Origin of the sequence: Nonomuraea sp. NPDC001636, assembly GCF_040298265.1 — a bacterium.
Lineage (GTDB): Bacteria > Actinomycetota > Actinomycetes > Streptosporangiales > Streptosporangiaceae > Nonomuraea.
Genome location: NZ_JBEOZT010000008.1, coordinates 281,864 through 324,410, shown reverse-complemented (window position 1 = coordinate 324,410; position 42,547 = coordinate 281,864). Strand labels below are relative to the sequence as shown.

At 74.6% G+C, this 42,547-nt stretch carries 42 protein-coding genes (1 of these 42 only partly in view); 19 read left to right on the top strand and 23 right to left on the bottom strand.

What is annotated here, in order from left to right:
• The coding region (locus tag ABT158_RS18695) for an MFS transporter (protein WP_352354798.1) at positions 1-1,262 on the bottom strand (1,262 nt) is incomplete at its 3' end.
• 109 nt (positions 1,263-1,371) lie between these two features.
• On the opposite strand from ABT158_RS18695, the gene ABT158_RS18690 reads away from it, so the two are divergent.
• The gene (locus ABT158_RS18690; RefSeq protein WP_352354796.1) at positions 1,372-1,614 is read left to right on the top strand and encodes a hypothetical protein; all 243 of its coding nucleotides are present in this window, start codon (positions 1,372-1,374) and stop codon (positions 1,612-1,614) included.
• A gap of 103 nt (positions 1,615-1,717) precedes the next feature.
• Here the strand turns inward: ABT158_RS18690 and ABT158_RS18685 are convergent, their stop codons facing one another.
• Positions 1,718-2,305, bottom strand: coding sequence for a TetR/AcrR family transcriptional regulator (locus tag ABT158_RS18685; RefSeq protein WP_352354794.1), 588 nt, complete (start codon positions 2,303-2,305; stop codon positions 1,718-1,720).
• Positions 2,306-2,512: 207 nt separating this feature from the next.
• Here ABT158_RS18685 and ABT158_RS18680 point away from each other — a divergent pair, with 207 nt between their 5' ends.
• The gene (locus ABT158_RS18680) at positions 2,513-3,259 is read left to right on the top strand and encodes a class I SAM-dependent methyltransferase (RefSeq protein ID WP_352354792.1); all 747 of its coding nucleotides are present in this window, start codon (positions 2,513-2,515) and stop codon (positions 3,257-3,259) included.
• A gap of 400 nt (positions 3,260-3,659) precedes the next feature.
• Positions 3,660-3,863 carry a hypothetical protein gene (locus ABT158_RS18675; RefSeq protein ID WP_352354790.1) on the top strand — a complete coding sequence of 68 codons (204 nt, stop codon included), beginning with the start codon at positions 3,660-3,662 and terminating at the stop codon, positions 3,861-3,863.
• Between the two features lie 12 nt (positions 3,864-3,875).
• Here the strand turns inward: ABT158_RS18675 and ABT158_RS18670 are convergent, their stop codons facing one another.
• Complete coding sequence (locus ABT158_RS18670) at positions 3,876-4,466, bottom strand: D-alanyl-D-alanine carboxypeptidase family protein (protein WP_352354788.1); 591 nt, start codon at positions 4,464-4,466, stop codon at positions 3,876-3,878.
• Positions 4,467-4,553: 87 nt separating this feature from the next.
• Between ABT158_RS18670 and ABT158_RS18665 the strand changes: the two genes are divergently transcribed.
• On the top strand, positions 4,554-5,249 hold the full coding sequence (locus ABT158_RS18665; RefSeq protein ID WP_352354786.1) for a response regulator transcription factor: 696 nt from the start codon (positions 4,554-4,556) through the stop codon (positions 5,247-5,249).
• Entirely contained in the window at positions 5,242-6,357 is a 1,116-nt protein-coding gene (locus tag ABT158_RS18660) for a sensor histidine kinase (protein WP_352354784.1), read from the top strand. Before ABT158_RS18665 ends, ABT158_RS18660 begins: the two co-directional genes overlap by 8 nt.
• Here the strand turns inward: ABT158_RS18660 and ABT158_RS18655 are convergent.
• Complete coding sequence (locus ABT158_RS18655) at positions 6,317-7,138, bottom strand: helix-turn-helix domain-containing protein (protein ID WP_352354782.1); 822 nt, start codon at positions 7,136-7,138, stop codon at positions 6,317-6,319. The genes ABT158_RS18660 and ABT158_RS18655 overlap by 41 nt on opposite strands.
• Before the next feature lie 101 nt (positions 7,139-7,239).
• Between ABT158_RS18655 and ABT158_RS18650 the strand changes: the two genes are divergently transcribed.
• Positions 7,240-8,064: a phytanoyl-CoA dioxygenase family protein gene (locus tag ABT158_RS18650; protein ID WP_352354780.1), complete on the top strand. Its 825-nt coding sequence runs from the start codon at positions 7,240-7,242 to the stop codon at positions 8,062-8,064.
• Positions 8,065-8,083: 19 nt separating this feature from the next.
• Here ABT158_RS18650 and ABT158_RS18645 read toward each other — a convergent pair whose 3' ends face one another.
• From ABT158_RS18645 to ABT158_RS18635, 3 genes are all read right to left on the bottom strand, one after another.
• Positions 8,084-10,576, bottom strand: coding sequence for a type 1 periplasmic-binding domain-containing protein (locus ABT158_RS18645; RefSeq protein ID WP_352354778.1), 2,493 nt, complete (start codon positions 10,574-10,576; stop codon positions 8,084-8,086).
• Positions 10,577-10,647: 71 nt separating this feature from the next.
• Positions 10,648-11,253, bottom strand: a complete 606-nt coding sequence (locus tag ABT158_RS18640; RefSeq protein ID WP_352354776.1) for a cysteine hydrolase family protein — start codon at positions 11,251-11,253, stop codon at positions 10,648-10,650.
• Positions 11,254-11,279: 26 nt separating this feature from the next.
• On the bottom strand, positions 11,280-12,521 hold the full coding sequence (locus ABT158_RS18635; RefSeq protein WP_352354774.1) for an MFS transporter: 1,242 nt from the start codon (positions 12,519-12,521) through the stop codon (positions 11,280-11,282).
• Between the two features lie 136 nt (positions 12,522-12,657).
• Here ABT158_RS18635 and ABT158_RS18630 point away from each other — a divergent pair, with 136 nt between their 5' ends.
• Positions 12,658-13,608 (top strand): LysR family transcriptional regulator, encoded by a 951-nt coding sequence (locus ABT158_RS18630; RefSeq protein WP_352354772.1) that lies wholly within the window; start codon positions 12,658-12,660, stop codon positions 13,606-13,608.
• A 15-nt stretch (positions 13,609-13,623) separates the two neighbouring features.
• Here ABT158_RS18630 and ABT158_RS18625 read toward each other — a convergent pair whose 3' ends face one another.
• Entirely contained in the window at positions 13,624-13,971 is a 348-nt protein-coding gene (locus ABT158_RS18625) for a hypothetical protein (protein ID WP_352354770.1), read from the bottom strand.
• Positions 13,972-14,210: 239 nt separating this feature from the next.
• Here ABT158_RS18625 and ABT158_RS18620 point away from each other — a divergent pair, with 239 nt between their 5' ends.
• Positions 14,211-14,813: a cadmium resistance transporter gene (locus ABT158_RS18620; protein WP_352354768.1), complete on the top strand. Its 603-nt coding sequence runs from the start codon at positions 14,211-14,213 to the stop codon at positions 14,811-14,813.
• Between the two features lie 119 nt (positions 14,814-14,932).
• Positions 14,933-15,580, top strand: a complete 648-nt coding sequence (locus ABT158_RS18615) for a hypothetical protein (protein ID WP_352354766.1) — start codon at positions 14,933-14,935, stop codon at positions 15,578-15,580.
• Here ABT158_RS18615 and ABT158_RS18610 read toward each other — a convergent pair.
• On the bottom strand, positions 15,577-16,338 hold the full coding sequence (locus ABT158_RS18610) for a hypothetical protein (RefSeq protein WP_352354764.1): 762 nt from the start codon (positions 16,336-16,338) through the stop codon (positions 15,577-15,579). The genes ABT158_RS18615 and ABT158_RS18610 overlap by 4 nt on opposite strands.
• A 147-nt stretch (positions 16,339-16,485) precedes the next feature.
• On the opposite strand from ABT158_RS18610, the gene ABT158_RS18605 reads away from it, so the two are divergent.
• Positions 16,486-17,469 carry an ArsR/SmtB family transcription factor gene (locus ABT158_RS18605; RefSeq protein WP_352354762.1) on the top strand — a complete coding sequence of 328 codons (984 nt, stop codon included), beginning with the start codon at positions 16,486-16,488 and terminating at the stop codon, positions 17,467-17,469.
• Here the strand turns inward: ABT158_RS18605 and ABT158_RS18600 are convergent.
• Complete coding sequence (locus ABT158_RS18600) at positions 17,434-18,426, bottom strand: AraC family transcriptional regulator (protein WP_352354760.1); 993 nt, start codon at positions 18,424-18,426, stop codon at positions 17,434-17,436. The two genes, ABT158_RS18605 and ABT158_RS18600, sit on opposite strands and share 36 nt — an antisense overlap.
• 89 nt (positions 18,427-18,515) lie before the next feature.
• Between ABT158_RS18600 and ABT158_RS18595 the strand changes: the two genes are divergently transcribed.
• Positions 18,516-19,991, top strand: a complete 1,476-nt coding sequence (locus ABT158_RS18595; protein WP_352354758.1) for an alcohol dehydrogenase catalytic domain-containing protein — start codon at positions 18,516-18,518, stop codon at positions 19,989-19,991.
• A 33-nt stretch (positions 19,992-20,024) separates the two neighbouring features.
• Here ABT158_RS18595 and ABT158_RS18590 read toward each other — a convergent pair whose 3' ends face one another.
• The 3 genes from ABT158_RS18590 to ABT158_RS18580 form a co-directional block, all read right to left on the bottom strand.
• Positions 20,025-21,146 carry an alpha/beta hydrolase family protein gene (locus ABT158_RS18590; protein WP_352354756.1) on the bottom strand — a complete coding sequence of 374 codons (1,122 nt, stop codon included), beginning with the start codon at positions 21,144-21,146 and terminating at the stop codon, positions 20,025-20,027.
• Positions 21,147-21,192: 46 nt separating this feature from the next.
• The gene (locus tag ABT158_RS18585) at positions 21,193-21,687 is read right to left on the bottom strand and encodes an RNA polymerase sigma factor (RefSeq protein ID WP_352354754.1); all 495 of its coding nucleotides are present in this window, start codon (positions 21,685-21,687) and stop codon (positions 21,193-21,195) included.
• A gap of 90 nt (positions 21,688-21,777) precedes the next feature.
• Entirely contained in the window at positions 21,778-22,725 is a 948-nt protein-coding gene (locus tag ABT158_RS18580; RefSeq protein WP_352354752.1) for a MerR family transcriptional regulator, read from the bottom strand.
• 159 nt (positions 22,726-22,884) lie between these two features.
• Here ABT158_RS18580 and ABT158_RS18575 point away from each other — a divergent pair, with 159 nt between their 5' ends.
• Genes ABT158_RS18575 through ABT158_RS18565 form a run of 3 tightly spaced genes read left to right on the top strand, consistent with a single transcriptional unit; the run spans position 22,885 to position 26,275 of the window.
• Positions 22,885-24,393 carry a phytoene desaturase family protein gene (locus ABT158_RS18575; RefSeq protein ID WP_352354750.1) on the top strand — a complete coding sequence of 503 codons (1,509 nt, stop codon included), beginning with the start codon at positions 22,885-22,887 and terminating at the stop codon, positions 24,391-24,393.
• Positions 24,390-25,289, top strand: coding sequence for a phytoene/squalene synthase family protein (locus ABT158_RS18570; RefSeq protein WP_352354748.1), 900 nt, complete (start codon positions 24,390-24,392; stop codon positions 25,287-25,289). The genes ABT158_RS18575 and ABT158_RS18570 overlap by 4 nt, the downstream gene beginning before the upstream one ends.
• The gene (locus ABT158_RS18565; RefSeq protein WP_352354746.1) at positions 25,286-26,275 is read left to right on the top strand and encodes a phosphate acyltransferase; all 990 of its coding nucleotides are present in this window, start codon (positions 25,286-25,288) and stop codon (positions 26,273-26,275) included. The genes ABT158_RS18570 and ABT158_RS18565 overlap by 4 nt, the downstream gene beginning before the upstream one ends.
• A gap of 5 nt (positions 26,276-26,280) precedes the next feature.
• Here the strand turns inward: ABT158_RS18565 and ABT158_RS18560 are convergent, their stop codons facing one another.
• Positions 26,281-26,988 carry a spheroidene monooxygenase gene (locus ABT158_RS18560; RefSeq protein WP_352354744.1) on the bottom strand — a complete coding sequence of 236 codons (708 nt, stop codon included), beginning with the start codon at positions 26,986-26,988 and terminating at the stop codon, positions 26,281-26,283.
• On the opposite strand from ABT158_RS18560, the gene ABT158_RS18555 reads away from it, so the two are divergent.
• Positions 26,960-27,568, top strand: coding sequence for a glycerol-3-phosphate acyltransferase (locus ABT158_RS18555; RefSeq protein ID WP_352354742.1), 609 nt, complete (start codon positions 26,960-26,962; stop codon positions 27,566-27,568). The genes ABT158_RS18560 and ABT158_RS18555 overlap by 29 nt on opposite strands.
• Here ABT158_RS18555 and ABT158_RS18550 read toward each other — a convergent pair.
• From ABT158_RS18550 to ABT158_RS18540, 3 genes are read right to left on the bottom strand one after another with little or no spacing between them, the layout of a single operon-like run.
• The gene (locus tag ABT158_RS18550) at positions 27,507-28,658 is read right to left on the bottom strand and encodes a glycosyltransferase family 2 protein (protein ID WP_352354740.1); all 1,152 of its coding nucleotides are present in this window, start codon (positions 28,656-28,658) and stop codon (positions 27,507-27,509) included. The genes ABT158_RS18555 and ABT158_RS18550 overlap by 62 nt on opposite strands.
• A complete protein-coding gene (locus ABT158_RS18545; RefSeq protein WP_352354738.1) occupies positions 28,655-30,094 on the bottom strand; it encodes a phytoene desaturase family protein in 1,440 nt (479 codons plus the stop codon). The genes ABT158_RS18550 and ABT158_RS18545 overlap by 4 nt, the downstream gene beginning before the upstream one ends.
• The gene (locus tag ABT158_RS18540) at positions 30,082-30,864 is read right to left on the bottom strand and encodes a carotenoid biosynthesis protein (RefSeq protein ID WP_352354736.1); all 783 of its coding nucleotides are present in this window, start codon (positions 30,862-30,864) and stop codon (positions 30,082-30,084) included. The genes ABT158_RS18545 and ABT158_RS18540 overlap by 13 nt, the downstream gene beginning before the upstream one ends.
• 121 nt (positions 30,865-30,985) lie before the next feature.
• Between ABT158_RS18540 and ABT158_RS18535 the strand changes: the two genes are divergently transcribed.
• Positions 30,986-33,118, top strand: a complete 2,133-nt coding sequence (locus ABT158_RS18535; RefSeq protein ID WP_352354734.1) for an NACHT domain-containing protein — start codon at positions 30,986-30,988, stop codon at positions 33,116-33,118.
• On the opposite strand, the gene ABT158_RS18530 is transcribed toward ABT158_RS18535, so the two are convergent.
• Complete coding sequence (locus ABT158_RS18530; protein WP_352354732.1) at positions 33,113-33,610, bottom strand: potassium channel family protein; 498 nt, start codon at positions 33,608-33,610, stop codon at positions 33,113-33,115. The genes ABT158_RS18535 and ABT158_RS18530 overlap by 6 nt on opposite strands.
• A 100-nt stretch (positions 33,611-33,710) precedes the next feature.
• Between ABT158_RS18530 and ABT158_RS18525 the strand changes: the two genes are divergently transcribed.
• On the top strand, positions 33,711-35,546 hold the full coding sequence (locus tag ABT158_RS18525; protein ID WP_352354730.1) for an alkyl/aryl-sulfatase: 1,836 nt from the start codon (positions 33,711-33,713) through the stop codon (positions 35,544-35,546).
• Between the two features lie 6 nt (positions 35,547-35,552).
• Here ABT158_RS18525 and ABT158_RS18520 read toward each other — a convergent pair whose 3' ends face one another.
• Together ABT158_RS18520 and ABT158_RS18515 are read right to left on the bottom strand one after the other, a co-directional pair.
• Positions 35,553-36,176 carry a response regulator gene (locus ABT158_RS18520; RefSeq protein ID WP_352354728.1) on the bottom strand — a complete coding sequence of 208 codons (624 nt, stop codon included), beginning with the start codon at positions 36,174-36,176 and terminating at the stop codon, positions 35,553-35,555.
• Positions 36,173-37,357: a sensor histidine kinase gene (locus ABT158_RS18515; protein WP_352354726.1), complete on the bottom strand. Its 1,185-nt coding sequence runs from the start codon at positions 37,355-37,357 to the stop codon at positions 36,173-36,175. The genes ABT158_RS18520 and ABT158_RS18515 overlap by 4 nt, the downstream gene beginning before the upstream one ends.
• Before the next feature lie 148 nt (positions 37,358-37,505).
• On the opposite strand from ABT158_RS18515, the gene ABT158_RS18510 reads away from it, so the two are divergent.
• Both ABT158_RS18510 and ABT158_RS18505 read left to right on the top strand, forming a co-directional pair.
• Positions 37,506-38,573: an ABC transporter permease gene (locus ABT158_RS18510; RefSeq protein WP_352354810.1), complete on the top strand. Its 1,068-nt coding sequence runs from the start codon at positions 37,506-37,508 to the stop codon at positions 38,571-38,573.
• Entirely contained in the window at positions 38,570-39,259 is a 690-nt protein-coding gene (locus tag ABT158_RS18505) for an ABC transporter ATP-binding protein (protein ID WP_352354724.1), read from the top strand. Before ABT158_RS18510 ends, ABT158_RS18505 begins: the two co-directional genes overlap by 4 nt.
• 29 nt (positions 39,260-39,288) lie before the next feature.
• Here ABT158_RS18505 and ABT158_RS18500 read toward each other — a convergent pair whose 3' ends face one another.
• The 3 genes from ABT158_RS18500 to ABT158_RS18490 all read right to left on the bottom strand — a co-directional run.
• Positions 39,289-40,050 (bottom strand): hemerythrin domain-containing protein, encoded by a 762-nt coding sequence (locus ABT158_RS18500; protein ID WP_352354722.1) that lies wholly within the window; start codon positions 40,048-40,050, stop codon positions 39,289-39,291.
• A 107-nt stretch (positions 40,051-40,157) separates the two neighbouring features.
• Positions 40,158-42,023, bottom strand: coding sequence for a vWA domain-containing protein (locus ABT158_RS18495; protein WP_352354720.1), 1,866 nt, complete (start codon positions 42,021-42,023; stop codon positions 40,158-40,160).
• Between the two features lie 161 nt (positions 42,024-42,184).
• Positions 42,185-42,547: the 3' end of an MFS transporter gene (locus ABT158_RS18490; protein ID WP_352354718.1), read on the bottom strand. 900 nt of this gene lie beyond the right edge of the window; 363 of the gene's 1,263 nt are visible here — the last part of the coding sequence; its start codon lies beyond the right edge, outside the window — the gene reads right to left on this strand; the stop codon is at positions 42,185-42,187.

Sequence of the window (42,547 nt, the reverse complement as noted above, 5' to 3'; positions counted from 1 at the left end):
CGCCCGCCCGGGCCGGGGCGGCGGCGCGCCCGGGCGGCCCGCTCGGGGGGGGGGCGGGGTCTTCCCGCCGGCCGGCGCGCCTCGCGGACGAAGCACAGCGCCGCCGCGCCCGCCACGGGCCCGGCGGCCAGGGTGGCGAACGCGGCGGAGAAGGAGCCGCTGGCCTGGTAGACCGCCCCCACGACGACCGGCACGGTCACGCTGCCCAGTTGCGCCACCGCGTTCGTCGCGCCCGCCGCCGAGCCGGCCAGCGCCGTCCCCGACAGGCCGGGCACCATGGCGATCAGCAACGGCGAGTACAGGTACGCGCCCAGCCCCGCGAACCCGGCCGTCACCAGGAACGCCGTCTCCGTCTCCATGCGGCCGAACAGCAGCAGGCAGCCGGCGAAGGCCACCAGCACGGCGACCGCCGGGCGTTTGCGTCCCCGTCCGGCCAGGTCGGTGGCCAGGCCGATGACCGGTTTGCCCACCGCGCCCGCCGCCGCGAACACCACGACGACGGTCCCCGCCGCCACCGGGTCGAGCCCGTGCCCCTTCACCATCAAGGTGTTGGACCAGGTCACGAAGCCGTACGTGCCCCACAGCCCGCCGAAGCCGGCCAGGCCGATCAGCAGCAGGTCGCGGTCGCGGACCACGCCGCGCAGCGACGGGCGCGCGGCCGGCGGCTCGCGCCGGTCGCGCAGCAGTGTCAGGCACACCAGCGCAAGCCCCATCGACACGATCCCGAACAGGTGGTACGAGGCCCGCCAGTCGTACCACTGGATCAGCCGGGGCACGAGCACGTTGGCGATCATCGTGCCGAGCGAGGAGGCCATGGTGAACACGCCCATCGCCAGCCCCCGCTCCCGCTCGCCGAACCAGGACGCGATGAGCTTGACGCCCGCCGCGAAGTCGGCCCCCGCGCAGAGCCCGATCAGAGCCTGCACCGCGATCCCGGCCCCGGCGGACGGCACGGACCCGAACACGATCATGAAGCCGCCCGCCGTGAACAGCGACCCCGACAACACGACCCGGCTGCCGATCCGGTCGCCGAGCACCCCGCCGCCGATGTTGGACAGCACGTAACCGACGTAGTACGCCGTCGCGAACGCCCCCAGCCCCGCCAGCGACACCCCCAGCGCCTCGCCCGCCTGCAGCGACGCGGGCCCCCAGGTGGAACGGTCGACGGAGGTCATGGTGAGCGAGGCCCAGCAGAGCAGCAGCACGACCCACCGCCGCAGGGACCGGGGCTCGACCGACGGTGACACTGTGTAATCGCTCACGTGCGGTCACGCTACTGCCTCACCCCACGCCTTGTGACTCTCTGTACTTGGGCCATAACAATCTGCTACTCTCGGCGGTCCTTCCAGACCACGTCGAGGGGACCTCGAAATGTTCAAGAGAAGACGCGGATCAGCCGGCCTCGCGATCGCCGCCGCCGTGGCCGGTGTGCTGGCCTCCGCCACGCTGGCCGGGCCGGCCCGCGCGGCCGTACCCGTCCCGCTGCCCCACCCCTACCCCGGGTTCGGCCCAGCCTGGCCGGCCTCGGCGGGCACGGCCCACGTCCACAACCCCGCCCAGGCCGCCCCCGGCGGTCAGGGCCCGCTGCACAAGATCGCCTCCGGGGTGTCGTGACCCCCGCACCGGCGCAGGCGCCGGGCGTCGGCGTACGGCGACGCCCGGCCCGTCAACTCCGCCGGGCCCCCTCCATCTGACCACCCGCGGAGCGGCACTCGGCTCAGGCGCCGGGCGCTCCCGCAGGCCCGTCGGCGAAGTGCCGCAGCACCATCTCGATCAGCGCATCGACGTCGGCCTCGACCATCGGCTCGCCGGTCATGCCCATCCGGTGGAGCAAGGTGCCGACGACGACGTCGATGTAGAGCAGGACGCGCTGCTCCGGCTCGCCGAGCGCCTCCTGGAGCGCCAGCCGGTACGGGTCCTGGAACCGCGTGGACAGGACCTCGCGCAGGGCCGGATCGCTGACGGCGTCGCTGAACACGCCCGCGAACGCGTCGCCCGTGCCCGGCTCGCTGACCTTCCCCGCGATCCAGCGGATGGTCGAGGACATGATCTCGGCCCGGTCGGCGCCCTCCAGCGGCGCCGGGCCGAACGCGTCGAGCAGGCAGTCGACGATCAGCTCGCCCTTCGTCGGCCAGCGCCGGTAGACCGTCGTCTTCGCCACACCGGCCGCGGCGGCGATGCGCTCGACGGTGGCCCGCGCGTAGCCGAGCTCGTGGACGGTGTGCAACGTGGCGGCGAACACCTCGGCGTTGACGCCGGTGCGCGGGCGACCGGGCGGTCTGGCGGATGTGCTCGCTCGGGACATGCCTGAACGATATCTGATTGCGCTACCTCAAGTATCGATACTTCGGCCGCGATCCGAGCCGGCAACCCCGGCCCGACCCTGGGCCGCCCGAGGCCGTCCCGCTGCCGGAACCGGGCGCGGGCGGGCTGCTGCGTCCGCACGCGTCGGCGTTCGTCGCCGCCCGATAATGGAGTGAACCTTCCGGATCATGTGCGTACGGTGACGAAGGTGGATCCAGCTGACTTCTACACCGGCCTGGTCGCGGAGCTCTACGGACCGCTGAAATCCGTCTCCCAGGGCCCGGAGCCTTATGCCGCCTTCGTCGAGCGTACCGGCGTCCCCGCGCTGGAGCTGGGCTGCGGGGACGGCGATCCCCTGCTGGAGCTGCGCCGGCGCGGCCTGGAGGTCGACGGCGTCGACTCCTCGGCGGACATGCTGGCCCGGCTCCGGCGCCGGGCCGGCGAGCTGGACGTGTCCGTGACGCTGTTCCACCAGCGCATGGAGAGCCTGAGCCTGCCCCGCCGGTACCGGGCGATCTTCCTCGCCGGGCCGACCTTCACCCTGCTCCCCGACGACGCCACGGCGCTGGCCGCCCTGCGCGGCATCCGCGCCCACCTGGACGAGGGCGGCGTCGCGCTGGTGCCGCTGTTCACTCCCGACCCGGCCCCGGCCGACCAGATCGGCCGGGCGCGCACGGCCGTCGCCCCCGACGGCGCCGGCCTGCGGGTGTCCGTCGTCTCCCAGCGACGCGACGAGACCGTCCGGACGCAGACGACCCTCCTGCGCTACGAACGCCACCAGGGCCGGGACGTCACCGTCGCCGAACGCCCGTGGGTCCTGCACTGGTACCCCCGCGAGGTGTTCGAGGAGCTGGCCGCGGCCGCCGGCCTGGCCGTGACCGCCGTCACCGATCCGGACGGCGGCCCCGCCCCCGCCCACGCCACCGACCTGCACGTCCACCTCGAACCCACCTGACGCCGCGGCGGGCCCGCGCAATGTCGTCGCGCGTCGTCGTGCGTCTTCGCGTGTTCGCGGCACGTCCGCCACGCCGCCCGGGACATCATGCCCATGCCGAACACGCAGGCCAGGAGCCTGTTTCCCATCGAACTGGGGCGTAACGGGCTGCTGGTCGTCGCGGCACGGGCGCTGCGGACCCGGCCGCATCCGGCTGCTGGCCGGGCTGTCCGCCCTGGACGCGCTGGCCGGCGGGCTGGCCGTCCAGGCGGTGCCGGCCTGGTGGTTCGCCCATCGCTTCGGCCCGACGACCACCCAAGCTGGGCCTGGTGTTCTTCGCCGCCAACCTGCTGCCGGCCCTGGCCCAGCTCACCGCGCCGCTGCCGGCCGCCCGGCGCGGCAGGCGTTCAGGGCCGCGGTCGTGCCGCCGGGGCAGCGTACGGCCGCCGCCGGCATGACCGGCCTGGCCCGCAGTGTCGCCGTCCCGGTCGCCCCGATCGCCGCCACCACCACGCTGACCGGCACGCTGGCCGCGCTGGGCGCTCCCCTGCCGCTCGGCGCGGCCCTGGGCCTGGGCTACGACCTGGCGCTCTGGCGCGCCTACCGCGGCGTGCCGCCGTCCTGAGGGGGAGGCCGGTCAGCGCCACAGCCTCGGGTCGCGGGTGGGGTCGGCGTACATGCGCGGGCAGCCGCGGCCGGCGGCCTCCGGACGCAGTTCGTAGTGCCAGGGCTCGTTGCGGTAGATCTGGCACAGCCCGTACGCGGCGCCGTGCGCCGACAACCATCCGGCGGCGGCCGCCCCCAGGTCCACCGCGTCCCCCGACACGTGCAGCGACGTGTCCGGGGAGGCGACCCATCGGGCGGCCGCCCGCTCCGAGCCGTACCGGGCGACCGCCTCCCGGCGCAGCCGTTCCTGGTAGGCCGGGGAACGCCGGCCGCTGTTGACGACGAACTCGACCCCGTCGCCCGCGGCCTCGGCCGCCGCCCGGCGCAGGGCCCGGAGCAGGTCGGCGTCGAGGCCGGCGACGGCCGGGATCCCGTCGTCGAAGACCGTCACGCCGTCGGGCACGGCCCCCTCGGTCTCGTCGTACGCCGAGACGGTCAGGGACGTCGCCGCCCGGTGGACGACGACGCCGGCCGCGAGCGTCACGCCGAGGACGACGAGCGCGGCCACCAGGGCCGACCGGGTCCGGCGGGCTGCCGTTCGTGCTGGTCCGCTGGATGTCATGCCGCCAGTCAAGGCAGCGGCCCGTTGCCGGCCCGTATGGGATTTTTCATATGCCGGCGATAGGCCCCGGGCCGTACGGTCAGGGGTATGCGGGTACTGATCGTCGAGGACGAGCCCTATCTTGCGGAAGCCGTCCGCGACGGCCTGCGCCTGGAAGCCATCGCCGCCGACATCGCCGGCGACGGGCACACCGCCCTGAAGCTGCTGAGCGTCAACGCCTACGACATCGCCGTCCTCGACCGCGACATCCCGGGCCCCTCGGGCGACGAGGTCGCCGGGCACATCGTCGCCTCCGGCAGCGGCATGCCCATCCTCATGCTCACCGCCGCCGACCGGCTCGACGACAAGGCCAGCGGGTTCGAACTGGGCGCCGACGACTACCTCACCAAGCCCTTCGAGCTGCGCGAACTCGTGCTCCGCCTCAGAGCGCTCGACCGCAGGCGGGGCCACAGCAGGCCGCCGGTGCGCGAGATCGCGGGCCTGCGCCTCGACCCGTTCCGCCGCGAGGTCTTCCGCGACGGCCGCTATGTCGCGCTCACCCGCAAGCAGTTCGCCGTGCTCGAAGTCCTCGTCGCCGCCGAGGGCGGGGTCGTCAGCGCCGAGGAGCTCCTGGAGCGGGCGTGGGACGAGAACGCCGACCCCTTCACCAACGCCGTCCGGATCACGGTCTCGTCCCTGCGCAAGCGCCTCGGCGAGCCCTGGGTGATCGCCACCGTGGCGGGGGTCGGCTACCGCATCGACACGGCGCCCGCCGCCGGGCGCGAGGGGGAGGGCCATGGATAGGGCCCCCGGCCTGAGCGTGCGGCTCAAGCTCACCCTGAGCTACGCCGGGTTCCTCGTGGTCGCGGGCCTCCTGCCGCTCGGCGCGGTGGGGGTGTACTACATGCGCGGTCTGCCCGATGACGCCATCTACTCCACCGGCGACTTCCTGGTCAACCGCTCGGCGATCGTGCGGTCGTTCGCCCCGGTCGCGGCTCTCGTGCTGGCGTTCCTGCTGGTGTTCGGGCTCGTGGGCGGGTGGCTGCTGGCCGGCCGGATGCTCGCGCCCCTGACCCGCATCACCGACGCCGCCCGCAGGGCCACCGGCGGCTCGCTCTCCCACCGCATCAGGCTGCCGGGCCGCGCGGACGAGCTGCGCGAGCTCGCCGACACCTTCGACACCATGCTCGTACGGCTCGAAGCGCACGTCGCCGAGCAGCGGAGATTCGCCGCCAACGCCTCCCACGAGCTGCGCACCCCGCTCGCCGTCGCCCGGGCGCTGCTCGACGTCGCCCGCACCGACCCCACCCGCGACCCCGCCGAGCTGGTCGACCGCCTCCACCTGGTCAACACCCGGGCGATCGACCTCACCGAGGCGTTGCTCCTGCTCAGCCGGGCCGACCAGCGGTCCTTCCCGCGCGAGCGGGTCGACCTGTCGCTGATCGCGGAGGAGGCCGTCGAGACGCTGCTGCCCCTGGCCGAGCGGCGCGGCCTCGCCGTCGAGACCGCCGGCGACCTGGCCCCCGCCGACGGCTCACCCTCGCTGCTGCTGCAGATGACGACGAACCTCGTGCACAACGCGATCGTGCACAACCTCGCCGGACAGGGCACGGTGTGGGTCACGACCGCCGTGCACGCCGGGACGGTGACCCTCACCGTCGAGAACACCGGCGACGAGCTGCCTCCGGACGTGGTCCCCACGCTGGTGGAGCCGTTCCGGCGGGGCACCGACCGCGTCCGCGCCGACCACGCGGGGGTCGGGCTGGGCCTGGCGATCGTCGGCAGCATCGTCCGGGCGCACGACGGGACGCTCGACCTCGTCCCCCGCCCGTCCGGGGGTCTGCGCGTCACCGTGCGCCTGCCGGCGGGCGTCACGGAGGGCACCCACCGTCGGCGGTCGCCCGCCGCCTGAACTCCGTGGGCGTCAGGCCGGTCGATTCGGCGAAGGCCCGGTAGAAGCTCGACCTCGTCTGGAAGCCGCTGGCGTGCGCGACCCTGTCGACGCCCCAGCCGGTGACCAGCAGCAACCGGCAGGCGTGGGCGACCCGCAGCCGGGTGACGTACTGCCAGACGGGCATGCCGAGGGCCCGTTTGAAGGCCAGGGCCGCGTAGGTGGGGTGCACCCCGGCGGCTGCGGCGATCTCCTCGACCGTCAGCCGGTCGGTGTAGCGGCGGGCGACGACGGCCAGCATCCGCTCGGCCGACCCGGCCGCCGCGGCCTCGGCGGGCGCCGTCCCGCGCGGCCCGCCGGTCAGGCGGGCCAGCCGGGCGTGCATCTCCAGCAGGCAGACCTCGGCCACGGCGGGGGCCGGCTCGTGGCGCAGCTCCCGGTCCCAGCGGCTCATGAGGAAACGGTCGTGCTCGCCCTCGGCGGCGGTGCCGTACAGGAACTCTCCCGACAGCGCCCGCTCGACCGCGCCGCGCAGCGGGTCGTGGCCGATGACGGCGCTCAGCGGGACGGTGGCCCAGAGGAAGTCCACACCCTCGGCCGTGAGCAGCCGGTGCGGGTAGCCGCCCCAGAAGACGGCGAGCCGGCCGGGCGGCAGGTCCACCTCGCCGCCGACGGTCGCGTACCGGGCGGTGCCCGACAGGACGAGGTTGAACTCGACCTCGGGGTGGATGTGGGAGCGGGGCATGGGGCCCGACGTCACGTGGAACGCCTGCAGGCCGATGACCTGGGCGAGGGATCGCACACCTTGAGGATATGCGACATCTCGGATCTTCCGGATGGATGACCGGAATGCGGTCGTCGCGGCAGAGTAGCGGCATCTCACATCACCCCGGAGGTTCCACCATGTCCGAGCTGGACGACTTCCTGTTCGACCTCAACGGCTACCTGATCCTCAGGAACGCCGTGGACGCGGATATGCTGCGGCGGCTCAACGACGAGTTCGACGCCTTTCCCCGCCACCTGGCCAGGGGCGAGTGGTACCGGGGCGCCCAGCGCCGCGACTACACCCCCGAGACCGGCTTCGAGCTGCACCAGGCGGTGGCGGCGGGCCGGCCGTTCGAGGAGCTGGTCGACCACCCGAGCTGGTTCGACCTGGTCAGGCACTACGCGGGCGAGGAGGACAGCTACATCCCCGGCGTGTTCGTCGACGAGACGATCGCCTCGATCCGCGAGTCGGGCGGGCACCACCCCGTGCACTCCGGCGGCTACCGCACCGCGCTGCGCTGCGGCTACCGCTACGACCACGGCGTCTTCCGCTGCGGTCAGGTCAACATCATCCTCGCGCTGACCGACATCGGCGAGGGCGACGGCGCGACCATGGTGGTGCCGGGCTCGCACAAGTCGAACTTCCGGCACCCGCTGGGCGGCGACTACGCCAGGGGCGACCGCATGGACACCCTGCCGGGCGCGATCCCCGTCCACCTGGAGAAGGGCGACGCGCTGCTCTTCGTGGACGGGCTCATGCACGGCGGCTCCACCCGGACCAACCCCGGCGAACGCCGCGTGGTCATCTACCGCTACGGCCCGGTATGGGCGGGCAGCAGGTACGGCTACGTCTACGACGAGTCCTGGCTCGGCGGCCTGACCGAGCAGCGTCGCAAGGTGCTCTACCCGGTGCCGCACGTCCACGTCGGCGACCCCTGCCCCGCGGAGCCCGGCGACAGGTGAGCGACAGCACCGCCCGGGGTCAGCGGCGGGGGCAGGCGAACTCGCCGTGCGGGCCCCAGGTGGTCTTCACGTCGCCACCGTCGCGGCGGCCGCACTCCATGGCCACCACCGGCCCTTGGGGCGTGTCCCGGAGGATGAGGAACCTCTTGTCGGACGGCACGACGGTCACCGCGCCGGACGCGTTGCGGGGATCGCTCGGGTAGACGATCGTCCCCGTCGCGCCGCGCAGACCGGCGTCGCCGCCGACGCCGAAGGAGGACAGGACCTGCACCGAGCCCCGCCCGCACCCCGCCGCCTTGTTGAGCTGGCAGACGGTGTTGACTGCCGTGGCCATGGTCATGAGGGCGTCGTAGGCGAGCGGCCCGCGCCAGTGGTCGTACCAGGCGTCGTGGCCGTAGGCGGCGGAGTAGCGGGCGAGGTACTCCTTGCCCATCTCGTTCGGCGGCCGGCTGGGGAGCGCGTGCGCCGAGTAGTACAGGGTGACGCCGTCGAACGACAGCTGCTGCGCGCGCGTCACCGTGGTGGTGACGTCGGCACCGGCCAGCACGGTGAGGGCGCTCGGGCAGGCGTTCTTGCCCTTGACGGTCTGCAGGAAGTCGCGCAGCCGCTGGGCCCGTCCCGGCCAGAGGACCAGGGTGCGCCGCGGGTCCTTGGCGACGATCGCGCAGGTCTCGTCGGCCAGCGCCGACAGGCTGTACACCGTCTTGCCGCCGGGCTGGGGGCTCTTGTTCGACGGCGAGAACCACAGCTGGGCGCTCGGCCGGAACTCGGCGGCGAAGTCGTCGCTGAGGGTCTTGCTGTAGTCGTCGTCGGGATCGCCGAGGATGACGGCCGATGCGGCGGGGGCGCAGGTGCCGTCATCGGCGGGGATGACGCCGGCGTTCCTGACGAAGGCGGCGATGAGCCGGGCCTGTTCCGGATTGTCGTAGGAGACCTGGTGATAGAGCGGGTGCGACTGGAAGGTCTCCGAGGTGGCGCCGATGCCCAGCATGGGCAGGCCGCCGTCGCCGAGGATCCGCTGGGCCTCGATCGTCTCCTTCCGGCTCTCGCCCAGCCCGATCACGCCGAGCACCTTCCGGTCCGGCTGGGCGGCGATCCGGCGCGCCATCTCGGGCGCCTTCGCGTACCCGGCGCCGGCCTCCTCGACGTTCACCCGCACGAAGACGTTGCCGTCGTAGTTGCGCCGGCTGTGCGGGGTGGCCTCGGCCATGTCGTTCATCTTCCGCTGGGCCAGCAGGATCCCGCGCAGCTCGGGGAGCACGCCGTTGTACTCGGGATGCTCGAAGGTCGTGACACCGGAGCCGAGGTACACCACGGTCTTGACGGTGTACCCCTGTTTCTCCTTGGCCTCGACCCTGGCGTTCTCGGCCTCGATCCGCTGCTTGTCGGCGGCGTAGAGGCTCTGCGCCCCGGCGGCGTCCGGGACCGGGGCGGGCGGGCTCGCCGGGCCGGGCGCGGGCCGCGCGAGGCAGGAGGTGTCCGGCGGCCGGATCGGGGGCAGCCAGGGGATCGCGAGCACGGCCGCCAGCCCGACGGCGGCCAGGCCCTGCGCCACGGCCTCCGTCGCGGCGAGCGCGGGGCTGCCGAGCCGCACGGGGATCCTGCCCCGGCCCGCCAGGGCGGCGGCGTCGAGGCCGCCGGTCCCCTGGATGACGCCCTCCTCCGGATCGAGGGCCGCCTGGCCGTCGAGTGCGCTCGCCGCCCACCTGAGGTCCGGGCCCGGGGCCTGGGCGCCGGACTCCGGCGCGGCGATCACGACCGTGCGACGTACGCGGGTGTCCCGTACGGCGTCGGCGACGCGGTCGGTGAGCGCGGCGTCGCCGGTGACGAAGAGCACGAATCTGCTGCGGCGACGCCGCCGCCACGGTGACAGCCTGGGGGTGAAGGCGGCCTCCAGGTCGCACAGGAGCGCCCGGAGCAGGGCTCCCTCCTGTCTCTCCCGGTCGGGGCCCCACATGAGCCGGCCGGCTTCCGGGAAGAAGTCGGCCCTGTCATGCCCGATGTAGCCGGGGAACCAGCCGCGGGTCCGGCGGCGCCACGACCAGCGGAAGACTCCGCGGATCGCCCAGCCCGCCAGGATGAACAGCAGAACCTGGAAAAACAACGACAATCCGCCTACTTGGTTGGCACTCCGTACGAAATAGGCGAGATTTGGGTGAAGGTCGTGAAATGCCAGCTCTAGGGCGCCGGTTGCTCGTTCGCCATCCTTTATCGCGTTCAAGGCCCGATAACGGGGAAAACGTACGGTGCCCCAGCCGCGTGGCGTCGTGTTGCCCAGCTGGACGACGATCCCGCCCGGGCGGGTGGCCTCGTCGATCTCGGCGTGCGGGACGAGGGGCCGGTCGTCCGCCGTGCGCAGCCGGCGGGCGAGCGCCTTGACGACGACGCCGGGAGCGGCCGCCCGGGTGCCCTTGAAGATCCTCACGACGAGCGCCGGAGCGGCCCTGCGTGCCGTGACTCTTTCGTCGATCATCGAGGCGAACGCGTCGAAGTCGCCGTTCAGGGGAACCATGCACCCAGTATTGGGGGGCACGGGCAATTCGGCCCGCCCGCGATACGAAAGTGAAATCGAACGGTTCGCGGCTATCGGCTCTCGCGCAGGAGTGAATGCAATCCGGCGGTGTCGACGACGCGGGCCGTTCTCGGGAACACGCCGGTCATCAGCGTCCGGTGGAGGTGCCGGTCCGGGTCGGCGACCCCGTCCGACAGGACGTGCAGCCGGTAGTCGCGGTCGGCGGCGTCGGCGACGGTGGACAGGACGGCGCCGCCGGTGGTGAGCCCGGCGACGACCAGCGTGGTGATCCCGCGCTCGCGCAGCCGCCGGTCGAGGTCCGTCGTGGACAGCGCGCCGACCCGGGTCTTGCGGGCGACGAGGTCCCCGGGCTCGGGCGCGACCCGCGGGTGGAAGTGCGTGCCGGGGTCGTCGTGGTGCAGCAGGCGTCCGCGTCCGATGAGGGAGAACGTCGGGTTGGCGGCCGGGATCGCCGCCCAGTCGGCCTCGGTGAAGCCGAGCCGCACGTGGACGACGGCGGCGCCGTGCGCGCGCATGGCCGCGGCGGCGTCGGCCACCCGGGACAGCAGCGCCTCCTGCTCCTCCAGGCCGGGGAGCGAGGCGAGCACGCCCTGCTGGAGGTCCAGGACGAGCAGCGCGGACGTCCGGGGGTCGAGCTCGGGGGACGTGACGGTCATCGTTGTCTCCTTGGTGATGAGGGGATTCAGGCGTGGGGCGCGGGCACCGGCTCGGGAAGGGCCGCGGCGGCGCGCCGGGGAAGCAGCAGCGGGGTCGCCAGCACGAGCACGCCGGCCAGGCCGATGGCCGTACGGGGGCCGAGCAGGGCGCCCAGCACCCCCCACGCGGCCGTCAGCAGCGCGGTGGACGCCTTGGTGGTCACCGACCAGGCCGACAGCGTGCGGGTGATCCGGTCGTCCGGGGTGCGTTGGAGGCGGTAGGTGGCCGAGACGGGGTTGAAGACGCCGCAGCAGAGGATGAGCCCGAGTTCGACGCCCATCACCAGCAGCAGCCCTCCGGTGCCCGGCCCCACGAAGGCCAGCCCGACGGGCCACACCGCGCGCAGCGTCCCGGTCACGACCAGGACGCGGTGCTGCCCGAACCGGGTGACCAGCGGACGGGCCAGCCGCGCCCCGAGCAGCCCGCCGAGGGCGGGCACGGCGAAGGCGAGACCGTACTGCCACGAGGTGAACCCCAGCCGGCCGAGCATCAGCACGGCCAGCAGCGCGTCGGCGGCCATCAGCAGGCCGTTGAACAGGGCGGTGTTGAGGAACAGCGGGCGCAGCGCGGCGTCGGCGAGGATGTGCCGCCAGCCGTCGAGCAGGTCGCCGGCGCGCACGCGCGCGGGCTCCCGGCGTGCGGGGCGCGGCTCGCCGCCGCCCGCCGCGCGCACGCCCAGGGCCGACAGCAGGTAGCTGACGGCGTCGGCCACCACCGTCGCGACCGGGCCGAGGAGCGCGATGGCGGCGCCGCCCAGCGGCGGCCCGACGATCGTGGTCGTCCAGGTCGTGGACTCCAGGCGGGCGTTCGCGACGAGCAGGTGCTCGCCCGGCAGCAGCGTCTTGAGGTACGCCCCGGAGGCGGCGCGGAAGGTGATGTCGGCCGCCGCCACCACGACCGAGACCAGCAGCAGCTGGACGAAGGTGAGCACGCCGAGCGCGAACGCGGCGGGGATCGTCAGCAGCGCCGCGGACCGCACCAGGTCCGCCGCGATCAGCACGGGCCGCTTGCGGCGGAACTCCACCCACGGGCCGAGCGGCACCGCCACGGCCGCGCCCACCGCCGCGCCCACGGCCGACAGCGCCGCGACCTGCGCCGGCCCGGCGTCCAGCACCTGGACGGCGATCAGCGGGAACGCGCCGAAGGCGAGCCACGTGCCGAGCGCGCTGGTGCCGTACGCCGCCCACAACCATCCGAACCGGCGGCCCAACCGGTGCCCGTCCCTCATGTCCCCGACGCTCCTCGTCACTCGCCCGTACAACCGATACGCGATCGGGAGCATCCAATCGGGCCGGTGAGCAGGAGATCAAACAACCGGAAGACCCGATCCGCACAACCGATCGTTGTGTCCTTAAGGTGTGCGCATGGACCTCGACATCGTCCGGACCTTCGTCGCCGCCGCCGAGGCGGGGCAGTTCCAGGAGGCCGCCGCCGACCTGGCGGTCACCCAGCAGGCCGTCTCCAAGCGCATCGCCGCCCTGGAACGCGACCTCGGGGTGCGGCTGTTCACCCGCACCCCGCGCGGCACCACGCTCACCATCGACGGGCAGGCGTTCCTGCCGCACGCCCGCGAGCTGCTGCGGGTCGCCGAGCGGGCGGTCGCGTCCGTACGGGCGGGCAGCCGTCCGCTGCGGGTCGACGTGCTGGCCTCGCGCGGCGCGGGGTCGGGCCTGATGCGCGGCTTCCATCACGCCTACCCCGGCATCGACCTCGACGTGGTGATGTTGTCCGACATCGACGCGGCCGTCGCCGCCATCCGGTCCGGCACGATCGACGCCTCCTTCCGCGCCGTCGCCATGCCCGGCCGGCCCCTTCCCGACGACGTCGAGTCCGCCTGGGTCGTCGACGAGGCCCTCCAGCTCCTCGCCGGCCCCGCCCACGCGCTGGCCGACGCCCGTTCGGTGACCCTCGGCCGGCTCGCCGGACACCGGATCTGGATGCCCGGCCTCGCCCCCGGCACGGAGTGGACCGCCTTCTACGACGACCTGGTCGCCGAGTTCGGCCTCAGCATCGAGGCGACCGGCCCCAACTTCGGCTCCGACGTGCTCCTCGACACCATCGCCGACACCCCGGCCCTGGCCACGTTCATGGGCGACCGGACCCGGGTCGTCTGGCCCGCCGGGCACGGGCTGCGCCGCATCCCGGTGACCGGCCCCACGCCCGTCTACCCGCACTCGCTCCTGTGGCGCCGCGACAACCCGCACCCGGCGCTGGCCACCCTGCGCGCTTACCTCGCCGCCACGGCGGCCGAACGCCAGTCCGGGACGTGGGCCCCGGCCTGGGCACGGGCGGGGAACGGCCGCCGGGCGGGCTGACCGCCCCTTCGCCGGTCAGCCCTCCTGAGGGCCTTGGGTGACCCAGTAGTCCTGGAGCAGGGTGTTCTTGGGGCACCACTCCTCCGAGACGGACGTGCCGCCCACCATGGGCCCGGGGCGCTCCGGCTCGATCCCGCAGCGGATGTGGACCTGGTGCCAGTGCTGGTAGGTGCCGGCCGGGCAGACGGACCGCGCCCCGAACTGCTCGTACTTGATGACGCTGCCGCCGACTCGGTGGGTCTGCTCGGCCCGGCACGGCCCGTCGGCCGCCCGGAGGTGCGGCCCGGCGTGCGCCGGCCCGCCGGGCAGCGTCAGGGCGCCGGCGGCGAGGACGGCGGCTGTGAGTGCGCTGCGTGCGCGCATGATGGTCTCCTTCGGTCGGAATCGGCGGAAGCGGCCGACGCGCTCCGGGGCGCGTCGGGCGTGCCCGCCCGGCCACGTCCGGTGGACGACAGCGAAGCCGCCCCGGCGCGGTGTCCAACAGCACCTCGGCCGGACTCGGCCGGACCCGTCCGGTGTGGGACGCCGCATCGGCGGCTCTGAGGCCCGCCTGCGCCCCGATAGGGTCGGCCGGGCATCTCCGGACAGAAGGACTCCCTCTGGTGAATCTGGGCATCGTCGGGCAGGCCGCGGGGCTGTTCGCCGTCACCAACATCGACGACATCCTGATCCTGGCGTTGTTCTTCGCCCAGGGCGCGGGCCGGCGGGGTGTCGCCGTCCGGATCGTGGCGGGCCAGTACCTGGGCTTCCTCGCGCTCGTGGCGGTGGCCGTGGCGGCGGGCTTCGGGGCGACCTTCCTTCCCGGGTCGCTGATCCCGTACCTGGGGCTGCTCCCCCTCGCCCTGGGCGTCAAGGCCGCCTGGCAGGCGTGGCGGAACCGCCGCGACGGCGACGACGGCGACCCGGACGCCGACCCGCCCGGCGGCCCGGGGACGCTGGAGGTCGCCGCGGTCACCTTCGCCAACGGCGGCGACAACATCGGCGTGTACGTGCCGGTCTTCGCCACCGCCGGACCGGGCGGCACCGGCGGGTACGTCGCCGTGTTCCTCGTCCTGGTCGGCGTGTGGTGCGCGGCCGGACGGCTCTTCGCCACCCGTCCCCTGGTCGCCCGCGCCCTGAGCCGGTGGGGGCACGTCCTGCTGCCCGTGGTCCTGATCGGCCTGGGCCTGCTCATCCTCGTCGAGGGCGGCGCCTTCGGCCTGTAGGTCCGGGAAGTTCGGCGCGGCTCCGAACCAAGGGCCGGGCGGGGGCGTCCAACAAGATCACGGCATCGGAAGGGGGCCCGGATGATGATCTGCTCGGGCGGCGTCTCGGGGGCGCGGGCATGGTGAGGCGCGGACGCGCCCGTCCGGCGCCGCGGGTCGACGTGGCCCGCCTGCCCGAGGACGTCGTCGCGCTCGTCGACGCCCTGGAACCCGGCGAGAGCCTGGTACTCACGCGTGACGGCGCGTCGATCGCGACGATCTCCAGCACCGTCGACGTGGTCCAGGGCGCCGTCGTCGGCCGCGGGGCGCCGGACGAGCCCGGCGATCCGCCGCCGGCCGGCCACGACAGTGTGACGGTCGTGGCCACCGCGATGGAGCTGTCGAACGCCGCCCGGGTCGCGCTGTCCGACCGGCTCGGGGCCGACTACGTGGTGCTCGACATGCACGCCGCCCCGGCGACGGCCGACGTGCTGCTGGTGCCCGCCGGCAGCCCGCAGCTGATCGCCGGGCTCCGGGCGATGTTCCCGAAGGCCCGCGTGGTCGTCACCGAGATCGAGGACCCGGAGCTCGGCGTCCGGTACCACGGCCCGGTCCGGCGGCTGCTCGACGCCGGCGCGGACGCGTACCTGCCTCCGGCGACCGTCCCGCTGCTGGCCAGGCAGCTCGGCCAGGTCCTGGACCAGGGGCGCGAGCTCACCGGCGAGGCCACGGCACCGCTGCAGATCGCTGCGGCCCCAGCGGACGGCGACCCGGAGGAGCAGGTCTAGCCGGGCGGCGGCTGGGACGGCGGGCCGAACAGGGTGGCGGTGTCGACGGTGGCGACGTCGCCCGAGCCCGTGCGCCTGGGTTCGCCGTCGGCGCCGATGAGCGGCAGGCGGTCCGGGAGCCTGCTCGGGTCGACCGCGCCCGTGTCGGTGATCCAGGACGGGCGCGGCGGCTGCGCCGGTGGCGTCCTGGCCTGGAGGCCGTACCTGGCGGTGATCCACACGTTGCCCGACGGCAGGGAGCCGCCGTTCCAGCCGTCGTCCCAGACGTATCCGAAGGTCTGCGTCGCGTACCAGGCGGTGCCGCAGGGGGCGGGGTTGGACCCTTCGCCGCTCCACATGTACCAGTCGGCGTGAAAAGTGGTGTTGGGGGTGTAGTGCCAGCCGGAGTCCAGGTCCGGGCAGGCGCCCCAGACCTGGTGGGTCAGGTCGTAGACGAGCACGACTTGACGTATCGCGAGATGACCGGCGGGCACGGCCTGCCAACGGCCGCACGGGATGCCGTCCCTCGGCCCGTAGACGTTCGCCGCGGACGTCTGGTAGGAGCCGCCGTTGCTGCTGGAGAGGTCGAGCATCTCGGCGTAGACCAGGACGCACAGGGAGTCAGAACGGTAGACCCAGTCCTCGTTGCGGGCCTGGTTGCCGATGGCGTGGGCCGGGGTCGTCGAGGTGGCCGCGAGCAGGAGGGCAGCGGCGGCGGCGCACAGGCCGCGGCGGGCCCGCCGGCCTGTCGTGCCGGGTGTCCGGGGGTGTCTTCGCATGTCGTTCTCCTCAGCGGCGGGCGCGGGCCGTTCGCTGCCATGGTCGGGGCGCGCCGGGGTGGGCACAATCTCTTCGGCCGGGCACCGAAGAGCTCCCCCGTCAACCGGACGATTGCTTGAAATCGATCATCAAGGGACGATTGGCGCATGCGTCTGAACTTCCAGGTGGGCGACCTCGCGGCCACCCGGTTCGTGGTCTCGCCCCTGACCCACGCGATCTTCGCGGCCTTCAGCGTCCACCATCCCGAACTGACCGAGAAGGGCTCGATCTGGCGGGACATCGCCAGGACCGTGCCGCGCCGGACGTTGCCGCTGCTCGACATCCTCAACCGCGGCGCCTCCCGCGTCACCCTGCATGAGGGACTGGTCACCTCCGAGGTGGCCCCGCCGATCGAGACCGCCGCGCTCTCCGACGAGCTGGACGCGCTCGCCGCCCTGGACACCCCGCCCGAGGAGCGCGAGTTCGGCGGCGACCTGTGGCGCTTCAGCGGGGTGCCGGGACGGCCCGACCTCGACATGGACCCGGCGCGGTTCCGCCGGGCCCTGGCCGACAGCATGTACGTGCTCTTCCACCGGTTCCTCGCCCCGGAATGGCCCGGCATGCGCCGCAGGCTCGAAACCCGCCTGGCCGCCTACCAGGAGACGGTCGCGCGGATCGGGCTCGGCTCCGCGCTCAGCACCCTCAGCCCGCGGCTGTCCTGGGACGGCGGCGGCATGGTCGTCGCGGGCGGGCCGCCGATCACGGTCGATCTCGGCGGACGCGGCCTGCTGCTGCATCCGATCTCCGGCGCCTCGCCCCGCTACCTGGGCATCGCGACCACCTTGGACCGGCGCAGCTCGGTGCTCACGGTCCCGATGCCCGACGGCGGCCGCCAGGTGCTGCCGTCACCGGCCTTCGACACGCTCGCCGCGCTGGTCGGGCGGGCGCGGGCGCGGGTGATGCGGGCCGTCGGCGGACACGGCTGCCGGACGGACGAACTGGCCGGACGGCTCAGGGTCAGCGCCTCCACCGCCTCCGAGCACGTCACCGTGCTGCGCAACGCCGGGCTGATCGCCACCCGCCGCAACGGCCAGGCCGTCCACCACCACCTGACCTCACTCGGCGCCCGCCTGCTGGAGGCCAACGGCTGACCCGGTGCGGACGGGCTCACCCGCTCCCGGGGGCGGGCAGCCGACGCGGCGGTACTTGCCGGGAGGCATGCCGTACTGGCGTTTGAAGGCGTTGGCGAAGGCGAACTCCGAGCCGTAGCCGACCGCGGCGGCGACCGTGCTCAGCGCGGCGTCGGAGTCGCGCAGCATGCGCGCGGCCGTGCTCAGCCGCCACCAGGTCAGGTAGGTCAGCGGCGGCCGGCCGACGAACTGGGTGAACCGGCGGGAGAACGCCGCGCGCGACAGCCGGGCGCGGCGGCCGAGCGACTCGACCGTCCAGGGGTGGGCGGGGTCGCGGTGGATGCCGTCGAGCGCGGCGCCGACGGCCGGGTCGGCCAGCGCGGCGGCCCAGTTGCCCGCCTCGCAGTGGTCGGCCGAGGCGTCGAACCAGGCCCGCAGGATGTACAGCAGCAGCATGTCCAGCAGCGCCCGGACCACCAGGTCGGCGCCCGGCCGCGGGTCGTCGATCTCCTTGCCGAGCAGCTCGACGGCGGCGCGCAGGTCGGTGTTGCGCCCCAGCCCGGTGGGCAGGTGGATCAGCTCGGGCAGCCCGCCGAGCAGCGGATGCGCCCGGCCGGCGTCGAGCCGGTAGCCGCCGCAGAGCGTCACGGTGACGGGCCCGGCGCCTTCCATCGAGGCCGAGGCGAACAGCTCGGCCGGGGCGAAGGGGTCGCAGTCGGGCTCCGGGAGGGGACGGTCGGGCGAGTCGGCCAGCCCGTAGCCGTGGCCGTGGGGGAAGAACAGCACGTCGCCCGTGCCGACCGGGAACGGCTCGCCCTCCGGCGGGACGGCCCAGCACGAGCCGCGCAGCACGACCTGGAACCCCGCCGACCCGGGCACCGACGGGAAGCGCTGCCCCCACGGCGCCGACCACTCGACCCGCGCCGAGCGCGGCACGCCGATGCGCATGGAGGCGACCACGTCGCTCAGTACGTCCATGGCCGGAGTCTAGTGCGGAAGACGATCACGTATGAAACAAGCACGCAGACTCATTGGACGCCTCGCGCCCGGCCCCTAGGGTTGACGGCATGACAAGAGTCCTGGTCAGCGGGGCGACCGGCACGATCGGCCGTCCGCTGGTGCAGCAGTTGACGGAGGCGGGCGCCGGCGTCCGCGCGGTGACGAGGGAGCTGACCGACCCGGTCGCGCTCGCGTCGGCCCTCGACGGGGTGGACGCGGTGTTCCTGCTGTGGCCGTTCGCCTCGGCGGAGGGGGCCCGCGAGGTGCTGGAGCTGATCGGCGCCCGGCGCGTGGTCTACCTGTCCTCGGCCGCCGCGCGTGCGCACGAGGTCGAGATCGAGCGCCTGATCGCCGGGACCGCCCGGGAGTGGACGGTGCTGCGCCCGCACGCGTTCGCGGCCAACGCCCTGCGGTGGGCCGGGCAGGTCCGGGCAGGCGTCGTGCGGCAGCCGTCCGGCGAGGCGGTCTTCTCCCCCGTCCACGAGCGGGACGTCGCGGCCGTCGCGGTGCGCGCGCTGCTCGACGGAGGGCACCACGGCGCGGTGTACACGCTGACCGGGCCGCGGCCGCTGACCGAGCCGGGCCCGTCCACCCGGGCCGTGGAGGAGGTCACCGGAGTGCCCGCGAGCGACTTCGGGACGTGGGCGAGCGAGCACGCCGCGGACTTCCTGGGCACCATGCGGGCCGCCCGCCTGCACGAGTACGGCGACGCCTCGGTGATCAGGGTGGAGGAGGCGCCGGTGCCGCGGCCCGGCCCCGGCGAGGTGCTCATCGAGGTGGCCGCCACGTCGTTCAACCCCTCGGAGGTGGGGCTGCGCGCGGGCCTGCTGCGGGAGGTGTTCGGCGGCGCCCTGCCGCACACGCTCGGCTGGGACGTCGCGGGCACCGTGCTCACCGGGGCGGGCGACCTCGTCCCCGGGGACCGGGTGATCGGGCTCATCGACGGCGCGGCGGCCGAGTACGCGGTCGCCAGGGCGGACGTGCTGGCCAGGGCGCCGCGGCGGATCCCGCTGACGGCCGCGGCGGCCGTGCCGGTGGCCGGGCTCACCGCCTGGCAGGCGGTCTTCGAGCACGCCCGCATCGGCCCCGGCAGCCGGGTGCTGATCAACGGCGCGGGCGGCGGCGTCGGGCTGTTCGCCGTGCAGCTGGCCAGGCACGCGGGCGCGTACGTGGTGGCCACCGCCGGGCCGCGCAGCGCCGCCGCCGTCCGGGCGCTGGGCGCGGACGAGGTCGTGGACTACACCGCCGGCCCCCTGCCGGGCGGCAACGACGTGCTGATCAACCTGGTGGCCGACGTGCCCGACTCGGTGACGGAGCTGGCCGCGGAGTTCGTCTCGATCACCCGGCCGATCGAGCATCCGCGCGCCGTCCACTTCGTGGCCCGCAACGACCCGGGGCAGCTCGCCGAGCTCGTGGCGCTGATCGACGCGGGCGTGGTGGACGTCGAGGCGGCCGTCCGCCCGCTGGAGGCGCTGGCGGACGTGCACCGGGAGGCCGAGCGCGGTCTCGTCCGCGGCAAGATCACGCTGACGACGGGCGGCTGATCACGCCCGTTCCTCCGGTCACCGGCCCGGGGCTCAGGTCCGGGAGGCGTCCCCGGAGAGGAAGTCGCGGACGAGGCGGTCGTAACGGGCGCGGTCGACGTTCCACGCCTCCGTGTGCTCGCCCCGCTCGAACGGCTCGAACCGGATCTCCCACCCCAGCTGCCTGCCCGCGGCCACGAGCCCGTACGCCTCCTGGATCGGGTGCTCGGCGTCGGGCACGGTGTGGATCAGCAGGAGCGGCGGCCGGACCCGCGGCGGACGCCGGATCAGGCTGAGCCGGTCCGCATCGACCCCGGTACGCCACCGGACGACCTGGTTCGACAGCCCGGCCAGGAAGCCGGGCAGGTGGTGGTTCCTGACGCCCTGTTCGGCGGTCATGCCGACGTCGATCATGGGAGCGTCCATGACGACCCGGTCGACCAGGGCCGCCAGCGGCGACCGGGCCAGGAACTGGCCGACGATCTGGCCGCCCATCGAGGTGCCGTACAGGACGAACCGCCGCGCTCCCATGGTTTGCGCGTGGCGCAGGGCGGCCTCCAGGTCGCGCCACTCCGAGTCGCCCAGGTGCAGCAGCCCGTCGGGGGAGGCGGGCGCGCCCTGGTCGTTGCGGTAGCTGATGTCCAGGAAGGGCAGCCGCAGCCCGTGCACGACGGGCAGGACCTTCAGCTCCGCCTTGCGCCGCCCGTTCTGGCCGTGGACGGCGACGACCCAGGTGTCGCCCTCGCCGGGCACGTACCAGGCCGGCGCGGGCCCCAGCTCGGTGGGCACCATGATCTCGGTGTAGCCGATCCCCCAGGCCACCTCGGGATCGCCGGGCGGCACGTTGCCGAACCAGCCGGGCGTGCCGACCGAGGGGACGTGGCCGCGCAGCACCTTGCGCGTCACCCGGTCGGCGACGCCGGGGACGACCTCGCCGAGCATGGCGTACGAGCCGGTCCACTCCAGCCAGTACGTGCCCGGCTTGCCGGTCTCGGGTGTGCGCGTGAGCGTCACCAGGTCGCCCCGCACGGCCAGGACCTCGGTGTTGGCCGCGCCGTGGCGGACGACGCCGACCGACTGCTCGCTGCCGAACCAGGCCCCGGCCCCCGCCGCCCCGGCCAGGACGACGACCGCCAGACCCGCGATCCACAGCCGCCTCTTCTTCAGTGCTCGCATGTATACAGAGTAAACTATCGGCGTTTACGGCGTATACATCATCGGCTCAGGCGGTTCCGGCCAGGAGGTCCGAGAGCCGGTGCAGCCCGCGCGAGATGCGGGCCTTGACGGTGCCGATGGGCACGCGCAGGTGCTCGGCGATCTCCCGCTGGGTCAGGTCGGCGAAGTAGGCCAGTTCGATGGCCTGCCGCTGGGCGTCCGACAGTTCGGCGAGCGCCCGGTCGATCTGGTCGCGGTCGCCGAGCGCGTCGGGCGCCGGCCGGGCACGTCCCGGCAGATCGCCCGCCTCCTGCAGCGGCACGGTCTGCAACCGCCGCACCCGCAGATGGTCGACGGCGCGGCGGTGGGCGATGGCGAAGACCCACGCGGCCTGGCTGCGCCCGGGGTCGTAGCGCCCGCGCGAGCGCCAGACGTCGGCGAAGACGACCTGCAGCAGGTCCTCCACCTCCTCGGCGGGTACGAACCGGCGCAGGTAGGAGCGCACGGAGGGAGCGTGCGTGCGGTAGCACTCGCCGAGCGCGTCCTCGTCACTGGTGTCCATGCGCCTGCCCCTCACCGCAAAAACCTATTCAAAACTTATTCATACCGAGGCACGGCGGGCGGTCACAAGCTCATCGGGGGAAAGGGCGGCTCAAATCAGGGTCGACATGACGCATGCGACGGCGTCGGGCAGCGTCGCCACCCGGACGACGCCCTCGGGGACCGGGCCCTGCCAGCCGCGCCCGCCGATGACGATCCGGCAGGCCGGACGCACCTGGGGCAGGGCGGCCAGAGGCGCGGTGTCACCGGTCTCCGCCCGCTGCGACCAGACGAACACGGCCGCGGGCCCGAGCCGCCGCATCGCGTGCGCCAGCGCCGGGTAGGGGGTGCGGGCGCCGAGCACGCGGGTCTGCACGCCGCGTTCGGCGAGCGCGGCGGCCAGGGCGTGCACCGCAAGGCTGTGCTGCTCCTCCTCGGCGCAGGCCAGCAGCACCGGCCGGTCCGACCGCGGCGGCACGTCGCCGGCGAGCCGGTGCAGCGCCGCCTGGAGGTGGCCGGACAGCAGGTGCTCGGCGTCGATGCCGGACCCGGTCGCGTCCTGACCCCGGCAGACGGCGTCGAGCGCGGGCAGGAAGAGGTGCTCCCACGTCCACACCACGCCCTGCGCGGCCAGCGTCTCCTCGACCAGGGCGGCGACGGCTCTGCCGTCGAGCATGACCGCGGCGCGGGCCAGCGCCGCGACGACCTGCCGCGGCGCGGGCCGCCCGCCGGGCGGCTGCGGCGTCCGCCGGCCGCCGGAGGGGACGGCCGCCGTCCGCGCGCCGGACGGCGGCGCGGCGGGGGTGTCGGGCAGCCCGAGGGCGAGCCTGGCCGCCTCGGCCGGCACCAGGCCGGTGGCGATCAGGCGTTTCATCTCGGCCAGCCGCCGCACGTCGGCGGCGCCGTAGCGGCGGTGGCCCCCGGGGCTGCGGCGGCTGGGGCCCAGGCCGTAGCGCAGGTTCCAGGTGCGCAGCGTCGGCGCGGGGATGCCGAGGCGCCGGGAGACGGCTCCGATGCCGAATCCCGCGTCCTCCTCGCTGACCGGTGTGTCCTCGTCCATGGTGTTCCCGCTGCCGCTCGACGTGTCCGACTATCTTTTCGCGCTTGCGGGGTCCTTGGGCGCATGGCTGGGCGCGTCCGGCTTGATCCCGTTGTCCGGTGGCGTGCAACCGGGCGCGCTCCTGGCACGAATTCTGTTCATAGCGACAGAAGGAGCTGCGTGCATGGACACGGTGACCTCGCAGGCCGGGCACGTGTGTGGGACGGCCGCCCGATGAGCCCGGTGGTCGTCGTCGGGGCCGGGCTGGGCGGGCTGGCCGCGGCCGTCCACCTGGCGGCCGCCGGTCGTCAGGTCACCGTGGTCGAGGCGCTCGACGAGCCCGGCGGCTGCTGCGGCACCGCCCGCCTCGGGCCGTTCCGCTTCGACACCGGCCCCTCGGTGCTGACCATGCCGGGCGTGCTCGCCGAGGTGTTCGGCGCGGCCGGGCAGGAGCTGCGGCACTGGCTGCCGTTGCGCCGCCTGGACCCGTCGTACCGGATGATCTTCGACGACGGGTCGCGGCTGGACGTCCTGCCCGAGCGCGAGGCGATGGCCGAGCAGGTGCGGACCGTGTGCGGGCCCGCCGAGGCGGCGCGCTACGAGCGTTACCGCGCGCTGCTCGACGAGCTGTTCCGGGTGGAGTGGCCGGCGTTCATCGACGCGGACATGAGCCGGCTGCGCGCCCTGGCCCGGCCGGCCGCGCTGCTCCGGCTGGCCCGGCTGGGCGGCTTCCGGCGGCTGGACCGCCTGGCCGCCCGGCACCTGCGCGACCCCCGGCTGATCAAGGCCCACACCTTCCAGTCCCTGTACGTGGGGCTGGCGCCGCAGCGTGCGCTCGGCATCTACGCCGTCATCGCCCACATGGACACCGTCGGCGGCGTGTACTTCCCGCAGCGCGGCGGCATGCACGCCATCCCCTCGGCCATGGCGGCCCTGCTGGCGAAGCTGGGCGGCGACCTCCGCTACGGCGCCCGCGCCGACAGGGTCGAGACGGACTCCGACGGCGTCACCGGGGTGCTGCTGGCGGGCGGCGAGCGGCTCGCGGCGCGGCAGGTGGTCGTGGCCTGCGACCGCCTGGCCGCCCGGCGGCTGCTGCCCGGCCCGGCGGCGGACTGGCGGTTGCGCCGCCCCCACCACTCCCCCTCCTGCCTGGTGCTGCACGTCGGCCTGGACCGTCCCCTGGACGGCCAGGCCCACCACACCCTGCATTTCGGACGGGCCTGGCGGGAGACCTTCACGGCGCTGGCGGCGGGCCGTCCGCAACCCGATCCCAGCCTGCTGATCACCCATCCCGAGCCGGACGGCGAGGCCGCGCCGCCCGGACAGGCCACGCTCAGCGTCCTGGAACCCGCGCCCAACCTGCGGACCGCCGACTGGGACCGGTTGCGGCCTGAGCTGGAGACGCGGCTGCTCGGCCGCCTGGCCGCGCTCGGCCACGGCGACCTGTCCGGCGCGCCCCGGCTGGTGCTCGACCCGCCCGCGTGGGCGGCGCGCGGGCACAGCGCGGGCACCCCGTTCGCGCTGGACCACCGCTTCACCCAGACGGCGTGGCTGCGGCCCTCGGCCGTCGCCCGGCGGGTGCCGGGACTGCACTTCGCCGGCATGTACACCGCGCCCGGCGTCGGGATCCCTCCGGTGCTGATCTCCGGCCGGCTCGCCGCCGAACGCATTCTGAAGGAGGCCCGTTGACGCTCACCGCCAGCTACGAACGCTGCCGACAACTCCACGCCCGCTACGGCCGCTCCTACTACCTGGCCACCCGCCTGCTGCCCCAGTGGAAACGCCGGCACGTGCACGCCCTGTACGGCTTCGCCCGCTACGCCGACGAGATCGTCGACTCCTTCACCATGACCGGCGACCGCGCCCGCGCGCTCGACGATCTGGCCGCCAAGGTCGAGGCCGGGCTGGCCGGGGCGGCGACCGGCGATCCGATGCTGCCCGCGTTCCTGCACACCGTGCACTCCTTCGGCATCGACCACGGCGACGTCCGCGCCTTCCTCGCCTCGATGCGCGCCGACCTGTCGGTGCGGCGGTACGCGACCTACGACGACCTGCTGGGGTACATGTCGGGATCGGCCGCCGCGATCGGCACGATGATGCTGCCGGTGCTGGAGCCGGCGCCCGGCCACGAGGAGGCGGCCCGCGAGCCGGCCCGCCAGCTCGGCCTGGCCTTCCAGCTCACCAACTTCCTGCGCGACGTCGCCGAGGACTTCGCCCGCGGCCGGGTCTACCTGCCGATGGAGGACCTGGACAAGTTCGGCGTCGTGCCCGGCATGCTGGGCGAGCGGCGGACCCGGCGGGCGGTGCGCGACCTGCTGGCCTTCGAGGCCGGGCGGGCCCGCGAGCACTACCGGGCCGCCGACGAGGGCGTCGGCCTGCTCGTCGCCTCCTCGCGGCCGTGCGTGCGGGCCGCCTTCGAGCTGTACGGCGGCATCCTCGCCGAGATCGAGCGGCGTGGCTTCGACGTCCTGGCCGGGCGGGTGCGGGTACCGCGCCGCCGCAAGGCCGCCGTCTTCGCCCGGCACCTGCTGGCCTCCGCCGGGTCGGGCCGGGCCGAGCGGCGCGTCCGCGTGGAGCTGCCGTGACCGGCGCGGCCCCCGTGGTCCTGGACGCGATGGGCGGCGACCACGGCCCCGCCGAGGTGGTCGCGGGGGCGGTGCTGGCCTGCCGCGAGCACGGCGTGCCCGTCGTCCTCGTCGGCCCCGCGCCGCGGCTGGCCGAGGAGCTGCGGCGGCACGGCGCCGCGGACGAGGTCGCGGTGGCCCACGCCGAGGACGCCGTGCCCATGACCGAGCGCGGGGCGGGCGCGACCGCGCTGGCCGCCTCCAGCCTAGCGATCGGCTGCGACCTGGTCGGACGGGGCGAGGGCGGCGCGCTGGTGTCGGCCGGTTCCACCGGCGCGGTGGTCGCCTGCGCGGTGCGCGGCATCGGCCGGGCGACCGGCGTGCTGCGGCCCGCGCTGGCCGTGGCGCTCCCGTCGCTGCCGGGCGGGGCGAGCGTGCTGGTGGACGCCGGTGCGATCACCGATCCGCGCCCCGCCATGCTGGCCCAGTTCGCGCTGCTCGGCGTGGGGTACGCGCGGGCCGTGCTGGGCGTGGCCGACCCGGTGGTGGGCCTGCTGTCGATCGCGGCGGAGCCGGGCAAGGGCAACCGGCTGGCCCGCCAGGCCGAAGAGCTGCTGAGCGAGCTGCCGGTGCGCTTCCACGGCCCCGTCGAGGGGCACGACGTCCTGGCCGGCACGGTGGACGTGATCGTCACCGACGGCTTCACCGGCAACGTCGTGCTCAAGAACGTCGAAGGCTGCGTGCGCACGGCGCTCACCATGGTGGCCGACGCCGGCATCGCCCCACCCGACCGGCTGGCCGAGGTGGCGCGCCGCTACGACCCGCAGACGCACGGCGGCGCCGTCCTGCTCGGCCTGCGCGGCACCGTCGTCGTCGCGCACGGCTCCTCGCGGGCGGCCACGATCGCCCGCGCCTGCGTGGTGGCCCACACGCTGGCGGGACGGGACCCGGCGGCCGGGATCGCGGCGAGCACTGTCACGGCGAGCGCTGTCACGGCGGCGGGATGAGGGGGTCAGCCCAGCGGGTCGCGCCCGTCCCAGCGGCCCTCGCTGGCATAGGGGACGAAGCGGGCGAACAGCTCTTCGGCGTACCAGTCGCGGGCCCGTACCCGCTCGACGACCCGCCGGTGGGCCTGGCCCCGGTAGGCGAAGTCCCGTACGGCCCGCCGGTCCCGCCACAGCGAGAAGGTGGCCTGCCGGGCGAGCGGCCACTCCCCCATGCCGACCGAGGCCAGGCAGCCGTCCTGCCGCCGCAGCAGCTCCTCGACCGGCGGGACCGACCGGTAGAAGGCGACCAGCCGGCCGGGCCGGATGGACGCCCTGGTGAGCACCGCCACCGGGCCGGGCCCGCCGTCGTCGCGGGCCGGCACGCCGCCGAACGGGTCCCGGCCGCCCCACGCGCCGCGCGAGGCGAGCGGGGCCAGCCGGGTCTGCCAGTACTCCGCGGACTCCGTCCGCCAGCGGGCGGCGATCGGCGAGTCGCGCAGGAACTCCGCCAGGTCGCCCTCCCGCCGCCAGACGGCGAACAGCGCCCAGCGCCGCAGGTCGGCGCCCAGCGACATCGAGCGTCCCCTGCCGGTGCCGAGCAGCCGCCAGAAGATCGGGCCGCCGGGACGGCGCAGCAGCGGCCGGTCGAAGGCCATGTGCTTCATCGCCCCCCTGCCGCCGTACCGGACGAGGTGGAAGGACGCGATGGTTGAGGTGCTCGTGTCGGTCGTCATCGGCTACCTGCTGGGGTCGGTGCCGGTCGCGGTCCTGACGGCGCGGGCGCACGGCGTCGATCCGCGCGACGTCGGGGACCGCAACCCGGGGTACTGGAACGTCAAGGAGCAGCTCGGGCGGTGGGCGGGCGTGCCGGTGTTCGCCGGCGACACGCTGAAGGGCGCTCTGGCCGCCCTGGTCGCGCTGGTGATCGGCGGCGGCCACACCGCCGCCTTCGGCGTGGTGTCGGGGGCGAGCGTGGCGCCGGTGTACCTGGCGGTGGCGGCGGCCATGGCGGGGCACGCGTGGCCGCTGTTCGCCGGCTTCCGGGGCGGCCGGTGCGTGCTCACCTTCGCCGGCGGGGTCGCGGTCATCTGCCCGCCGGCGTTCGGGCTGGCCGTGGCGGCGCTGGCGCTGGTGGCGCTGGCGACGCGGTCGTTCGCGGCGGGCGCGCGCCTGGCGGTGTTCGGGGTGCCGCTGCTGCAGCTGCTGTTCATGCCGGCCGAGCTGGTGGCGGCCACCGGGGGGCTGATGTGCCTCATCGGGCTGCGTTTCGGGCAGGCCGCGCTGGCCGGCCGCCGCCGCTCGTCCCACCGCTGACGCCGCCGCCGACCCCGCCATTGACGTCGCCGTAGGTGCGGCCGCGCCAGCTGCGCACCGGCCGGACGGTGGCCTGCGTCAGGCGGAACGCGGTGGCCGGGTCCAGCAGCGGCGACAGCAGCAGCCCCGCCCCGGGCCGCCGGTAGCTGCCCCGCAACGCGGCCGTCAGTGACGCCCGCAGCCCCAGCAGCGCCAGGTCCAGGCCGGTCGGGCGGCCCGCGGCCAGCCGCAGCACGGGCAGCGCCGCCGTCAGCCAGATGACCGCCAGGTCGGCCGCCTGCCGGCCGGGGCCGGTCACGTCGGCCAGCGGCAGCGAACGGCCCCACTCCCGCCACAACTCGCCCGCCGAGTCGTGCATGTCGACCTCCAGCAGGCCGCCGGCGTCCAGGAAGCCCACCGACCAGCCCCGCGCGGCCAGGCGGCGGGCCAGCGCCACGTCGTCGGTCATCCGGTCGTGCACGAGCGCGAAGCCGTCCGCCTCGGTCATCCGGGACCGCCGGAAGGCCATGCACTGGCCGTTGGCGATCACCCGGTGCGGCGGCGGCGGGGTCGGCGGGCCGACGGGGCCGAAGCGGTAGACCAGCGTCGCCAGCATCGAGGCGTGCAGGGCCTGCTCCAGCGCGCCGTCGCAGACGAAGCGCGGGCCGGCGCTGACCAGGTCGTAGCGGTCCAGGGCCGCGGCCAGCGCCCCGAACAGGCCCGGCGCGGGCCGGACGTCGGCGTCCAGCGTGACCACCACGCCGGCGCGGGCGGCGGCCACCCCCTGCCGCAGCGCCCACTGCTTGCCGACCCAGCCGGGCGGCAGCGGATCGGCCGTGACGACGGTGGCGCCCAGCGACGCCGCCAGCTTCGCCGTGCCGTCCCGGGAGCCGTCGTCCACGACGATCACCTCGCGGACGCCGGGGGCCGCCAGCGCGGCGCGCAGGCACGGGCCGATCCTGGCCTCCTCGTCACGGGCGGGGATCACCACGGAGACCGGCTCGCCCGCGACCGGACGGGGCCGCAGCGCGGGCAGCCGCCGCCGTCCCCGCGCGAGCCGGGCCGCCACGACGGCCGCCGCCACGCCCTGCGCGACGGTCAGCGCCCTCATCGCGGACCGCCCGCGAGGTCCTGCGACACCAGGCCGGCCACGATGCGGGCGCCCAGCGTCACCATGGGCAGGCCGCCGCCGGGGTGGGCCGAGCCGCCCACCAGGTACAGCCCGCGTCTCGGCCCCCGGTTGCCCGGCCGGGCGAAGGACGCCAGCCTGCCCCGGTAGGCGCTGCCGTAGATCGCGCCTCCCCAGGAGCCGTACCGGTCCCGCAGGTCGGCGGGGGTGAAGACGTCGACGAAGCGCAACCGGCCGGCCAGGTCGCAACCCCGCCCGGCCAGCCGCTCCAGCACCAGGTCCCGGTACGCCTCGACCCCGATCCCCCACCGGGCCGGATCCCGGGCGGGCACGTTGACCAGCATCGTCCAGTTCTCCGCCCCGCCCGGGGCCTGGGAGGCGTCGTCCACCGCCGAGCAGCCGACGTACACCGTCGGGTCGAGGGGCGGACGGCCCCGGTCGAAGATGTCGGCGAACTCGCGCTCGTAGTCGGCCGAGAACAGCACGGAATGGTGCGGCAGCCCCGGCGTGCGGCCCTCCACCCCGGCCAGCAGCAGGAAGGCCGAGGAGGAGGTGCCGAGCCGGGCGATCCGGCGCAGCCGCCGCCGGTCCGGCGACAGGCGGCCGTACAGGGCGGCGGCGTCGGTGCCGGCCACCACGACGTCGGCCCGCACCCTGCGCCCGCTCGCCAGCCGTATCCCGGTGACCCTGGACGCGTCGGCCTCTACGGCGGCGACGGGCTCGGACAGGAAGATCTCCACCCCGGCCGCCTTCAGCAGCAGCGCCAGGTCGTCGGCCAGCCGGGCCAGACCGCCGGGCGCGTACCAGACGCCCTCCCCGTGCTCCAGCGCCGGGACGCAGCCCAGCGCCGCCGGCGCCCGGTACGGGCTCGACCCGGCGTACGTGGCGTAGCGGCCGACGTACTGGCGGAGGCGGGGGTCGCGGAAGTGGCGCCGGGCCAGCCCGGCCAGGGTGCGGGCGGGGGCCACCGCGGTCAGGTCCGACAGCCGCGGTCTCCCCTGCCGCCGGATCGGCGGCCCGGCGAACACGGTCCGCTCGGCCGCCCGCAGGCAGCCCTGCGCCCACTGGTGGAAGGCCGTCCAGGCCCGGCCCTCGCCCGGCGCCAGCCGCTCCACCTCGGCGGCCATGCGCGCCGGGTCGCGGTGGGCGTCCAGGACCGTGCCGTCGGCGAAGCGGTACCGGCACAGCAGGGCGGGCTCGACCAGCTCGCGCCCCAGCCCGAGGTCGCGCAGCACCCGGGGCATGGTGAGCAGCGAGGGGCCGAGGGAGAAGGTGAAACCGTCGCGGCGATGCTCGGCCAGCTTGCCGCCCAGCCGCGGCAACTGCTCGTACAGCCGCACCTCGTGGCCCTGGCGGGCCAGCAGCAGCGCGCACGCCATGCCGCCCATGCCGCCGCCGATCACCGTCACCTCGGCCATGACCGCCTCCAGGCCGGCGCGGCGAACGCGCCCATCGTGATCCCTCCGGCGGCGGCGACCAGCAGGTCCGGCGGCCGGAACACCGCCGCGAAGCCCACCGTCTCCATCACCGCCATGACCGTGTAGAGCGCCAGCAGCCCGCGCGCCGGGGCGGCGGCCCGGACGATCCCCCCGACGACCACCATGACCAGCGCCGACACCAGCAGCCAGCCGGCGAAGTTGCTCAGCGGCACGCCGCGGTAGAAGCCCTCCCGCGCCCACGTCCACAGGCCGAGCCGGACCATCTGGGGGTCGAGGAACAGGTCCCACGCCGTCAGCGCGCCCGCGCCCGCGCACACCCGGGCCACCCCGCCGGACGGCACGACCGCGACCGCCACCGCGTGGGCCGCCAGCCCCATGCCGCCCCACGCCAGCACCACCACCACGGGGACCCCGGCCACCTGCGGCCACAGCGCGTCGCTGTAGCTGTAGGCGCCGAACGGGAACCCGGTCAGCAGCCCCGCCAGCTCGGCCGCGTACCCGGTGAGCGCCGCGCCGGCGAAGGCGGCCGCCGCCCTGGCCGTGCCCCAGGCGTCCGCGGCGAAGGCCAGGGCGCACGCCGCCAGCAGCACGACGATCACCCCGGTGAGCCGCTCGGGCCGCGCGGCCAGCCCGGACGCCACCTGGCAGCCCATCATGGCCAGCACCGACAGCACGCCGAGCGCGCGGGCCGGCCGCGGCGCCGACCTCAGGGCCCCTCCTGTGACCTGCCGGTCTGGTGTGCGTTCCACATACCTGTGTTTCGCACGTGCCGTCCCCGGGGTTGCACGGGCCGCGAGCCGGCACGGGACGAAGAGGATCTTTGTCGCGTTCCCCGCACACGACGGGCGCCCGCTTTGAAATGCTGGGACCGTGAGCCGGCGGACGAAGACATGGTGGTTCTGGGCGGGCGTGGCGGCCGGGATGGTCATGCTGGTGGCCGCCGCGCTGCGGCTGTGGACGCTCTACCCGGGCGACGTCGACCCGGTCGGCGCCGGGCTGGGGCTGGCCGGGACGGGCATCGCCGCGCTGTCCTGGTGGCAGGCGCAGCGGCTGGCCGACACCGACGTGCAGGCGGCCGCGATCCTGCTGGCCAGGCGGGTGCTGGCCGAGGAGCGGGCCCAGCGGGCACAGCTGCTGGGCCGCAAGGGCAGCGACGCGGTCATCGACGTCGACTTCTCCTTCCACCCCACCGGCGGTTCCGTCTCCGCGCCGCCGGCCGGCAACCTGAAGCAGGTGGCCGGCTACTTCCGCGAGCTGGGCGGCCCTGGGCGGCTGGTGATCACCGGGGTGGCGGGTTCGGGCAAGACCGTCCTCGCCATCGAGCTGATCCTCCGGCTGCTCGACGGCCGGCGGCCCGACGACCGCGTCCCGGTGCGCATCACCGCGGCGAGCCTGGATCCCGACGTGCCGGTGCGGGACATGCTCGCCCGGCACCTGACCGCCGCGTACGGCCTGAAGCCGGTGACCGCGCGCACGCTCGTGCAGGCGGAGCGGATCCTGCCCGTCGTGGACGGGCTCGACGAGATGGACGACACCGACGAGCCGGGCTACGGGTCGCGGGCCGCCCGGGCGCTGCGCGCGCTGGAGGACTACGAGCACGGGCTCGACCGCTGCAGCATGGTCCTGACCTGCCGCACCGGCCAGTACGACGCCCTGGTCGCCGACCGGGCCGTGCCCCGCGGGATCGTCCGGGTCGACGTGGGCAAGGTGGGCGGCGACAAGGCGTGGAGCTTCATCCAGGCCGTCACCGACCAGGAGGACCCCGACCGCTGGCGGCCGGTCCTCGACGCGCTGACCCGCGACGGGCACGTCCTGGCCGAGGCGCTGAACACGCCGTGGCGGCTGACCCTGGCGGTCAGCGTCTACGAGCAGCGCGACCCGGTCACCGGGCGCTACGTGCGCTCCCCCGAGGTCCTCACGCGCTTCCCCGACCAGCGGTCCGTACAGGAGCATCTCCTCGGTCTGTTCATCCCCGCCCGCCTGGCCGCGGCGGACCCGGCGGGCAAGGGGCCGGACGCCCGGCGGACGCACGCCCACCTGGCCGTCCTGGCCGCTCATCTGCGCGCGAACACGGGCCGGCCGCCGCTCCACGGGCGCGTGTTGTCCGGCACGGATCTCGTGCTGCACCGGTTGTGGCCGCTGGCGGGCGACCGGGCGCGGTTCTTCGGCGCGCTGGTGGCGCTGGCGACCTGCCTTCCCGGGGTCGCCGCCGTCGTCGTCGCCGCCGTCGCGGTGTTCTCGCGGGTGGAGATCGTGGACGGCCAGGTCTCGGGCGCGACGGTGATGGCCGTCGCCCTTCTCCTGCTGCCCGGCACGGTGGCGGTGCGCCTGCTGACCGAACCGGTCACGGCCTATCGGCAGGCGTGGTCCACGGCGGACGAGGACGGCCTGCTCCGGCGCCGCGGCGGACAGAGCCGCAGGCGGAGCGTCGTGGACGGCGTCCTGGCCGCCATGTACGGCCTGACGAGCGCGGCGCTCATCATGGAGTTCGGCGCCGCCCTGCCGCTGTGGGTGCCGATCGTCTTCGGCCTCCTGGTCGGCGTGGGGATCGCGAGCGGCAGGGACGTGAGCCTGGGATACGCCGGCTCCTGGGACGGCATCGACCCCAGGACGGTCATCAGGAACGACGTCGTCTCGACGCTCGTGGCCGCGCTCACCTTCGGCCCCGGATTCGGGTTCATGCTGGGCATCTGGTTCGTGAAGCTGCTGGACGGGATCCCGGTCGTCGCGGCCGTCGCGGTGGCCGCGGTGTTCGGCATGTCGCTGGTGGCGTCCTGGTCGCCGCTGCTGGCGCGCCGCTACCTGGGGCTGCTGCTGGCCACGCGGGGCCGGCTGCCGTGGCGGCTGGGACGGTTCCTGCACCGCTGCTACGGCGCCGGGCTGCTGCGGATCTCCGGGATCGCCTACCAGTTCCGCCACCGCGAGCTCCAGGACTACCTGGCCACGCACCCCCAGGCCGCCACGGCGTCCCCGGTCCCCTGCCTGGAGGGAGAGCCCTCATGACGACTCCTGCGAGCGCCACACGCCGACGATGAGCGCGAGCGCCGACGTCACGACGATCAGATCGAAGATCACCTGCACGATGACCAGGGCCTTCGCGCCCTGCCCGAGCGGGACGACGTCGCCGTAGCCGACCGTGCCCAGGGTGATCACCGAGAAGTAGAGCGCGTCCACCCGCGTGCGCAGGCCGTGGAACTGCGCGGCCATCAGGAAGTACAGCGCCGCGAAGAAGACCACCACGACGGTGACGACGGTCAGCAACATCGCCAGCTGCTCCGCCAGGGACCGTCCGGGCCGCAGCGCGCGCCCCACCTGGCGCCCCAGCAGCCAGGCCAGCACGATCACCCCGGCCAGGCAGCCCACGACGCGCAGCTCGGGTGAGCCGTCCTGGAGTTTCTCGGTCGGCAGCGGCACGACGAAGTAGACGCCGGTGATCACGGCGGCGGCGACCGCGCTCCGCACCCATGCCAGCACGCCGGCCGGAGAAGCACACATGACAGGAACGTTCCTCGGAGCGGCGGCCGCATCGCCGGGAATGCTCTTTCTTGAGGCTCTCCTTGCCCTCATCGCAGACTGCCGAGGGCAGGACGCTCACATGGCAGACCTTCCCTTCCAGGACCGGACGGACTTCGAGCAGGCCGATCGCGGCTTCGTCGCCAGGCTGACCCCCGGCGTGGTCAGGACGTCCGGGGGCGAGGTCGTCTGGGACAACGACGTCTACGACTTCCTGACCGGCGACTGCCCGCCGACCGCCCACCCGAGCCTGTGGCGGCAGGCGCAACTGTGCGCCCGGCAGGGCCTGTACGAGGTGACCGACGGCATCTACCAGGTGCGCGGCCTGGACCTGTCCAACATGACCCTCGTGGAGGGCGACAGCGGCGTCATCGTCATCGACCCGCTGGTCTCCGCCGAGTGCGCCGCCGCCGCGCTCGGGCTCTACCGCGACCATCGCGGCGACCGTCCGGTCACCGGGGTCGTCTACACCCACAGCCACGTGGACCACTTCGGCGGCGTGCGCGGCGTCACCGACGGGAACGTGCCGATCGTGGCGCCCGCCGGTTTCATGGAGCACGCGGTCGCCGAGAACGTCTACGCCGGCAACGCCATGAACCGCCGTGCCCTCTACATGTACGGCCAGCTCCTCCCCCGCTCCCCGGAGGGCCAGCTCGGCTGCGGGCTGGGCATGGGCACCTCGCGGGGCACCGTCTCCCTGATCCCGCCGACCCTCGACGTCACCCGCACCGGCCAGGAGGAGACGATCGACGGCGTCCGCGTCGTCTTCCAGCTCACGCCGGGCACCGAGGCCCCCGCCGAGATGAACTTCCTGTTCCCCGACCACCGCGCCCTGTGCCTGGCCGAGAACGCCACGCACAACCTGCACAACGTGCTCACCCTGCGCGGCGCGGTGGTCCGCGACGCCCGGGTGTGGGCCCGCTACCTGACCGAGGCCGTCGAGCTCTTCGCCGACCGGGCCGACGTCGCCTTCGCCTCCCACCACTGGCCCACCTGGGGCCGGGACAACATCGTCACCTTCCTGTCCCAGCAGCGCGACCTGTACGCCTACCTGCACGACCAGACCCTCCGCCTGCTCAACCAGGGCCTGACCGGCCCCGAGATCGCCGAGGTCATGCAGGTGCCGCCCGCGCTGGAGCAGGTCTGGCACACCCACGGCTACTACGGCTCGGTCAGCCACAACGTCAAGGCCGTCTACCAGCGCTATCTGGGCTGGTTCGACGGCAACCCCGCCCACCTGTGGGAACACCCGCCCGTCGAGCTGGCCCGCCGCTACGTCGAGTCCTTCGGCGGCACCTCGGCCGTGGTGGCCCTGGCCGGCCGCTACGCCGAGGAGGGCGACCTGCGCTTCGCCGCGACCCTGCTCAACCACGCCGTGTACGCCGACGGGAACGACGCCTCAGCCCGCAGGCTGCTGGCCCAGGTCTACACCCGGCTCGGCCAGGGCGCCGAGAACGCGACCTGGCGCAACTTCTACCTCACCGGCGCGGCCGAGCTGAAGGACGGCCCCTCGCCGGGCGCCACCGACACCACCTCGCCGGACATGCTCGCCGCGCTGTCCAGCGAGCAGATCTTCGACTCCCTGGCCATCCGGGTGAACGGCCCCGACGCCTGGAACGAGCGCTTCGCCATCGACTGGCACCTCACCGACCTGGACGAACGCCACCGGACCACGATGTCCAACGGCGTCCTCATCCACCAGCGGTCACCCTCGGGCGACGGAGCCGACCTGACGCTGCGCCTCACCCGGCAACGCCTGCTCTCCCTGCTCTCCGGCGACGGCGACAGTGACGGTGAGAGCGACGGCGGCGACAGTGAGGGCGGCGGGCTCGACCACGACGGCGACCTGACCGTCCTGCGACGCCTGGCCTCCCTGCTGGAGCAGCCGAAGCCGGACTTCGCCATCGTCACCCCCTGAGCGTCATCACGGCGGGCGGATGAGGCCCCGCTTCGAGGCCGCCGCGACGGCCGCGGTGCGGGAGTCCACGTCCAGCTTGGTGTAGATGTGCGCCAGGTGGGTCTTGACCGTGGTCTCGCTGAGGAACATCACCTTGCTGATCTGCCGGTTCGACAGCCCGGCGGCGACGTGCCCGAGCACCTCCAGCTCGCGCGGGCTGAGCGTGGCGTCGGGGGCGCGGACCCGGCCCAGCAGGCGGGCGGCCACGCTCGGCGCCAGGGCGCTGGCTCCCGCGGCGGCCGAGCGGATGGCGGCGTGCAGGTCCTCCGACGGGGCGTCCTTGAGCAGGTAGCCGGTCGCGCCGGACTCGATGGCGGCCACGATGTCGGCGTCGGTGTCGAACGTCGTGAGCACCAGGACGCGGGGGCCGTCCAGGGCGACGATCCGGCGGGTCGCCTCGCTGCCGTGCATGCCCGTCCCCAGTTGCAGGTCCATCAGCACGACGTCGGGGGCGAGCGCGGCGGCCAGCCGCACGCCCTCCTGCCCGGTGGCGGCCTCGCCGACCAGGTCGAAGTCGGGCTGCCCGGCGAGCATGGCGCGCAGGCCGGAGCGGACCACGGGATGGTCGTCCACCAGGACGATCCGGATCACGGCCCCTCCAGCGGCGGCAGCGGCAGGGTCGCGACGACCGCCGTGCCCTCGCCGGGGGCCGACTCCACGGTGAGGCTGCCGCCCAGGGCGCTCACCCGTTCGCGCATCGCGCGCAGGCCGAAGCCGGCCGAACGTCCGGGGTCGAAACCCCGGCCGTCGTCGTACACGTCCAGCATGACCACGTCGTCCAGGTAGGTGAGGGTCACCCCGGCGTGGCCGGCGCCGGAGTGGCGGCTGACGTTGCCCAGAGCGCCCTGGGCGACGCGGAGCAGGGTCGCGTCGTAGTCGGCGGGCAGCGGCGCCGGGGTGCCGGAGACCTCGAAGCGCGCCTGGATGGGCGTGCCCGCCACGGCGGAGTCGCCGGCCCTGCGCAGCGCGGCGGCCAGCGACGAGTGCCGCAGCGCCGCGGGGGCCAGGCCGCGGACGAAGTTCCTGGCCTCCTCCAGGTTCTCCTTGGCCGCGTCCGCCGCCTCGGTGATGCGGCGTTCGGCGGCCGGGAGGTCGTCGGCCAGGTCCCGCCGGGCCGCCCGCAGGAGCAGGATGATGCTGGACATGCCCTGCGCCAGGGTGTCGTGGATCTCTCTGGCCAGGCGTTCCCGCTCGGCCAGCCGTACGGCGTCGCCCTCCGCCTGGAGCAGTTTCCCGCGCGTGCGGACCAGGTCGTCGATCAGCAGGCGGCGCTGCTCGCTCTCGGCGTGCAGCGCCTTGTAGACCATCGCCATCAGGGTGGCCACCGCCGCGCCGATCGTCGGGCCGATGACCAGGGCGGCGGTCAGCCGGCCCTCGTGCCAGGCGGCGGCCAGCACGGCCGCGACGGTCAGCGCCGCCACGCCCGGCAGCGCCACCGCCAGCGGCAGCAGGTGCAGGTAGGCGAAGAACAGCGGGAAGGCCAGCCAGACGAACTGCGGCGCGGCCAGCGCGAGCAGCGCCCATCCGGCCGTGGTCAGCACCAGCCAGATCCGGCCCAGCAGCAGGTGCGTCGGCCCGCCGAAGTGCGGCAGCCGCCCCTCGATGGCGATGCCCGCCGCGTAGAGGGCGCCGAGGAGCGCTCCGCCCAGCGTCGGCGCGAGCCGTCCGGTCCCGGCGACGCCGGCCAGCGCGATCGCCAGGAGGGTCGCGAACGTGCCGTGCACGGTCCAGCGGAGCAGGCGGAGGGCGGGCGGGAACGGATAGTCAGACATCTCTCACCAAGCGTATGCGAGGACCCTGCGCCACAAATCGTCCGAAAGAAGTATTACGGGCGGACCGCATGCACGATGCGCGGCCGATCCGGCGGCCCGCACGCTGGAGGACGTCAACATGACCTTCAACCGCAACGGGGGACGCGCCGTGTTCGTGGCGCTCAGAGACCTGCGCTTCGCGAAGGGACGGTTCGCTCTCATGGGCGCCGTCGTCTTCCTCATCACCCTCCTGGTGACCATGTTGTCCGGCCTGACCGCCGGGCTGGCGCGGGAGAACATCTCGGCCGTGGAGGGCCTGCCCGCCGGGCACCTCGTCTTCGCCGGCGGCGGGAAACCGTCCTTCGCCGACAGCCGGGTCACCGACCGGACCTGGCAGGAGTGGCGGCGGGCGACCGGCGACGCCGCCGAGCGGCTGGGCGTCTCCATGTCGAGGCTCGGCTACGGCGGCGACGGGAGCGCGGGGGTGGCGCTCTTCGGCGTCCAGCCGGGCGGCGCCCTCGCTCAGGGGCGGCCCGTGGACGCCGGGAAGGTCGTCCTCTCCGCCGCGCTCGCCGCCGACACCGGGGTGCGCGCCGGGGACACGGTGCGGATCGCGGGCCGGGACTTCACCGTCTCCGGCGTCGGCGGCCAGGCGTCCTACAGCCACACGCCCGTCGTCTGGCTCGGCATCGACGACTGGGAGCGGATGGGCCGCCAGGCCGGCGCCGACAGCGTGGCGACCGTCCTGGCGCTGCCCGCCGGCGAAATGGCCGGCCTGGCCGCGGCGGACGCGCGGCTCGGCACCACGACGGTCCCGCTGTCGCAGGCGCCCGCCGCGATCGGCTCGTTCTCCTCCGAGAACGGGTCGCTCCAGCTCATGCGCGGCTTCCTGTTCGCGATCTCGGCCCTGGTCATCGGGGCCTTCTTCACCGTCTGGACGATCCAGCGGCGCGGCGACGTCGCCGTGCTGAAGGCCCTGGGCGCGAGCTCCGGCTACCTGCTGCGGGACGCGCTCGCCCAGGCGGTCATCGTGCTGCTGGGCGGCGCGGGCGCCGGCGGCCTGCTCGGGGCGGGCCTCGGCGCGCTGGCCGAGGGCACGGTGCCGTTCGTGTTGTCGGCGGCCACCACCGTGGCGCCGGTGGCCGTGCTGATCCTCCTCGGCGCCGCCGGGGCCGCGCTGGCCATCCGCAAGATCACTACTGTCGACCCGCTGACCGCCCTGGGAGCCTCCCGATGACACTCAAGCTGACCGACGTCGTCCTGACCTACCCCGACGGCGACCGTACGCTGACCGCGCTCGACCACGTCAGCCTGGCCGTCGCGGCGGGCGAGTTCGCCGCGGTGGTCGGCCCGTCCGGCTCGGGCAAGTCGAGCCTGCTCGCCGTCGCCGCCACCCTGATCACGCCCGCCGCGGGCAGCGTGATCATCGCCGGGCAGGACGTCTCCACAGCCGGCCAGGCGGCCCGCACCAGGGTCCGCCGCGACCACGTCGGCATCGTGTTCCAGCAGGCCAACCTGCTGCCCTCGCTCACCGCGCTGGACCAGCTCCTGGTGATGGCGCACCTGGCCGGCGAGTCCCCGCGCGCGGCCGGCCCGCGGGCGCGGGAGCTGCTGCTCGCCGTCGATCTGGGCGGCAAGGAGCACAAACGCCCGCACCAGCTGTCCGGCGGCGAGCGCCAGCGCGTCAACATCGCCCGCGCCCTGATGAACTCCCCCGAGGTGCTGCTGGTGGACGAGCCCACCAGCGCGCTCGACCACCACCGGGGCGAGCTGATCGTCTCCCTGCTGGCCGGCCTCACCAGGAAGAACGACCTGGCCACCGTCATGGTCACGCACGACCTGGCCACCCTGGACCAGGTGGACACCGTCCTGACCATGGACGACGGCAGGCTCGGCGAACGCGCCGCCACCCGGGTCGCCTGACCGGGCCGCGCCGCGAGCGCAGGCCGGGGTCAGCCGCGGGGGGTGAACTGGTCGAGGTCGTAGATGCCGAGCGCCTTCTCGATGTCGGCCACCTGCGCGACCACGCCGGTGAAGCCGGCCGCGCCGAATCGGCGGTGCTCCTCGTCCTCGAACGTCTCGGCCAGCTCGGCGAACTCCTTGGGCGGGATGACGGCCCGCATGGCGGGGAAGACCACGGTGTCCTCGCGCGCCTCGTGCGGCTCGTACATGCGGACGAAGGCGGCCAGGTCGGCGGTCAGGCCGCGGCGGACGCTCTGGGGGACGGGCCGGGCGGTGGCGTCCAGGATGCGGCCGGTCAGGACGCGTCCGCGGCGGTGCTGCCGGATCAGCACGGGCACGACGTCGGTGAGCCTGCCCGCCCCGACCAGGCGCGGGAAGACGTAACGCTCTTCCAGCCGCTCGTGGTAGTCCTCGATGAACGTGCGGATGATCCCGGCGCCGGCGTGCAGGGGGCCGACCGGCACCCGCTCCCCGGCGCCGATCCGCCGGACGCCCTCCCGGTAGACCAGCAGGACGCGCTTGAGGACCCCGTGCTCGCGCATGAGGTCCTCCGGCGGCGTGACCGGCACCTCGCCGGCCTGCTCCGGGCCGGGGGCGGGGCTGGCCGTCGTGGCGCTGCGGGCCGGCCGCGCGGTGTCGCAGCCGGTCAGCATCGCCGAGCCGCAGGCCAGGGCGACGGGCAGGGCGACGGGCAGGGCCAGCATCTCACGACGGCGCACGCCCGCCGGCCCGCCGCCTGCTTCGTCCGTCATCGTCCGCCCCCGTTCCCGAGCCGCCCCTCCCAGGTGCTGCCCGTCGGCCGGCGGTCCGACGCGGAGGCCCGGGTAATCGTTGTGCCGGGAACGCGTCTACCTGCGGGCTACCACTCCTCGTTCCATGCCTCGTCAGGCATGGACCACTCCTGCGGGCGCGGGCAGGCGAAGGCCGATTTGTGACAGACGTCGTGCCAGCCCGGGTGCTCCTCGCAGTGGTCCCAGCACGGGTGCGGCTCGTGGCAGTGGTCCCAGTACGGATGCCCGCCGTGGCAGTGCCCCGGATGGGTCGGCGTGGGCGTCGGCTTCGGCGTGGGCGTCGGTGTGGGCGTCGGGGTCGGTGTGGGCGTCGGAGTCGGAGTCGGAGTCGGAGTGGGCGTCGGAGTCGGAGTCGGGGTCGGAGTCGGAGTCGGGGTGGGTGTGGGCGTCGGGGTCGGCTCGGGCGGGCGGTTGTAGACGGTGCAGCTGACGGCCGCGTCGCTCGGCACCTCGACCGTGAAGCCCAGGCCGCCGCTGTTGCTCACCGGGACCTCGACGCCGGTGTCGATCAGGCGGCAGACGGCGTTGCGCCCGTCCTGGGTGACCAGGGTGTGACCGGGGTGCTGGGCCTCGGTGACGGTGACGTCGGCCGACGCGGTCTGGCTGAAGGTGAGGTCGAAGTTGACCGACCCCGTGCCGTCGCCGGTCGTCGACTCGGTGGCGGGCAGCCCGCCGATGCCCGGCGTGGTGGTCTCGGCGGTGAAGTCCCAGCCGGGGCCGGCCGGGGTGGCGCCGGTGACGTCCTCACCGGTGTTGCCGGACGGGACGAGCTGCTTGATCACCGACAGCGACCCCTCGCACTGGGCGCGGACGATCTCCCGCAACGCCTGCCCGGCGGCGGCGTAGTCGCTGGTCTGGAAGTAGTCGGCGGCGGCCGCGTTGGTGCCGTCGAAGGCGGTGGTGCCGGAGATGGCGCGCAGGTTGAGCGCGGTCAGGCCGGTCACGCCGTTGCCGACGCCGACGGCCAGCACGCGGGTGCCCTCGGCCTTGACCGCGTTGGCGGAGAAGATCCCGGCCTCCACCTCGGCGATGCGGGTGTTGCTGCCGTCGCCGAGCAGGGTGTCGTAGTAGGTGGGGTTGCCGTCGGTGAGCACCACCAGCAGGTCGTAGCGCGGCGCGGCCTCGGCGACCGCCCACAGGCCGCGGTCCCAGTTGGTGCCGCTGCCGAGTTGCCAGTCGGCGTACTGGTTCTTGAACGCCTCGGCGCCCGCCTCGGTGGACACCGGCATGAGGTCGGGGTTGTTCGTGGTGCCGGCGCTGGGCGAGTTGCGGTCGAACGTGAACAGCGCCATCCGGGACGGCGTGCCGGTCAGCGCGTCGGTGAAGGTGTCGGCGGCCGCCTTCAGGTCGGGCAGCGCGCTGCCCACCGAGGCCGACAGGTCGAGCAGCAGCGCGACGTCGAGGCCGCAGGTGAGATCGGGCCGGGGGTTGACCCGTGACTGCTGCCAGATCCCGGTGGAGGCGGTGGCGTCCGCGCGGGTGTTGTTGATCATGAAGTCGCTGGTGGAGGAGTACGTGGTGCCGCTCTCCAGCGCGGGGGTCTGGAAGACGTACGGCGTGGCGACGGAGTTCGACCCGCTGCCGCGGCCGGTGCGCAGCTCGGGGTTGGTGTACCAGCCGTCGGGAGCGGAGAGCTGCTTGACGTAGAAGCGGGCGCCGGCGTTGTCGCCGCCCGGCTCGGTGCCGGGGACGACGAAGCTGCAGTCGCCGTCGTCGTCCGAGACGCACACGCCCCAGTCGGCGTCCACCGGGAGGGCCGCGTCGGGCGTGGCGAACAGGCCGAGCTCGACCCCGGCCAGCGGCCCCACGGTGGTGTCGCCGGTGCGGTCGCCGCCGGTCCGCACCGTCACCACCGAGGTGTCCGGCGACGGATCGGGCACGACCAGCGGGGACGACGGGACCGCGAGCAGCCCCGCGCACAACACTTTCGCCATCCTGCCGGCGACTATGCGAACACTCTTCATCTTCCCCCCAGAGCGATCCGATCACTACGGACTGTAACCAGGAGTGGATCAAAGGGCGCTTCCGCCGCCTCCGGCCGCGCGATCAATGCCGACCGCACCTTGGGAAGCGCTTGACCTGGGACGGGCTGCCGTCAGCCCGCCGTACGGTCGCTGATCCAGCGGGCGGCGAGCAGCGCGGAGACGGCGGTGAGGACGGCGCCCGCGACGACCGTGGCGCCGAGGCCGAGCACGTCGGCGAGCACCCCGGCGACCAGGGCCCCCGCCGCGTAGCCGACGTCGCGCCAGAAGCGGTAGGCGCCCAGGGCGTTGGCCCGCCAGGAGGGGTGGGCGTGGTCGGAGACCGAGGCGATGAGGGCGGGGTAGACCATGGCGGTGCCGAGCCCGAGGACGACGGCGGACAGGACCCCGGCGAGCAGGGCGTCGCCCAGCGGGGCGACGGCCAGGAGGAGCCCGCCGGCCTGGACGAGCATGCCGGTGACGATGAGGGGTTTGCG

Excerpts from the sequence above, each read along its gene's own strand:
- ABT158_RS18690 (WP_352354796.1), top strand. The coding sequence starts at position 1,372 with ATGTTCAAGAGAAGACGCGGATCAGCCGGCCTCGCGATCGCCGCCGCC.
- ABT158_RS18685 (WP_352354794.1), bottom strand. The coding sequence starts at position 2,305 with ATGTCCCGAGCGAGCACATCCGCCAGACCGCCCGGTCGCCCGCGCACC.
- ABT158_RS18670 (WP_352354788.1), bottom strand. The coding sequence starts at position 4,466 with ATGACATCCAGCGGACCAGCACGAACGGCAGCCCGCCGGACCCGGTCG.
- ABT158_RS18665 (WP_352354786.1), top strand. The coding sequence starts at position 4,554 with ATGCGGGTACTGATCGTCGAGGACGAGCCCTATCTTGCGGAAGCCGTC.
- ABT158_RS18660 (WP_352354784.1), top strand. The coding sequence starts at position 5,242 with ATGGATAGGGCCCCCGGCCTGAGCGTGCGGCTCAAGCTCACCCTGAGC.
- ABT158_RS18650 (WP_352354780.1), top strand. The coding sequence starts at position 7,240 with ATGTCCGAGCTGGACGACTTCCTGTTCGACCTCAACGGCTACCTGATC.
- ABT158_RS18645 (WP_352354778.1), bottom strand. The coding sequence starts at position 10,576 with ATGGTTCCCCTGAACGGCGACTTCGACGCGTTCGCCTCGATGATCGAC.
- ABT158_RS18640 (WP_352354776.1), bottom strand. The coding sequence starts at position 11,253 with ATGACCGTCACGTCCCCCGAGCTCGACCCCCGGACGTCCGCGCTGCTC.
- ABT158_RS18635 (WP_352354774.1), bottom strand. The coding sequence starts at position 12,521 with ATGAGGGACGGGCACCGGTTGGGCCGCCGGTTCGGATGGTTGTGGGCG.
- ABT158_RS18630 (WP_352354772.1), top strand. The coding sequence starts at position 12,658 with ATGGACCTCGACATCGTCCGGACCTTCGTCGCCGCCGCCGAGGCGGGG.
- ABT158_RS18625 (WP_352354770.1), bottom strand. The coding sequence starts at position 13,971 with ATGCGCGCACGCAGCGCACTCACAGCCGCCGTCCTCGCCGCCGGCGCC.
- ABT158_RS18615 (WP_352354766.1), top strand. The coding sequence starts at position 14,933 with ATGGTGAGGCGCGGACGCGCCCGTCCGGCGCCGCGGGTCGACGTGGCC.
- ABT158_RS18610 (WP_352354764.1), bottom strand. The coding sequence starts at position 16,338 with ATGCGAAGACACCCCCGGACACCCGGCACGACAGGCCGGCGGGCCCGC.
- ABT158_RS18605 (WP_352354762.1), top strand. The coding sequence starts at position 16,486 with ATGCGTCTGAACTTCCAGGTGGGCGACCTCGCGGCCACCCGGTTCGTG.
- ABT158_RS18600 (WP_352354760.1), bottom strand. The coding sequence starts at position 18,426 with ATGGACGTACTGAGCGACGTGGTCGCCTCCATGCGCATCGGCGTGCCG.
- ABT158_RS18595 (WP_352354758.1), top strand. The coding sequence starts at position 18,516 with ATGACAAGAGTCCTGGTCAGCGGGGCGACCGGCACGATCGGCCGTCCG.
- ABT158_RS18590 (WP_352354756.1), bottom strand. The coding sequence starts at position 21,146 with ATGCGAGCACTGAAGAAGAGGCGGCTGTGGATCGCGGGTCTGGCGGTC.
- ABT158_RS18585 (WP_352354754.1), bottom strand. The coding sequence starts at position 21,687 with ATGGACACCAGTGACGAGGACGCGCTCGGCGAGTGCTACCGCACGCAC.
- ABT158_RS18580 (WP_352354752.1), bottom strand. The coding sequence starts at position 22,725 with ATGGACGAGGACACACCGGTCAGCGAGGAGGACGCGGGATTCGGCATC.
- ABT158_RS18555 (WP_352354742.1), top strand. The coding sequence starts at position 26,960 with ATGGTTGAGGTGCTCGTGTCGGTCGTCATCGGCTACCTGCTGGGGTCG.
- ABT158_RS18560 (WP_352354744.1), bottom strand. The coding sequence starts at position 26,988 with ATGACGACCGACACGAGCACCTCAACCATCGCGTCCTTCCACCTCGTC.
- ABT158_RS18550 (WP_352354740.1), bottom strand. The coding sequence starts at position 28,658 with ATGAGGGCGCTGACCGTCGCGCAGGGCGTGGCGGCGGCCGTCGTGGCG.
- ABT158_RS18545 (WP_352354738.1), bottom strand. The coding sequence starts at position 30,094 with ATGGCCGAGGTGACGGTGATCGGCGGCGGCATGGGCGGCATGGCGTGC.
- ABT158_RS18530 (WP_352354732.1), bottom strand. The coding sequence starts at position 33,610 with ATGTGTGCTTCTCCGGCCGGCGTGCTGGCATGGGTGCGGAGCGCGGTC.
- ABT158_RS18525 (WP_352354730.1), top strand. The coding sequence starts at position 33,711 with ATGGCAGACCTTCCCTTCCAGGACCGGACGGACTTCGAGCAGGCCGAT.
- ABT158_RS18515 (WP_352354726.1), bottom strand. The coding sequence starts at position 37,357 with ATGTCTGACTATCCGTTCCCGCCCGCCCTCCGCCTGCTCCGCTGGACC.
- ABT158_RS18505 (WP_352354724.1), top strand. The coding sequence starts at position 38,570 with ATGACACTCAAGCTGACCGACGTCGTCCTGACCTACCCCGACGGCGAC.
- ABT158_RS18500 (WP_352354722.1), bottom strand. The coding sequence starts at position 40,050 with ATGACGGACGAAGCAGGCGGCGGGCCGGCGGGCGTGCGCCGTCGTGAG.
- ABT158_RS18495 (WP_352354720.1), bottom strand. The coding sequence starts at position 42,023 with ATGGCGAAAGTGTTGTGCGCGGGGCTGCTCGCGGTCCCGTCGTCCCCG.